The following is a 48,959-nucleotide window of genomic DNA, read 5'->3' on the forward strand; positions in this document are numbered from 1 at the left end:
TGGCCACCGGTCACTCGCCGGCTCCGGTCCGGGAGCATACAAGCTACCGACGCTGGGTCGGGGCGCTCATCGCGCGCGCCCACCGGCTGGACACCGTGCAATTCTGGGCGGCCCAGTCCGACGGCGACGATCCCGAACTCGGCGCCCGACGGGTCGATCCGCGTCGCGACCGGGCCCGCGATCTGGACGTCCGCATGATCGCGGCCGACGCGGATACCACGCGCCGACTGCTGGACTCGGGCGTGCCGTTGCCGCACCTGCTGGTCGCCGCCACCGCGGCGACGGTGACGCGGTGGCGGCGGTCGCGCAATCAGGCCACGCCGCCGCCGCTGCTGGCGCTCGAAACACATGGCCGCGCAGACGGTCTCGTCGACGGGCCGGGCGCGCACACCATCGACACCGGCGACACCGTCGGACTGCTGAGCTCGATCTACCCGGTGCGGGTGGCATCGGCCGATCCGCGAGACGTGGGGGAGCTGCTGGCGGCGATCCCCGGCGACGGGCTGGATTACGGCTTGCTGCGTTATCTGCGTGCCGACACCGCCGAACGCCTCGCCCCGTTGCCCGGCCCACAGTTGTTGCTGAACTACCTCGGTGCCGCCCATGCCGCCGGCGGGACCCGGCTGCTGACGCTCGAGCGTGAGCTCCTCGCCGGGGTTTCGCCGCAGCCGGAGCCGGAGCTGGCGGTGCGCCACGAGCTCACCATTGTGGCCGCCATGCTCACGTTCGACGGACAGCGCGTGCTGGCCGCGCAGTGGCGCACGCTGCCGGACATTCTGGCTGACACCGACGTGGCCGAGCTGCAACGTCTTTGGATCGAATCGCTGCTGGAGGTGGTGGCATGAGCACGCTTGCGATCGTGGGCGCGGGAGCCAAGGCGGTTGCGGTCGGGGCCAAGGCGTCCGTGCTGCGCGAGATGGGCGTCGATGCCCCCGAGGTGATCGCGGTCGAACGCATCGGCGTCGCGGCCAACTGGCAAGCCAGCGGCGGTTGGACCGACGGGGCGCACCGGCTGGGCACCAGCCCGGAGAAGGACGTGGGGTTCCCGTACCGCTCCGCGCTGGTGCCCCGCCGCAACGCCGAACTCGACGAACGGATGACCCGCTACAGCTGGCAGTCCTATCTGATCGCCACGGCGTCCTTCGCCGAATGGGTCGACCGCGGGCGACCGGCGCCGACTCATCGCAAGTGGAGCCAATACCTGGGTTGGGTGGCCGAGCAGACCGGCCTCAACGTGGTGCACGGTGAGGTGGAACGGCTGGCCGTTAGTGGCGACCAGTGGACGCTGCACACCCACGAGGCCACCGTGCACGCCGACGCTTTGATGATCACGGGGCCGGGGCAGGCCGAGAAATCATTGCTGCCCGGCAATCCGCGCATGCTGTCGATCGCCCAGTTCTGGGATCGCGCCGCGGGCCACGATCGGATCAGCGCCGAGCGGGTGGCGGTGATCGGCGGTGGCGAGACGGCCGCGTCGATGCTCAACGAACTGTTCCGGCACCGGGTTTCGACCATCACCGTCATCTCTCCGCAAGTGACGCTGTTCACCCGCGGGGAGAGCTTCTTCGAGAACTCGCTGTTCTCCGACCCGACCGACTGGAGCGCTCTGACGCTGGCCGAACGCCGCGACGCGCTGGCCCGCACCGACCGCGGGGTGTTCTCGGCGAACGTGCAGGAGGCGCTGCTGGCCGACGACCGAATCCGCCACTTGCGTGGGCGGGTGGCCCATGCGGTGGGCCGGGATGGTCAGATCCGGCTGACCCTGTCCACCAACCGGGGCAGCGAGAACCTCGAGACGGTGCACGGATTCGACCTGGTCATCGACGGCTCCGGCGCCGACCCGCTGTGGTTCACGTCGTTGTTCGGCCAGGACGTGCTGGACTTGCTGGAGCTTGGCCTGGGCGGACCGCTGACCGCCGACAGCCTGCAGGAAGCGATCGGCTATGACCTGGCGGTCGCGGACGTCACGCCGAAGCTGTTCCTGCCCAATCTGTCCGGGTTGACGCAGGGCCCCGGATTTCCGAACCTGAGCTGCCTGGGATTGTTGTCTGACCGGGTATTGGGAACTAGTGGGGGCTTAGTGGGCCCGCCCAAGCACACGACTAGGAGACGCGATGAGCATCAACCCCTTCGATGACGACAGCGGGACATTCTTCGTGCTCGTCAATGGCGAGGACCAGCACAGCCTGTGGCCGAGCTTCGCCGACACCCCGGCGGGCTGGCGTGTGGTGTTCGGCGAAGCAAGCCGCGCGGAGTGCCTGGAGTATGTCGAACAAAACTGGTCCGACATCCGGCCCAAGAGTCTGCAGGAATCGATCGAGCGTCGTTCATAACACGCGGAGGCGCGCCGCCGTAGCGTCGCCGTAACGTGACCGGCCCGAGACACAATCGCCGGTCACACAAGGCACACTTACACCAACCAAACCGTGGTGACGCGGAACCTGCTGGGGGACAAGATCGCTGAGATCCCGCCACGGTTCGTGCGTATCGAAGGGGGAACCGTGAAGATCGTGAAAACCATGACCACTCTTGCCACCGGCGTGGCGGCGTTCGCCGTCGTAGGGGGAGCCGCCGGTGGCGCTTTCGTCGCGGCACCGATGGATCAGGTGCAGCTGGCAGCCGTCGGCGCGCCGCTTCCGCAGGATCCGCCCCCGCCGCCGCCGGCGCCGGGAGCCCTGCCGACCGCCGACCAGTTGTCGAACCTGTGCACCCAGGCGACCGATCCGGGCGTTTCGTACACGACCAAGAACAACCTGGTCGAAAACGGTATCGCCCCCAACGAGGGGCACGTCGCCGATCACGATCTGCGCAAGGCCTACCGCAACGGGAACTTCCCTGAGACGTTCGCGGTGACCAACATTGCGCCCGCCGGTCCGAACATGGCCCAGGCCGACGTGGCCATCACGGGTCCGAAGTTCGCAGGGCCGGTGGAAAAGCACCTGGTCTTCATCAATCAGGGCGGGAACTGGATCCTGCAACACGACGCCGCCATCGCGCTGATCCAGGCGGCGACGGCGACGAACTAGGCGGTTAGAATTCTGGGCGGCCACACAGCCTGCGCACAGGTTGTGCATGTTTTCTTCATATGGCCTGGTCGTAACGTAGCCGTGCCGAGTCGCGAAACAACAGGAGTAGCAGGCGCGCTGACACCACGCCAGATGTGTGGATCCGTCAAAGTTCGTGCCCGTCGAAGGGGGAACCATGAAAACCGTTAAGTTGCTCGCCACCAGCGTGGCAGCCTTCGCCGCCATCGGGGGTGCGGCCGCAGGCCTGGCCTCGGTCGCGGCGCCAGTGGATCAGGTGCGGCTGGCCGCGGTGGGCGCGCCGCTTCCGCAGGATCCGGCGCCGGCCCCGGCCGCCGCCGACGTCCCGACGGCCGACCAGCTGACCGGCGTGCTGAACAGCCTGGCCGACCCGAGCGTCTCCTTCTCCAGCAAGAGCAACCTGGTGCAAGGCGGCATCAGCGGCATCGAGGCGCACGTCGCCGACAAGAAGCTGCAGAAGGCGGCCAAGAACGGCGACCTGCCCCTGTCGTTCAACGTCACGAACATCCAGCCGGCCGCGGCCGGTTCGGCCACCGCTGACGTCGCGGTCTCCGGTCCGAAACTGGCGTCGCCGGTTACCCAGAACATCACGTTCGTCAACCAGGGCGGCTGGGTGCTGTCGCGCTCATCGGCGATGGAGTTGCTGCAGGCCGCCGGTCAGTGATCTGCGCCCCGCGCGCAGTTGGCGACGCGTGCGGGGTCGGCCAGCACATCTATCGAGACGACCAGGCCACCGCGCACCACGAATCCCATGATGGCCGTTGCCCGCCCGGCGACGAAGATGACCGCGCCGGCGGCGCCGTTGACGGTCGCCGGGCGTACCTCGCGGTCCGGGCCCGCGTAGCCGCGGGCCAGCCTTGCCACGGCGGCGGCACCCTCGGCGCGGAAACCGGGGGTGCCGTGGCCGAAGTCGCCGCGCAGCACCACATTCGGATGCAGCACGGCTAACAGCCGGTCGAAGTCGCCGCTGCGGCCCGCCGCGAAGAAGGCGTCGACGGCCTCCCGCTGGGCGGCCGCGTCGCCGTCGGGGTCCGGATCGGCCTCTGCGATGCGTCGGCGCGCCCGGCTGGCCAGCTTGCGGGTGGCCTCCGGCGTCCGGCCGACGATGGGTGCGATCTGGTCGAACGGCACGGCGAAGGCGTCGTGCAGCACGAACGCCAGGCGCTGCTCCGGCGGCAGGGTGTCCAACACCACGAACAACGCCAGCCCGACCGCGTCGGCCAGCATCGCGCGGTGTTCGGGGTCGAATTCGCCTTCGGCCTCCACGATCGGGTCCGGCAGCGCCACGCTCAGGTCGCGCGTCCGGCGGTCGCGGAGCATGTTCAAACAGATGCGGGCCACCACCGTGGTGAGCCAGGCGTCCAGGTTGGCGATGCCGTCACGGGCGGTGCCGGTCAGCCGGAGCCACGCCTCCTGCACGGCGTCCTGGGCGTCGTCGATCGAGCCCAGCATGCGGTAGGCGATGGCGCCCAGCTGGGGCCTCGCCGCTTCGAAACGCGCCGTCACCGACGCATCCACGGTCACGCACGGCCCTCGGGCAGGGCGCAGACCCGGTTTCCGGAGAAGCCGGACGAGCCGATTCCGAGCGCCAGGTTGAAGCGGGCGCGCAGGTTGCCCAGCGTGATGACGTGGGTGAGCCCGACCAGTTGGGCGGTGTCGAAATGCCGGCGCAGCGCGTCGAAAAGCTCATCGCTCACCTCTACGGGCGTACGGCTGATCGCGGTCGCATACTCGAGGATCAGCTTGTCGACGTCGGAAAAGCACGAGGCGTTGCGATAGTCCGCCAGGGCGAGCAGTTCCTCGTCGGTGATGCCCCACTGGCGGGCGATCTGTGAACCGAGGTCGATGCAGTACTCGCAGCGCACCGTCGTCGCCGACTTGAGCTCCGCGAGCGCGCGGTGGCGGGGGCTGAGGATGTCCAGCTTCGACTCGGCCTGCTCGAGCTTGCCGTAGGCGTTGAGCAACCGGGGGATGTGCGCGTACATCCGCAGCGGTTCCAGCATCCCGGCCGTCTCCAGGCCGGTCATCTGCGCCAGCTTGCGCTTGGTGAAGAAGAAGGCGATCTTGGCGCCCAGGCCGGCATCGCGGTCTGAGACCCCTGGCAACCGGGACATGGCGATCCTCCTAGCAAGTTGTGGTGTGAACCAAACGTCCTCACTGAGTCGACACCCGGCGCGGCGCAAATGTGACCGGCCTAGCCGGGCGGCCCCGGCGCCCGGTCCATGTCGAACACCCGCGCGTGCAGCACGGTGCGGTTGCGCAGCGCCGCGCGGACCGCGCGGTGCAGGCCGTCCTCGAGATAGGTGACGCCCTTCCACCGCACCGCGTGCGGGAAGAGGTCGCCGTAGAAGGTCGAGTCCTCCGACAGCAGGCGGTCCAGCGCGAGCACCGTGGTCGTGGTGACCAGTTCGTCGAGGCGGATCTGCTGCGGCGGAATCTGGGCCCAGTCGCGGTAGGACAGCCCGTGCTCGGGATACGGCTTGCCTTCGCGTACGCCCTTGAAGATCATCGCCGGATCTCTCCCGACGCCCTATGCCGCGACCGGTTCATGCTGGACAGGCTAACCGGAGGACGTGTCGCCAGCCTCGACGCCACCGCAATTCCGACGGCCGCCGCACGGGGCCCGCCGCCCGGGCCCCGGCAACTGGCCGCCGTAACGGTTAGCACGGCTTGCGACCCGTAAAATGGACCCGGGTCAGCGCGGCTCAGGGAGGTGACAACGAGTGGGAAGTGCCGACGATCGTCGCTTCGAGGTGCTGCGTGCCATCGTCGCCGATTTCGTTGCCACCAAGGAGCCGATCGGTTCCAAGAGTCTGGTGGAGCGTCATAACTTGGGCGTCTCGTCCGCGACCGTCCGCAACGACATGGCGGTGCTCGAGGCCGAGGGCTACATCACGCAGCCGCACACCAGCTCCGGACGCGTGCCCACGGAGAAGGGCTACCGAGAATTCGTCGACCGGCTCCACGACGTCAAGCCGCTGTCCTCGGCCGAGCGCAGCGCGATCCTGAGCTTTCTGGACTCCGGTGTCGACCTCGACGACGTGCTGCGCCGGGCGGTACGCCTACTGGCCCAGCTCACCCGTCAGGTGGCGGTGGTCCAATACCCGACGCTGACGTCGTCCACCGTGCGTCATCTGGAAGTGATCGCACTGACCCCGGCCCGCCTGCTGATGGTGGTCATCACCGACACCGGTCGCGTGGATCAGCGCATCGTCGAACTCGGCGACGTCATCGACGATCACCAGCTGTCCCAGCTCCGCGAGATGCTCGGACAGGCGTTGGTCGGCAAGAAGCTCTCGGCGGCCTCGATCGCCGTCGCGGACCTGGCCGGACAGCTCCGCGCCCCGGACGGCCTGGGCGACGCCGTCGGCCGCTCGGCGACGGTGTTGCTCGAGTCGTTGGTGGAACACACCGAAGAACGCTTGCTGATGGGCGGGACCGCCAACCTGACGCGCAACGCCGCGGATTTCGGGGGCTCGCTGCGCTCCATCCTGGAAGCGCTGGAGGAGCAGGTGGTGGTGCTGCGGTTGCTGGCGGCCCAGCAGGAAGCCGGTAAGGTGACGGTGCGCATCGGCCATGAGACTGCCGCCGAGCAAATGGCGGGCACCTCGATGGTGACCACCGCCTACGGCACCTCCGACACCGTCTTCGGCGGAATGGGTGTGCTGGGGCCCACCCGGATGGACTATCCGGGAACTATCGCCAGCGTCGCCGCGGTTGCCCTATATATCGGCGAAGTCCTGGGTGCTCGATGAACGCGCACCCGCGGCATGCGCAGGCGCGCGATAAGGACCAGGTTTAGGAGAGTCAGGCGTGGCACGCGACTATTACGGGTTGCTCGGGGTGGGCAGAAACGCCAGCGATGCGGAGATCAAGCGCGCGTACCGCAAGTTGGCGCGCGAGCTGCATCCCGACGTCAACCCGGACGAGGGCGCGCAGGCGAAGTTCAAGGAGATCAGCGTCGCCTACGAGGTGCTGAGCGACCCCGAGAAACGCCGCATCGTCGACCTGGGTGGCGACCCGATGGAAGGCGCCGCCGCGGCGGGCGGCGGCTTCGGCGGCGGTTTCGGGGGCCTCGGCGACGTGTTCGAGGCCTTCTTCGGCGGCGGCTTCAGCGGTGGCGCGACCTCCCGCGGCCCCATCGGCCGGGTGCGGCCGGGCTCCGACTCGCTGCTGCGGATGCGGCTCGACCTGGAAGAGTGCGCGACGGGCGTGACCAAGCAGGTCACCGTGGACACCGCGGTGTTGTGCGACCGCTGCCAGGGCAAGGGCACCAACGGCGACTCGGTGCCGGTCCCGTGCGACACGTGCGGCGGACGCGGCGAGGTGCAGACGGTGCAGCGGTCGCTGCTGGGCCAGGTGATGACCTCTCGGCCGTGTCCCACGTGCCGCGGCGTCGGAACGGTCATCCCCGACCCGTGCCACCAGTGCATGGGCGACGGCCGGGTCCGTGCCCGCCGCGAGATCAGTGTCAAAATCCCCGCCGGGGTCGGCGACGGCATGCGGGTGCGATTGGCCGCGCAAGGCGAGGTTGGACCCGGGGGAGGGCCGGCCGGCGACCTGTACGTCGAGGTTCACGAGCAGGCCCACGACGTGTTCGTGCGCGAGGGTGACGACCTGCACTGCACGGTGTCGGTGCCCATGGTCGACGCGGCGCTGGGCGCCACGGTCACCATCGACGCGATTCTGGACGGCATCAGCGAGGTCACCATTCCGCCTGGCACGCAACCGAATTCGGTCATCACACTGCGTGGCCACGGGATGCCTCACCTACGGTCGGGCACCCGGGGCGACCTGCACGTCCACGTTGAGGTGGTAGTGCCCAGCCGGCTCGACCACCATGACACCGAACTGCTGCGCGAGCTCAAGACCCGGCGCAGCCGCGACGTGCCCGAGGTCCGCTCGACGCACGCCGGCGGCGGCCTGTTCAGCCGGCTGCGCGAAACGTTCACCGGGCGCTAGCCGCCACGTTTCAGCTCGCCGGGCGTGGAGTCTATGGACGAACTCCGGGTAACTGACGTAGGAGAAACCCATGGTCGCCACCCTCTTCTACGTCGACGCGCTGCCCGATATCGGCTCGCTTGCCGTCGTCGATGGCGACGAGGGGTTTCACGCCGCCACCGTGCGGCGGATCCGACCCGGCGAGCAACTGGTCCTCGGCGACGGCGCCGGCGGCCTGGCGCACTGCGAGGTCGAGCACGCCGGCCGCGACGGATTGCGCGCCCGGGTGCTGAAGCGCTGGGGCGTTGCCGCCGCGCGGCCGCCGGTCACGGTGGTGCAGGCGCTGCCGAAATCGGACCGTTCGGAGTTGGCCGTCGAATTGGCCACCGAAGCCGGCGCCGATGCGTTCCTGGCCTGGCAGGCGGCCCGGTGTGTGGCCAGTTGGCAGGGTGCCCGCGTGGACAAGGGCCTACGCCGGTGGCGCGCCGTGGCGCGTTCGGCGGCCCGGCAATCCCGACGCGCGTACATCCCGCCCGTCGAGGGCGTGCTGTCCACCGCGGGATTGGCCCAGCGGATCCGCGACGACGTGGCCGCCGGAGCCGCGGCGCTGGCGTTGCACGAGTCGGCAACCGACCCGCTGAGCAAACTCGATATCGCCCGCGCGACTTCGTTGCTGCTCGTGGTGGGGCCCGAAGGTGGCATCGCGCCCGACGAGATCGCCGCGTTGACCGAGGCGGGGGCGGTGCCGGTGCGGCTGGGACCCCAGGTGCTGCGCACGTCGACCGCCGCGGCGGTGGCGCTGGGGGCGCTCGGCGTGCTCACCCCGCGGTGGGACCACGCCTCCACCCTGTAGGGCGCCGGCGACCGCCCCGCGTCGTCGCTGGTCCCGGGCGGGCAGGAGCGGATCGGCGCGTCGCGCGGCGACTACCTGACGCCCGCCAATACGCGGCTGAAGGCTGACCAATCTAGGGCCCCGGCGTAGACTTAGGCAGCCGAGCAAACCACCGACAAGCCGAGAAAGCAGGCATCGAGAGCCACGTGACGCCCCGCGAGACCAGCGCTGTTGACGCAGCCGGAGGCCTCCAGGCCAACGCCCAAGTACGCAGCAGCATCGATGTTCCGCCCGACGTCGTCGTCGGCTTGTTGGGCTCCGCGGACGAAAACCTTCGCGCGCTGGAGCGCAGCCTCAGCGCCGACCTGCACGTGCGTGGCAATGCGGTGACCGTCTCGGGCGAGCCGGCCGACGTCGCACTGGCCGAGCGCGCGATTTCCGAACTGGTCGCGATCGTCGCCAACGGACAGCCGCTGACGCCGGAGGTGGTCCGCCACAGCGTGGCCATGCTGGCCGGCACCGACAACGAGTCGCCGGCCGAAGTGCTCACCCTGGACATCCTGTCGCGGCGCGGCAAAACGATCCGGCCCAAGACGCTCAACCAGAAGCGCTACGTCGACGCGATCGACGCCAACACCATCGTCTTCGGGGTCGGCCCGGCCGGCACCGGCAAGACGTACCTGGCGATGGCCAAGGCGGTCAGCGCGTTGCAGACCAAACAGGTGAACCGCATCATCCTGACCCGGCCCGCGGTGGAAGCCGGTGAGCGCCTTGGCTTTTTGCCGGGCACACTGAGCGAGAAGATCGATCCGTATCTGCGGCCGCTGTATGACGCCCTGTACGACATGATGGATCCCGAGCTGATCCCGAAGCTGATGTCCGCCGGGGTCATCGAGGTCGCGCCGCTGGCGTATATGCGTGGCCGCACATTGAATTCGGCCTTCATCGTCCTCGACGAGGCGCAGAACACCACTGCCGAGCAGATGAAGATGTTCCTCACCCGGCTCGGCTTCGGATCGAAGATGGTCATCACCGGCGACATCACCCAGGTGGATCTGCCCGGTGGCGCCAGGTCGGGCCTGCGGTCGGCGATCGAGATCCTGGACAGCGTCGAGGACATCCACATCGCTGAGCTGACCAGTGTGGACGTGGTGCGCCACCGGTTGGTCTCCGAAATCGTCGACGCCTACGCCAAGTTCGAAGAGCCGGGCTTGGGGATGAACCGGGCTGCTCGGCGCGCGTCGGTCTCTCGCGGGCGCCGGTGATGAGGGCTGTGATTGTTTTATGGGCGTCTCATGAGCATTGAAGTGTCCAACGAGTCGGGCATCGACGTCTCCGAAACCGAGTTGATCAGCGTCGCACGGTTCGTCATCGCCAAGATGGACGTCAACCCGGCGGCCGAGCTGTCCATGGTGCTGTTGGACACCGCGGCCATGGCCGACCTGCACATGCGGTGGATGGACCTGCCCGGGCCGACGGACGTGATGAGTTTCCCGATGGACGAGCTCGAGCCGGGTGGCCGGCCCGACGCCCCGGAGCCGGGGCCGTCGATGCTGGGTGACATCGTGCTGTGCCCGGAGTTCGCGGCCGGGCAGGCGGATGCGGCGGGGCACAGCCTCGGCCACGAGTTGGCGCTGTTGACAATTCACGGCGTGCTTCATCTGCTGGGCTACGACCACGGCGAGCCGGACGAGGAAAAAGAGATGTTCACCCTTCAGGACCGGTTGCTAGAAGAGTGGGTCGCCGAGCAAGTCGAGGCCTACCATCAGAACCGCCAGCAGGAGCGCGACCGCCAATTGCTGGACAAGTCAAGGTATTTCGACAATTGAGCCCACGCAAAGCACTCGGAATCGCGGCTGCGGCTGCGGCCGCCATCGCCTTCGCGCCGATCTCGTTGGTGGCCAACACGATCGGGGTGGCAGACGCGGCCCCATGCGCCGGCGGCGGGTCGAACCCGACCAGCTGCAATTGGTGTCAGTATCTGGTGGCGCAGTATCACACCTCCAACGTGTGCTCCCAGGACGCGCCGCCCCGGCGGGCTCAGCCGTCGCCGAGCCCGGTGCAGGTTCCGGAGATTCCCCCTTACGTTCCGCCCGCCCCGGTGCCGGTGCAGGCCACACCGCTCACCCCGCCGAACCTGCCGCCCGCAAACACGGCCCCGACGATCAACGCGGCGGGCCCCGATGCACCGAGAAACGTTCCGGTGGTGGCACCGCCGAGGGGCCTGGACGTTCCGCCGCAGGCGGTGGCGGCGGCCAAGGCCGCGCCGGTAACACGGGTCAACCCCGCCGACCCGCCGAAGCCGCCCACGCAGCTGGACTTCAACCAGCGGGTCCAGAACGTGGTCAGCACGCACCGGGAAAACGTTGATGTCCTCAAGATCGACAATCAACGGCTGATCCGCCCCCGCCACTGGGATTACGTCGACTATGACGACGCTTATCGCCGCCCGGCTCTGTTCAACCCGCTCAATCAGGCGATGACGTTCCGCTACTTCTACAGCGGCGCTTACCGGGAGGCGTACGTGCCGGCCGGTGCCCGGATCGTGCTCGATGCGGCGACCGTCGGCGTGTACCCGTTCGCCGCGGTCGGCGACGGCTGGGTGGCGTCGGGCAGCTTCTACGGCGGGGGCTCGGTACCGCCGGAGGGCTTCAACGGCCCGCCGCCGCCGGACTACAAGCCGCCGGAGCCGGCGAAGGTGTACAAGAACGTCTTGGTCAATGTCCCGGCCGCCAGCCAGACCGTGGAGGTCGCCCAGGTGGCGGTGGTGGGCCTCGACGATAGCCAGCCGGCGGGCAGCCGGGACACCATCTTCCTGCTCGACGACTCCACCCTGGGCTGGGGTCAGGTCAACGACTCCAGCAGCGCCAGCGCCCAGATCAGGCTGACCAAGACCCAGTCGCTGCCGGGCGCCGGGCCGACCGACGACGGCAACTTCCTGGTGGTGCTGGCGGTTCGCCCGCACGAGGAGCCCGCCCAGCCCGCCCAGCCGTGGTGGCCTTCGGCGCTGGGCTACGGGGTGTTGGGGGTAGTGGTGTGCCTCACCGCCTGGGCCCTCAGTCGGAAACGGGACGACGACGACGTAGGGGAGCCCGTCACCACGTCGAGGTCTTCCGGCAGTTGACCGGTCTTTCTTGGCTGCTCGGCGCGATGGCGCTCATCGCTATCGGCGGGCTTTTCGCGGCGATCGACGCCGCCATCAGCACCGTGTCGCTGGCCCGGGTCCAGGAGCTGGTGCGCGACGAGCGTCCCGGCGCGGTGTCACTGGCCGAGGTGATGAACGAGCGGCCGCGCTATATCAACCTGGTTGTGCTGCTGCGCATCACCTGCGAAATCACGGCGACGGTGCTGTTGGTGCTGTTCCTGTACGACAACTTCGGCCTGAGCTGGGGCTTGTTCGGCGCCGCCGCGACCATGGTGGTCATCAGTTTCGTCGTCATCGGGGTAGGTCCGCGCACCCTCGGTCGCCAGCACGCGTATTCCATCTCGTTGACGACGGCCGTTCCGCTGCGGCTCATTTCGTGGTTGTTGATGCCGCTCAGCCGGTTGCTGGTGGTCCTGGGTAACGCGCTGACACCCGGCCGCGGCCTGCGTAACGGGCCGTTCGCATCCGAGATCGAGCTTCGCGAAGTCGTGGACCTGGCCCAGCAGCGCGGCGTGGTCGCCGCCGACGAACGCCGGATGATCGAGTCGGTCTTCGAGCTCGGCGACACCCCGGCCCGCGAGGTGATGGTGCCGCGCACCGAGATGATCTGGATCGAAAGCGACAAGCTTGCCAGTCAAGCGTTGAACCTCGCGGTGCGCAGTGGGCACTCCCGCATCCCGGTGATCGGCGAGAATGTGGACGACATCGTCGGCGTCGTATACCTCAAAGACCTTGTGCAGCAGAGCTTTCTGTCGGGGGATGGTGGTCGTGGCATTACCGTGGCGCAGGTGATGCGTCCGGCGGTGTTCGTGCCTGACTCCAAGCCGCTGGATACGCTGCTGCGCGAAATGCAGCGCGATCGCAACCACATGGCGCTCCTCGTCGACGAGTACGGCGCGATAGCCGGACTGGTGAGCATCGAAGACGTGCTGGAGGAGATCGTCGGCGAGATCGCCGACGAGTACGACCAGGCGGAGACGGCACCGGTAGAAGACTTGGGCGACAGACGTTTCCGCGTTTCGGCGCGGTTGCCGATCGAGGACCTCGGCGAGCTCTACGACGTGGACTTCGACGATGACCTCGACGTCGATACCGTCGGCGGCCTGCTCGCCCTGGAACTGGGCCGGGTTCCGCTGCCCGGGGCCGAGGTGGTCTCACATGGCCTGCGGCTGCAAGCCGAGGGCGGGGCCGATCACCGGGGGCGGGTGCGGATCGGCACCGTCCTGTTGAGCCCGGCCGAACCAGATTCCAACGGCTCCGCCGGTCGTCGGGCCGAAGAGCGTGGCTGAGCGGCGGGACGTCGGCGAATGAGCGAATTCCATTCCGGCTTCGTGTGTTTGGTCGGCCGCCCGAACACCGGCAAGTCGACGCTGACCAATGCTCTCGTCGGCACCAAGGTGGCGATCACCTCGACGCGGCCGCAGACCACCCGGCACACCATTCGCGGCATCGTGCACCGGGACGACTTCCAGATCATCCTCGTCGACACCCCGGGCCTGCACCGGCCGCGCACCCTGCTGGGCAAGCGGCTCAACGACCTGGTCCGTGATACCTATGCCGAGGTCGACGTGATCGGGTTGTGCATCCCGGCCGACGAGGCGATCGGCCCGGGCGACCGATGGATCGTCGACCAAATCCGTTCGAACGCACCGAAGGCGGCACTGGTGGCCATCGTCACCAAGATCGACAAGGTGCCCAGGGACCGGGTGGCCGCGCAGCTGGTCGCGGTCAGCGAGCTGGTCGGCGACTCGGCGGAAATCGTTCCGGTCTCAGCGGCCACGGGGGCGCAGGTGGACGTGCTGATCGACGTGCTCGCCGCGGCGCTGCCCCCCGGCCCGGCGTACTACCCCGATGGCGAGCTGACCGACGAGCCCGAGGAAGTGTTGATGGCGGAGCTCATCCGCGAGGCCGCCCTGGAGGGCATCCGCGACGAGCTGCCGCATTCGTTGGCGGTGGTCATCGACGAGGTCAACCCCCGGGAGGACCGCGACGACCTCATCGACGTGCACGCGCTGCTCTTCGTCGAGCGCGACAGCCAGAAGGGGATCATCATCGGCAAAGGCGGCGCCCGACTGCGGCAGGTGGGCACCGCGGCGCGCGGCCAGATCGAAAAACTGCTCGGCACCAAGGTCTACCTCGACCTGCGTGTCAAGGTCGCCAAGAACTGGCAGAGCGACCCCAAACAGCTTGGTCGGCTGGGCTTCTGAAGTTTGGCGGCATCGGCGACGGGTAGCCGTCGCGTATGACCCAAGCACAGTTGGCTTTAGTGACCGGCGCGTCCAGCGGTATTGGGCTCGAACTGGCCAAGCAGTTCGCCCGGCACGGCTACGATCTGGTCGTGGCGGCCGAAGACGACGCCATCAGAGACGTACCGGACAAACTCTCCCGGTGGGACTCCGCCGTTCAGCCGATTCAGGTCGACCTTCGCACCCCTGACGGGGTGGAGCACTTGTACCAGAGCACGATCGAAGGCGACCGTGTGCTGGGCGCCGCTGCCCTCAACGCGGGCATCGGCCGCGGCGAGATGTTCCTCAAGAGCGAACTCGCCGACGACCTCAGCATCGTTGACCTCAACGTGCGCTCGACGGTTCACCTGACCAAGCTGGTGTTGCGCGACATGGCCAATCGTGACGCCGGCAAGGTGTTGTTCACCTCGTCCATCGCGTCCCAGATGCCGGGTTCGTATCAGCCGGTGTACAACGCGTCGAAGTCGTTCGTCCAATCGTTCGCCCAAGCGCTCCAGGATGAATTGCGCGACACCTCAATCACTGTCACGGCGCTGATGCCCGGACCGACGGACACCAATTTCTTCGGCCGAGCCAAAATGGTCGAGTCCCTGATGGGTAAGGGCCCCAAGGACGATCCCGCCAAGGTCGCCCGGCAAGGGTTCGAGGCGTTGATGCGCGGTGATCACAAGGTCGTCGCCGGATCGATGCTCGTCAAGGCCATGGGTGCCGCCAACCGCGTGCTGCCCGACAGCGTCAAAGCCGTTGGCAATAGGGTGATGTCGCGTCCGCGCTAGGCGAGCACGCGGATTGTCTGCAGTGACGGATCCGCCGCGTCGGGAACGTTCATCCCCGCGCGCACACCGGAACACAGGTAGTCCAGCACGGCCTCGTTGAGGCGCTCGCCGGGTACGACGGCGGGAATTCCCGGTGGATACGGCGTGCACTGCTCGGCTGCGACGCGGCCCGCGGCTTGGTCGGTGCTTACCGCTTCGACGCGCCCGAAGAACGCGTCGCGCGGCAGGCAGACCGTTTCCAACTGCAGCTGCTCGGGCGACGGCAGGTCGATGCGTGGTGGCGGGTCGAAGTCGTCGGCGGCTTTGCGCCACGCCCACAGTGCCTCGGTGAGACGGCCGGCGGTGTCTTTGTCGTCGGCCATGGACAGGGTCGCCAGGATGCGGCGGTGATCGCTCATTCCCGTGTCGACGTGGGCGTGCTCGCGCAGCCAGTCATGAGCCTGATAACCGGAGGTGCCCGTCGCGGACACGTCCATCAGAACTTGCATTCGGTCCAGGTCGTGGGATGCCTGCACGCCGAGCAATTCGTCGTCGAGCACCTCCACATCCGGGATGGCTTCGATGTCCTGGCGCAGCTGGCCCGCGAGATCCAATGCACCACCGAGCAATTCGTGGCCATGCTGCACCATCTGGCGCCGCCACCCGTCCATGGCGGCATACACCAGGACGTTGGGACTGGTCGTCATCAGCAGGTCGGCGCAGGCCGACAAGCGGTCCTGATCGATCAGGTCGCCCTGCACGTGGAACACGGAGCCCTGTTCGAAACCCGCGCCCATCTTGTGGACGCTGACCACGCAGACGTCCGCACCGGCGTCCATCGCCCAGGTCGGCAGGTTCTCGTGGAAAGGCAGGTGCGCCCCCCACGCCTCGTCGATGATCAACGGCTTGCCGCGCGCGTGGCAAACCTCCGCGATCCCCGCGATGTCGGCGCAGGTGCCATACGGGCTCGGGCTGACGATGAGCGCACCGGCGGCGTCGGGGTGCCTGTCCCAGGTCTCCTCCACCTGCCGCGGCGACGGGGGGTGCGAGAAGTGATGCTCGGCGTCCCAGCGGGGGGTGATCCACCGGGGTTGCACGCCCGAGAAGATCAAGCCCGCGACGATCGACTTGTGGCTGTCCCGGCCGACCAGCAGGCTGCCGTCACCGCCGGCCACGGCCATCATCGCCGCTTTCACCGACAAGGAACTGCCGCAGGTGGAGAACCAGGCGATGTCGGCACCCACCGCCTCGGCCATCAGGTCTTCGGCGTGCTTGAGGTACTGGTGGCTGGTCCTGCGGTCATCCAACCCGCCGCTGGCCAGCACGTCGTCGTGAAACGGCTCGCGGCCCAGGACCGCCAGGACCCGGTCATCGGTGCCGCGGCCCTGCCGGTGGCCCGGCGGCGTGAACCCATACCTGTTCTTCTCCCGGTAATCGACCAGCGCATCTAACAGTGGGGCATCAGATTGGTCCATTGTTCCGGTGTACCCACGTGGCTGCCGGCTATGCGACCGCCTCCGCGACCTCGCGCAACCCGTGTGCGTGCACCGCAGTGATTGTCCGGTAGCCGAATTCGCCGAAGAGGACGTGACTCGCTCGCGGTCGCCGCCGATCACCGTGCCGGGGGCCCATTCCCGGTATGGGCATCGACAAACCCGAAGCCGCTCAATCGAAGTCAACTTCGGTGATACGCCGCACGGGTTTCACTTCCGCGACGAGGCCCCGGACACCGGCGGCGTGCCCGTTTCGGCGTTCCACCACATCGTCGGCTGCTTGGTCGACCACCCGCACACGGCCTCCAGTTCGGCGGCCAGCGAGATCAGCATGCCCTCGCTGTTGTGCGGCCCCATCAACTGCACTCCGATCGGCAGCCCCTCGGAGGTGAACCCCGCCGGCACGTTGATCGACGGCCAGCCCAGCACATTCCACGGGAAGGTCAGTGGGCAGGCGGCGATCATCGCTCGATCGGTGCCGAAGCCGCTCAACCGGTCGAAGGCGCGCGCCAGCGGCGGCGGCTGGGCGGTGGTCGGAGCCACGACGACATCGACGATGTCGAAGATCGAACCCACCCGACGCTGGGCCTCGGTTTCGTGCCGGCGCGCAGTGCGCAGGATCGCCTGACCCAGCACATGGCCCACACGCAAGTTGGACACCGTGCGGGGGTCGAGGATCACCCCGTCGCCCAGCCGCTCCTCCCAGTCCCGCAGACCGGCGGTGGACCGGGCAAGGAAATCCCACGACAGCCGCAGCCCGTAGTCGGGGTTGCCCGGCACCACGGTGTGGCCGAGCAGCTCGAGCTGCCTGGCCACGGATCGCGTCGCCGCCAGGATCTCGGGATGCAGCTTGGACCGAAAACCGGTGTACGGGAACCGCGTTGACAGCGCGATGTTCAGCGGGCCGGGCGCGATGCCGACGTAGTCTGAGGCGGTGATCGGGGGCGGCTTGTGCCGGTCGCCCTCGACGTTGCCCGACGCCGCGTCGAGCACCAACGCCGCATCGGCCACCGTGCGGGCCAGCACACCGTTGACCGTGATGCCGTTGAACGCCTCGGGCAGTGGCCAGGTGGAGATGCGGCCGCGCTGCGGCTTGATGCCCACCAGATGCGTCCACGCGGCGGGGATGCGGACGCTGCCCGCGCCGTCCGAGCCGATCGCCGCGGTGACGAGTCCCGCGGCCACCGCGGCCGCGCTGCCCCCCGAGGAGCCGCCCGGGGTGTGCCGGCGCGACCAGGGGTTGCGGGTATGCCCGAACCCGGGTCCGCTGGTGAACGGCCACTGGCCCAGTTCGCAGGTGTTGGTCTTGCCGACGATCACCGCTCCCGCGGCCTTCAGGCGGCGAACCACTTCGGCGTCGTGGGTGGCGGGTGGGACGTATCCCTCGGTGCCGAAGGCGGTCGGCACTCCAGCAACGTCGACGTCGTCCTTGACCGCGATCGGGATGCCCAGCAACGGCGCCGTGTCTCCGGCCGCCCGCCGCCGGTCGGCCGCCGCCGCGTCGGCCAGGGCCGACTCGGTGAGCACCACGCGGAAGGCGTTCAGCGTGGGCTGGCTCGCGTGGATGGCGTGCAGGGACCGGCGCACCAGTGTGACCGACGTCACGGACCGGTTGGCGAGCTGATAGAGCAGGTCAGTCAGTGTGGGCAGGCGCTGGCCACCGGATCCGAAAATGGATCCAGGACCTGACTCGGAAGCGCCAATCACGGGGTACGAGACTAACCGGCGCGGATACCAGCATTGTCGCGGCGGGGTGCAAAACTATGGTGATGCGGCTGTATCGAGACCGGGCGGTGGTGTTGCGCCAACACAAGCTCGGCGAAGCCGACCGGATCGTCACGCTGCTCACTCGCGACCACGGATTGGTCCGGGCGGTGGCGAAGGGCGTTCGTCGCACCCGCAGCAAATTCGGCGCGAGGCTGGAACCGTTCGCGCACATCGACGCGCAACTGCATCCCGGCCGCAACCTCGACATCGTCACCCAGGTCGTCTCGATCGACGCGTTCGCCACCGACATCGTCAGCGATTACGGCCGCTACACCTGCGGGTGCGCGATGCTGGAAACCGCCGAACGCCTGGCCGGGGAGGAGCGGGCCCCCGCCCCGGCCCTGCACCGGCTCACGGTCAGCGCCTTGCGGGCGGTGGCCGACGGCCGCCGCTCCCGGGACCTGCTGCTGGACGCCTACCTGCTGCGCGCCATGGGCATCGCCGGGTGGGCGCCGGCGCTGACCGAGTGCGCCCGGTGCGCCACACCAGGGCCGCATCGCGCGTTCCATGTCGGCGCCGGGGGCAGCGTCTGCACGCACTGCCGTCCAGCCGGTTCGACTACACCGCCGCCGGGCGTGCTGGATCTGATGTCCGCGCTGCACGACGGCGATTGGGAGTTCGCCGAAGAGGCCCCGCAATCGCACCGCAGCTACGTCAGCGGACTGGTGGCCGCGCACCTGCAATGGCATCTGGAACGCCAGCTCAAGACGTTGCCACTGGTGGAACGGCCGTATCACGTCGACCGCACCATCGCCGAACGGCGCGCAGCGCTGATGGAGCAGTTGGACTGTGGCTAAAGCTGAGCGCAAGCTCAAGTCGACCGGCTTTCCGCAGCTGCCCCCGGCGCCCGACGATTACCCGGTTTTCCCCGACAAATCGACATGGCCGGTGGTCTTCCCCGAGCTGCCGCCGTCGCGTGACGGCGGCCCGAGCCGGCCGCCGCAGCACACCTCGAAAGCGACCCCGCCGCGTATTCCTGCGGACCGATTGCCCAATCATGTGGCCATCGTCATGGACGGCAATGGCCGCTGGGCCACCGAGCAGGGACTGACCCGCACCGATGGTCACCGGGCGGGCGAGGCGGTAGTCATTGACGTCGTCTGTGGGGCAATAGAAATCGGCGTCAAGTGGCTGAGTCTTTACGCGTTTTCCACCGAGAACTGGAAGCGGTCGCCCGAAGAGGTCCGCTTCCTGATGGGCTTCAACCGGGACGTGGTCCGCATGCGCCGGGTGAACTTGAAGACCATCGGTGTCAAAATCCGGTGGGTGGGTTCGCGGCCACGGCTGTGGCGCAGCGTGATCAATGAGTTGGCGATTGCGGAGGACATGACGAAGGACAACGACGTCATCACGGTCAACTACTGCGTCAACTACGGAGGTCGCGCCGAAATCGCGGATGCTGCAAAGGAAATCGCGCGCTTAGCCGCCGTCGGCAGGCTGAACCCGGAACGCGTCACGGAGTCGACGGTGGCGCATCACCTGCAACGGCCCGACATCCCCGACGTGGACCTCTTCCTGAGGACCTCGGGGGAGCAGCGGTCCAGCAACTTCATGCTGTGGCAGGCCGCTTACGCCGAGTACATCTTCCAGGACAAGCTGTGGCCCGACTACGACCGCCGCGACCTGTGGGCGGCGTGCGAGGAATACGCTTCGCGCAACAGAAGATTCGGGAGCGCATAGTGGGGACCGGAAGCGCGGCGGAGCCGGGCGCAACGGGTCCTCACGGGGAGGATCCAATGCCGTCACTGCAGGAACGTCTGGCGTCGGCACTCGGTGTCGTTCTTGCGGTCGAGGAGGAGTCCGACGGGGCGCTGACGGTGCGCCATGCCGGGACCATCGCGTCGTTGCGGGTGGTGAACATCGCCGACGACCTCGACCTGGTGTCGCTCACCCAAGTCTTGGCGTGGGACCTGCCGCTGACCAAGAAGATCAGTGATCAGGTCGCCAAGCAGGCCCGCACCAGCAATTTCGGCAGCGTCACGATGGTCGAAAAGGTCAACGAGAAGGCCGTGCAACGCAACTCGGGCAAAGGCGCGGCCAAGACCGCCGACGTGATGCTGCGCTACAACTTTCCCGGCGGCGGCTTGACCGACGACGCGCTGCGCACCCTGGTTCTGTTGGTGCTGGATAGCGGCATAGAGATACGTCGCGCATTGACGGGTTAGGGCGCTAGGACACCGCCGATTCGGTCACCGCGATGGCTACCGATCCCCGGGCGTTTTCGCGCACGCGGGTCTGCAGCAACGAGCGTAGGAGGTCTTGGTCGTGCTGAGCCGGCCGGGTCGACTCGACGAAGCGCTCGATGACTTCGACGAAGCGATCCGGGTCGTCCTTGAACGGCATGTGCCCGGAGTTCTCGAAGATCTCTAAGCGTGACCCGGGCACCGCATCGTGGGCCATCCGGGCGTGGTCTACCGGGATCACCAAGTCGTGCTCACCCCAGATCACTTGCACCGGAATGGGTTGCGCGAGATAGCTTCGGTCCAGCATTGTGACGAATTGGCCACGCCTGTCCACCACCGACCGCAAGGTGCGTGCGAACGCCGACAATGCGCGCGGGTCCCGGAAGCCTTCGAGCAGATTCACCACATCGGCGACGTCGTGCCCGAGGTTAGTGGGGCCCAGTACGGTAGCCATGGCCCGCCCGAACAGTCGGACCGCCGGCATCACGCCCGGCATGCGCAGCATGGCCAGGGCCTCGCTGCCCAACGGCATCGCCGCCAATCGCAAGGCCACGCTTACTTCCTGGGCGACGCCACCGCTGCTGACCAGCACGATGCGCTCCACCAGCTGCGGGTACTGATAGGCGAATTGCATTGCGACACCGCCACCGAACGAATGCCCGACCAGGGTGACGCGGTCAATGTCAAGCGCGGCAAGCAGGTCACGCATGCCGTTCGCGAAGGCCGCCAATGAGTAGTCGGCGCGTGGTTTGTCCGATTCCCCGTGGCCCAGCAGGTCCGGTGCGATGACCGTGAACCGTCGCGCAAGTTTGGCGTGCACAGGCTCCCATGCCGTGGACTTGTCGCCGACGCCGTGGATCAGCAACAGAGCCGGTCCCGACCCGGCGACCCGGAAGGCGCGTCGGTGGCCGTGGATGGTGCGAAATTGCAGTGACGGAGCCTCGACGTCGCGTACGGGCCGCAGATGGGGTGATGCGTGGTGCCGCATGGTGCTCTCAATTCCCTAGAGTTCTTGCTTGTCTCGGCCTGTGGGCCACTCATGGGTAGGAGCACGCGGGGCGCGCGTGTTGGACACTTTTTTCAGAACTTTTTTCCACCGTGCCGCGTTCGGCCGGCTCGGGTCAGCCTAGGACCCGCACTGTGAACACGTGCCGAAGATCTCGATGGTGTGGCTGACGTCGGAGTAGCCGTGTTTGGAGGCGACTTGCGCCGCCCACTGTTCGACCTCGTGGTCGCCAACTTCGATGGTGGAACCGCAGCTGCGACAGACCAGATGGTGATGGTGGTGTTCGGAACACCTGCGGTAGACCGACTCGCCGGTGTCGGTGCGCAGCGTGTCCACCATTCCCGCCGCCGCCATTGACTGCAGCGTCCGGTAGACGGTGGTCAGCCCGATGTTCTCGCCGCGGCGGCGCAGCTCGTCGTGCAACTCCTGCGCCGAGCGGAAGTCGTCGAGGGTGTCCATCAGCGTGGAGATCGCCGCCCGCTGACGGGTCGATCGGATACTCGCGCCTGTCATTGGCGCCCCACCTCAGCATCGCTTCGTTCTGCATCGTCGCCGGCGCGTGTCATTGTGTGTCCTCGCTCGCGTGGGCGACCGCGTCCACCACGATGTGCGCCAGGTGATGGTCGGCAAGCCGGTACAGCACCTCGCGGCCGGATCGCTCCCCGGCGACGACGCCGGCGGCCTTCAGGATCTTCAGGTGCTGGCTGACCAGTGGCTGCGGCACGCCGAGCGCGTCGACCAGCTCGTGCACGCAGCGCTGGGATTCACGCAACTGCAGCACGATGGCGATCCGCACCGGGGCGGCCAGCGCGCGCAGCAGCTCACCGGCCGCGTCGAGAATCTCGCGCGGCGGCGGGACGGGGTAATCGGCCGGCGGGTGTCCGGCGGACCCGGTTTCGCCGTGCTCGTGGGCAACCACGCTCATCGCCGGTCCCACGTCACCATCGGCGGCGGCCGGCAGCGAGGAAGGCGGGGATGGGGACATCGCCATGGAGAGAGTCATCACCTCGAGAAGGGCCAGGTAGCGGGGAGGGCGCGCCGTGAGGCGGTCGACTTCCACTGTCACATGCATGATGACGCATGTCAAAGACCGCGGGGCCGATCGTTACGATGACGAATGCTCTGCGCACGGCGGTCGAGCGCCGTTCGTGCCCGTTCAAACCCGGAAAGGGAGTGCACCACCCCGTGGCGTCCGTCATCGACACCGTAGTGAACCTGGCCAAACGGCGCGGCTTTGTCTTTCCTTCGGGAGAGATCTACGGCGGCACCCGGTCGGCGTGGGACTACGGCCCGCTGGGAGTGGAACTCAAGGAGAACATCAAGCGGCAGTGGTGGCGATCGGTGGTCACCGGGCGCGACGACGTCGTGGGCATCGATTCGTCGATCATCCTGCCGAGGCAGGTCTGGGTGGCCTCCGGCCACGTCGAGGTCTTCCACGACCCACTGGTCGAGTGCCTGAACTGTCATCACCGGCATCGCCAGGACCACATGCAGGAGGCTTACGCGGCGAAGAAGGGGATCGACGACCCCGACTCGGTGCCGATGACCGAGATCGTCTGCCCGGATTGCGGAACCAAGGGCCAGTGGACGGAGCCGCGCGAGTTCAACATGATGCTCAAGACCCACCTCGGGCCGATCGAGACCGAGGAGGGCTTGCACTATCTGCGTCCGGAGACCGCGCAGGGCATCTTCGTCAACTTCGCCAACATCGTCACCACCGCGCGCAAGAAGCCGCCGTTCGGTATCGGCCAGATCGGCAAGAGTTTTCGCAATGAGATCACGCCCGGCAACTTCATATTCCGAACCCGCGAGTTCGAGCAGATGGAAATGGAATTCTTCGTGGAGCCGTCGACCGCGAAGGAATGGCACCAGTATTGGATCGACACCCGCCTGCAGTGGTATCTCGACCTGGGTATCGACCCGGAGAATCTGCGGCTGTACGAGCACCCCGCCGAGAAGCTTTCGCACTACTCCGACCGGACCGTCGACATCGAGTACAAGTTCGGCTTCGCGGGCAACCCGTGGGGCGAACTGGAGGGCGTCGCCAACCGGACCGATTTCGACTTGTCAACGCACGCAAAACATTCCGGCGCCGACCTGTCGTACTACGACCAGGGCACCGATACCCGCTACATCCCGTATGTCATCGAACCGGCGGCCGGGCTGACGCGGTCGTTCATGGCGTTTCTGATCGACGCCTACACCGAGGACCAGGCACCCAACGCCAAGGGCGTGATGGAGAAGCGCACGTTGCTCCGGCTGGATCCGCGGTTGGCCCCGGTCAAGGCCGCGGTGCTGCCGCTGTCCCGGCACGCCGACCTGAGTCCCAAGGCTCGCGACCTGGCCGCCGAACTGCGCACCTGCTGGAACATCGATTTCGACGACGCTGGCGCGATCGGGCGCCGCTACCGGCGCCAGGACGAGGTGGGGACGCCGTTCTGTGTGACGGTGGATTTCGACTCCCTCGAAGACAACGCCGTCACGGTGCGCCGTCGCGATGACATGACGCAGGAGCGCGTCGCGATGAACGCCGTCGCCGACTACTTGGCGGCGCGGCTCAAGGGTTGCTGACCGGCGCTGGCACCGCCGGTCCCGGTAGTCCCACCTTGCCTGTTGACCGGCATGGACACGCCGCCGCCACGTAATTAAACGTTTCGTAAAAAACCGCATTTGGATAGCCGATTGGCTTAGGCTCGATCCGAATGTTGCTCACGTGTCTAGTCGCCGGGGGTGGGTGTCGGTTCGTGTGGGTGTAAGTGTCGTTGACTCGGTAGTCGGTGGGTTGGGGATGCGATGATTCCAGCTTTTATGCTGTTCCCCCCCGAGATCAACTCTGCCCTGATGTATGGCGGCGCAGGCCCCGGACCACTGTTGACGGCGGCCTCGGCCTGGGAAGCGCTGGCGGCGGACTTGGCGGCCGCGGCGGCGTCGTTCGAGTCGGTTGTGACGGGAGTGGCCGCCGGCCCGTGGATGGGCCCGTCGTCGGTGGCGATGGTGGCGGCGGCGACGCCGTACCTGCAGTGGCTGATCTCGGCCGCCGGGCAAGCCGAGTTGGCGGCGGCCCAGGCGACGGCGGCGGCGGGGGCCTATGAGGCGGCGTTCATGGCGACGGTGCCCACCCCGGAGGTGATCGAGAATCGCCTCCGGTTGCTGATGCTGATCGCCACGAACTTCTTGGGTCAGAACACCCCGGCGATCGCGATGACCGAAATCGAGTACATGGAGATGTGGGCCCAGGACGTGGCCGCGATGGTGGGTTATCACATCGGGGCGCAGACGGTGGCGGCGACGCTGCCGGCGTTCAGCGCCCCGCCGGTACCCCTGGGTGGACTGGCGGGGCTGGTAACGGCGCCGCTGGACTTCGTGTCCCAGGCTTTCGGAGCGTTCTCGTCGCTGGGGGCCGGCTTTGTTTCGCAGCTGCAGGCGGTGCTCGGGGCCTTCTTCCCCGGCCTGTCGTCGGTGACGTCGTTACTCTCGTCCATGCCGGTCACGACGATGACCGCCCTGGCACCGATCGGGATGTACCCCGCGACCGCGCTGATGTCCCCGATGATGGTGCTGGCCCACAACGTCGGGCCGGCGGCACCCGCAATGGCCGGTGTCACCACCGTGGCCGGGCAGACCCCGCTCGCCACCGGCGGCCTGCACGCGCCGCAATCGCTGGGTGGGCTGGGCGTCGCCACGGCCGGGTTGGGCACCGCGCGGTTCGTTGGAGCGATTACGGTGCCACCGACCTGGCAGGGGTCGATGCCGGTGCCGGCGGTCCTGACCAGTCTCGCGGTGCCGGCGTTGGGCACCCAACTACCGACTCCGATCGCGACGGGGGGATCGTCCGCCGCGTCGTCCGCACCCGCCGGTTCCACGTCAGCCATGGCCATGGCGATGGACGAGCGGGACACCGACAAAGACAAGACCGACCGGAGGGGCCGCCGCGGCGGGGAGAACCCGCACGTGGTGCAGTCGCGGCCCAAGGTGGTGCCGCGGACCAAGGGTTGAGAGCGGGGGGCCACCGCCGTTCGCAAGCGCTGAGCCCCCTCGCCCCGCACCGGCCCGGGCGTCGGGATGCCTGCGGAAGCAAATCCACGTTTTTCGGGTATTTGTCTGAAGTTTGGCTTACGATGTGCCTGCTTGCTGTTATTGGTTCGGCCACAGCATCCGAAAGTCGGCTGTGGAAGGGGGCAACATGCTTTTGCCTCTTGGTCCGCCGTTACCAGATGACTCGGTGTCGGCGGTTCGGGGTGAGTCGGGGATGCTCGGTGGCCTGTCGGTTCCACTCGTTTGGGGTGTGGTCGTTCCGCCGGATGACTACGACCATTGGGCCCCGAAGCCGGACGTGAGAGTCGATTCCGGCGACCCGGCGACTGACGTCCCCGCCCCGGCCGCGGTCGCGGACGCCAAAGAATGGAACGAGTGGCAGCGGTGGGAAGGCGAAGCCGAACCCCGCTTCGACGTACCGCGCAGCGGAGGCGTGATTCCGCATTCACCGGCCGCCGGTTGACCGCCGCGTGCTAGGGCGAGCGACTCAGAATCGGCCGCCGCCGCCCATGAAGCCGCCCCCTGACGATCCCCCCGAAGACCCGCCGAACGATGTGGGACTCCAGCCGCCGAAGCCGCCCCGCATACCCCCACTGAGCAGGTCGCCGATGATGATGCCGCCCAGCATTGCCCCCATGTCGCTGCCGCCGCGACGCGTGTAGGCGCGCTGGATCGATTGCATATCGGCATTGGCCAACGACTGCGCCTGGGCGGCCAGCGTCGACGCCGCGTTGGCGTGGGAGATTGCCTCGTTCGGATTCGTCGCCCTCTTGTCCCGCGCGGCTTGCAGGTGCCGGGTGGCTTCGGCCAGCCGGGTGCGGGCCTCCGGGCCGATGCTGCCGCGACGCGTGTCGATGTAGTCGGAGACCGCGCGTACCCGCGACTCGGCCGTGAACAACGCCTGCTCCAACGACCGGTTAAGCTGCTCGGCGCTGGCCTGCTCCTGCGCCAGGGTGACCAGCAGCCCGTTGAGATCGGCATCCGCTTTGGCCAACTGCGCGAACGCGCCGAGCGGGTCCGTGGAGCCGCCGGCACGCGCGCCGTCGACGGCCCGCGTGGCCGCATCGCGCGCCGCGCGCAGATCGCCGGTGTGAGCGGTCGTCTCCGCTCGCTTCAGGAGATCGCCCGCCCGTTTGATGTCGACCTGAATGTCGGCCATGGCCGACGGCAGCCGGTCGATGGCGTGCTGGATGTCGGTGGCCGCGTTGTCCACCGAGTCGAGTAGCGCCCGCGCCTGCCCGAGCGCGGACTCCGCGGCGTGGAACGCGTCCACCAAGCCGGCCTGCCGGCCGCTGACGGCTTCGGCGGCCAAATCCCGGGCGGTGCCGATGTTGCGGTCTGCGAACGCCAGCCGCTCCTTGGCGGCCGAGACATTTCCGGACACGGAAGTCAGTGCGGTGGCGTCGAATTGGTCGTGCAGTTCGGCCAGCCGCTGCTCTGAGGGCGCTATCCGGGTGGTGAGCTCAACGTATTGCTGGGTCAGCGCGTCCAGCCGCGACGGGGCGTTGATCACCAGATCGCGCAGGTTCTCGAACGCCTCGGTCTGCGACTCCAGTTCCCGATCGGCGCGCGCCGCCGAAACGACGACCCGGGTGAGCAACTCGCGGCGCTGGTCGGGCGTCTCCGGTGTGCTGTCGTCCAGTTCCTGTCGTACCGTGAACGCTTGGGCCAGAGCGGCTTTGGCGTTGGTCAGGGCTTGGGTGAAGGGTTGGGTCCGCTCTTCGCCGAACTCGGCGATCGCGACGTCGAGCTCGTTGGAGCTGGTTCGCACGGCGTTGTCCACGTCCACCACGAGTGCACGCGACAGGTCGTCGAGGGCCTGCAGCGGCACGGCGGCCAGCGCTTGCGAGTCGGTGGGGTCGACCCGTCGGGCCGCGGCCAATTCGGCCGCGCGCCGGCGCCGACCGCGATAGCGCATGACCAGCAGCAAGGCCGCCAGCGCGCCGAGAATGATCGCGAGCGTGACCAGCAGGGCCACCCGGCCCGACGAACCCGGTGCCGTGTTGAGCCCGTTGGCCGCCGCGACCGCGGCGCCGCTCCAGTCGCCGTTGTGCAAGGCGGGCTCGATCTTGTTGTGCCGCAAGTCATCGACCTGGCGGGCGTTGACGCTCTTGACGGTGGACGGCACCAGGAAGGCGTAGGCACGGCCGGCGGTGGCGACGGCGAGCAGGGCGTCATAGTTACCCAGATCGCTGGTACGCACCGTGCGCTGCGCCCAGTTCACCGGGCTCTGGTCGGAAAAGTCGTCGACGTAGACCACCCACAGCCGGATGTGGCGATCCGTGTACAGCTTGCGTACCGCCGAGGTGACCGCCGCACGACCGGATTCCGACAGGGCGCCCGCGTTGTCGGTGACGTAATCCGCCAGCCGGAACGGGGGTTGCGCGCCGGCGCCGGGTGCCACGAGCAGCCCGCCGCTGAAAGCAATTGCGAGGATTGTCGCGATGACACCTAGCAGCCGGGCAGTGCGCATGACGTCAATCTAGCCCCGCGGCGACGCGGGCAAAGAGCCGTGCGGCGGAGCGGTCCCCCGTACCGCGTTCCCTGGCAGACTGTGCTGCGGTGACTAAGAAGGCGGACATGAATCGGCAAGACCCCTACGACGACTTCGACCGTCAACGGCGGGTACACGAAGCGCCGAAGACTGCCGGTCTGCCGGGTACGGAAGGTCAGCACCGCACCGACTTCGCCCGCGACCGGGCCCGGGTGCTGCACAGCGCCGCGCTGCGCCGGCTCGCCGATAAGACCCAGGTCGTCGGGCCCCGCGAAGGCGACACACCACGCACCCGGCTGACGCACTCGCTGGAGGTCGCCCAGATCGGGCGGGGGATGGCGGTCGGCTTGGGTTGCGACCTCGACCTGGTCGAGCTGGCCGGCCTGGCCCACGACATCGGGCACCCGCCCTACGGCCACAACGGCGAGCGCGCCCTGGATGAGTTCGCCGCCGACAACGGCGGTTTCGAGGGTAATGCGCAAAACTTCCGCATCCTGACCAGCCTCGAGCCCAAAGTGCTTGACGAGCAAGGCAATAGCGCTGGGCTCAACCTGACCCGCGCCTCCCTGGACGCGGTCACCAAGTATCCGTGGTACCGCGGCGGAGGGCTGGGTCAACAGGGGAGGAAGTTCGGGTTCTACGACGAGGACCGCGAGCAGGCGGCCTGGGTTCGCGCCCGCGCGCCGGAGGGCCGGATGTGCCTGGAAGCGCAGGTGATGGACTGGGCCGACGATATCGCCTATTCGGTACACGACGTCGAGGACGGCGTGGTCTCCCAGCGCATCGACCTGCGCGTGCTCGCCGACGACGACGAGGCGGCCGCCCTGGCGAAACTGGGTGAAAGCGAATTCTCCCGGGTGAGCGCCGACGACTTCATGGCGGCCGCGCGGCGGCTCTCCGGGCTGCCGGTGGTTGCCGCCGTCGGCAAGTACGACGCCACGCTGGCCGCGGCAGTCGCGCTCAAGCGACTCACCAGTGAATTGGTCGGCCGGTTCGCCTCGGCCGCCATTGCCACGACCCGCGCCGCGGCCGGACCCGGGCCGCTGGTCCGCTACCGGGCCGACCTGCTGGTGCCCGACCTGGTGCGCGCCGAGGTCGCCCTGCTGAAAATCCTGGCGCTGCAATTCATCATGTCCGATCCGAGGCATCTGAACACCCAGGGCCTGCAGCGTGAACGGATCCACCGGGTGGCGCGGTGGCTCTACGCCGGGGCACCCCAGACACTCGACCCGGTCTTCGCCGCGGCGTTCACCACCGCGGCCGACGACCGCGCCCGGCTACGGGTCATCGTCGATCAGATCGCGTCATACACCGAGGGCCGGCTGGAACGCATCGACGCGCGCCAGGCCACCGGTTAGCCGCTGCTCGGCCGCAGGTCATCCCACGGCAGTCCCGTCGTCACCGCGGGCTAGGCTGCCCGACATGACCAAATTCAGCGGTATCGCCACCCTCGCGGTGGGGCTTCCCGTCGTCGCCATGACCGCATGCAGCTCACCCCAACAGGCGAGCAACCAGCCCGGCACCACCCCGCCGGTGAAGAGCGCCCCACCGGCGTCGTCGGGTGAGACGACGACGCCCGCGCCCAACGGCGAATCGCTCACCGCGCAACTGAAGACGCCGGACGGGCGGTCGGCTGCCACTGCTACGTTCGATTTCACCGGCGGATACGTGACCGTCACCGTCAAAACGGTGGCCGGCGGCATCCTGTCACCCGGCCTGCACGGCCTGCACGTCCACGAGATCGGCAAATGCGAGCCCAACTCGGTTGCCCCGAACGGCGGTCCGCCCGGAAACTTCCTGTCCGCCGGCGGCCACTACCAGGCGCCCGGACACACCGGCAAGCCGGAGAGCGGTGACCTGACGTCGCTGGAGGTGCGTTCGGACGGCTCGGCCTACCTGGTCACCACCACGGATTCGTTCAACCGGGACGAGCTGCTGGGCGGCAACAAGACTGCCTTGATGCTGCACGGCGCCCAAGACACCGACAACGCGATGGAACGGGTGGCATGCGGCGTCATCGGAACCGGATAGCCGGCCGGCTCGGCGCTCTAGACTGAGCCGATGTCCAGCCCGGCAGGTTCGTGGGGGCACCACCCGCGCGCGGGGGAGGATGACGCCCGGCCCCGGGGCCGGGGGCGGATTCCCGATCGCGATATCGCCGCCATCCGCGAGCGGGTCCGCATCGAAGAAGTCGTCGGCGATTACGTCCAATTGCGGCGCGCCGGTGCCGATTCCCTCAAGGGCCTGTGCCCGTTTCACGACGAGAAGTCGCCGTCGTTCCACGTTCGACCCAACCACGGCCACTTCCACTGCTTCGGCTGCGGGGAGGGCGGCGACGTCTACGCCTTCATCCAGAAGATCGAACACGTCACCTTCGTCGAGGCCGTCGAACTGCTCGCGGACCGGATCGGCCACACCATCAGCTACACCGGCCCGGCGACCAGCGTGCAGCGCGACCGCGGCAGCCGCAGCCGGCTCGTCGCGGCCAACGCGGCCGCGGCGGAGTTCTACGCGGCGGCGCTGGAATCCGAGGAGGCCGCGCCGGCCCGCCAGTACCTGACAGATCGGAATTTCGACGCCGAGGCGGCCCGGCGATTCGGCTGCGGATTCGCGCCGTCCGGGTGGGACTCACTGACAAAACATCTGGTGCGCAAGGGTTTCGAGTTCAAGGAGCTGGAAGCGGCGGGCCTGTCGCGGCAGGGGCGGCGCGGCCCGATCGACCGCTTCCACCGCCGACTGTTGTGGCCCATCCGCAGCGCGGCCGGCGAGGTGATCGGGTTCGGCGCCCGCCGGCTCTTCGACGACGATCCGATGGAAGCCAAGTACATCAATACCCCCGAGACCCTGCTGTACAAGAAGTCGTCCGTGATGTTCGGCATCGACCTGGCCAAACGCGACATCGCCAAGGGGCACCAGGCGGTCGTCGTCGAGGGCTATACCGACGTGATGGCGATGCATCTGGCCGGCGTCACCACCGCCGTGGCGTCGTGCGGCACCGCATTCGGCGACGAGCATCTGTCGATGCTGCGCCGACTGATGATGGACGACAGCTTCTTCCGCGGGGAGCTGATCTACGTCTTCGACGGTGACGCGGCCGGGCGCGCTGCCGCGCTCAAGGCCTTCGGCGGCGAGCAGAATCTGGCGGGGCAATCCTTCGTCGCGGTGGCCCCGGACGGCATGGATCCCTGCGACTTGCGGTTGAAGTCCGGCGACGGCGCGCTGCGCGACCTGGTGGCGCGGCGCACCCCCTTGTTCGAATTCGCGATTCGCACGGCGATCGCCGAGATGGACCTGGACAGCGCGGAGGGCAGGGTCGCGGCGCTGCGCCGCTGCGTGCCGATGGTGAGCCAGATCAAAGACCCCACGCTGCGCGACGAGTACGCCCGCCAGCTCGCCGGCTGGGTCGGCTGGGACGACGTGGCGCAGGTCATCGACCGGGTGCGCACGCAGGCCAAGAAGTCGCCGGCCCCGGCGCGTTCCGGCCCCAACGCCCCCCGCGGCGCCGCTCAGCAGCCCAGTGCGGCGGCCCCGGGCCGCCCCACCGCCAAACTTCCCGACCCTCGTGACCCGACACTCAGGCCGCAGCGTGCGGCGCTCAAGTCGGCGTTGCAATATCCGGCGCTGGCCGGGCCGGTATTCGACACGCTCCCCGTCGAAAGCTTCACCCATCCCGGTTACGCCGCCGTGCGCGCCGCCATCGAGGCCGCGGGTGGCACGTCGAGCGGCGTCACCGGGGGACAGTGGATCGACGCGGTGCGCCAACGGGCCGGCTCAGACCTCACCGCCGGGCTGGTCAGCGAGCTCGGGGTGGAGGCCATCCAGGTCGACGACGACGAGAAGCTGGTGCGTTACATCGCCGGCGTGCTGGCCCGGCTGCAGGAAGTGTGGATGGGCCGGCAGATCGCCGAGGTGAAGTCCAAGCTGCAGCGCATGTCGCCGATCGAACAGGGCGACGAGTACCACGCGTTATTCGGTGACCTGGTAGCCATGGAGGCCTACCGGCGCAGCCTGCTGGAGCAGGCTAGCGGCGACGATCTGACGATGTGAGGGCCTCGTCGGCCGGTCGCTCGGCACCGCGCTCCAAGATGGCCGTTTGGTCGTCGATCTCGGCAACGGTCACGAATCCGGCGTCCGGGGAGATCCGATTCGCGATCTTGCGGCGTCCCCCTTGGATTACTGACTTGGCGACCGGGCTGCTGGTCAGCGCGCGATAGGTGCCGACGATCTGCTCGTATCGGCGACGCCCGGCCTTCGAGCCCAGCACGTAACCCAGTCCCAGCACCACGACATACCGGATCAAAGCGTTCCTCCCGAGTAGCGACCGTTCCCATCCTGCCTCACCCGCCCCTATGCGTGCGCGCCCGATCCGCTCCCCGGGGCGAGACCGAGTCGGTCCTGTCCGGTTGGGTGCGGTTATGCCAGTACGCTAGAGTCGTCCCGCGATCGTGTTGATCCCCTGTAGCTCAATTGGCAGAGCGTTCGGCTGTTAACCGATAGGTTCCTGGTTCGAGTCCAGGCGGGGGAGCAAGGTTGAGGCTCAGTGTCCGGCGCTCTGGCCGCCGTCGATGTGGAGGGTCTCCCCGGTCACAAAGGTGGCGCCCTCCAGGTACCGAATCCCCTCGATGACGTCGGCGATGGCGCCCATCCGGCCCAGCGGATGCATGGCGGCCAGCGCGGCCGTGTTGTCGTCGGCATGCATCGGGTGGCGATGTTGCCCGGGGAGATGGCGTTGACGCGGATCCCGCAATGCGCGTACTCGATGGCCAGCGACTTGGTCACCGCCGCCAGGCCGCCCTTGGTGAGGGCGGTCAATCCCGCGGGCACTGCGGAGTTGGGCTGGTCGAGCAGCGACGTGGTCATGTTGACGACGTGGCCGCCCCCGCCTTGCGTCAGCATCCGGGCGATGGCGCGCTGCGTGACGTGGAAGAAGCCGGCGAGGTTCACCCCGGTCACGAACGCGTAGTCCGCCGCCGTGTACTCGGTGAATGGTTTGGGAACGAAGACGCCCGCGTTATTGATCAGGGTGTCCACTCGACCGAACCGCTCCACCGCGGTCGCCACGATGCGGTCGGCGGTCGCGGGATCGGCGACGTCACCGGCGACGGCCGCCGTGCCGGGGTCATCGCCGGCGGTGATCGAGCGCGAGTTGGCCACCACGGCATAGCCGAGGTCGCGGTAGGCCTCGGCCAGGGCGGCCCCCATGCCCTGCGAGGCGCCGGTGACGATCGCGACTTTCTGGTAGGCCTGATCGGCGGTCAATAGCGGTCTCCTTGCGTGGTCTGGTTGCCGCGTCGCGCCATCGCGCTGGCGTGCTCGTCCTTCGTGAATCTACTGTGAGCGCAACCAATTAGGAGGGCCGGTGGAGTTCTTGGTCACGATGACGACGCATGTCCCCGACGGCACCCCGCCGGAGGCAATCGACGAGGTTCGGGCCCGGGAGGCCGCGCATTCCCGCGAGCTCGCCGCGCAGGGGCATCTGCTGCGCTTGTGGCGGCCGCCGCTGCGGCCGGGTGAATGGCGCACGCTCGGTCTGTTCGCCGCTGCGGACCAGGACCGGCTCGAGGAGGTGCTGGCCTCGATGCCGCTGCGCGTGTGGCGTACCGATGCGGTGACGCCCCTGGCGCCGCACCCGAATGACCCCGGGGCCGAACTATCCGAAAGGCGCTAGTCGTAGGCCGGCGTCCAGACGGTGTCGAGGACGGCTTGCCGTGGGTCGGCGTGCGTTTCTGTGGCCACCCCGCCGGCGACGGCGGCGTGATACACGGCTTCGGCAACCGACGTCGAGATGGCGCGCAATTCCCTGACATCGGGGAGCAGTGAATCGCCGGCCTTTGACGGGCTAGCCTGTTGCACAACGGCTTTCGCTGCGGCCTGCAGCATTTCCTTGGTCAGTAGCCGGGCCCCGGCGACGATGATGCCCAGTCCGATTCCGGGGAACACCAGCACGTTGTTGGCCTGGCCGATGGTGTAGGTGGTGCCGTCGTATTCGATCGGCGCGACGGGGGTGCCGGTGGTGATCAGCGCCTTGCCGTCGGACCACTGCAGCACGTCGGCCGGCATGGCTTCCATGCGCGACGTCGGGTTGGACAGCGGGAAGATCATCGGGCGCTCACACGATGCGGTCATGGCCTGCACGACCTTCTCGGTGAAGGCGCCGAACACGGCCGAGGAGCCGAGCAGGATGGTGGGGGAGGCGAGCTTGATGGTGTCCACCAATCCCACCCGATCCGCGGCTTCCAAGCCGAGCTGGGCGCGGTTCTTGGCGTAGGGAACCTGGAAATCTCGCAGGTCCTCCATGTCGTCGAATAGCAGGCCCTGCTTGTCGATCGGCCAGATCTGCGCGGTGGCCTGCTCGATGGTGGCGCCGTCGGACACCATTGCGTCGCGAATCTGATCGGCCACCCCGACCCCGGCGGTGCCGGCCCCGAAGACGACGGCCCGCTGGTCGCGCATCGGGACGCCGGTGACGTGGCATCCGCCGTACACGGCCGCGACGACCACCGCGCCCGTTCCCTGGACGTCGTCGTTGAACACGCAGTACTTGTCGCCGTACGTGTGCAGGATCCGCCGTGCGTTCAGGGGCCCGAAGTCTTCGAAATGCAGGATCGCCTTCGGGAACAGGCGGTGAGCGGTTTCGATGTAGCGATTGACGAAGTCGTCGTATTCGTCGCCGCGGCGGCGGGCGTGACGATTGCCCAAGTAGAACGGATCCTGAAGCAGTTGTTCGTTATTGGTGCCCACGTCGAGGGAAACCGCGATGCAGCGGCGGGGATCGATGCCGGCCCCGGCGGTATACAGCGCCAGCTTGCCAACCGCGATCTGGATGCCGCCCACGCCCCAGTCGCCGATGCCCAGGATCGCTTCGGCGTCGGTACACACGATCAGGTCGACGTCGCCCGCTTCCAGCCCGAAAGTTGCGAAGGCGGGCTCGATCTCGTCGGGGGCGTCGATGCTCAGGAAAAGCCCGCGCTGTCCGCGATACTCGTCGGAGAACCGTTGGATGGCCTCCCCGACGGTGGGCGTGTAGACCACCGGCATCAGTTCCGGCAGATGATCCTCCAGCACCTTGTAGTAGAGCAGTTCGTGGCGGTAATGCAGCTGCTCCAACAGCAAATTGCGGCCCAGATCCGTTGCCAGGCTTTGCAATTGATGCCACACCCGGTCGGCCTGCTCGTCGAGCGTGAGCACCGCCGGTGGGAGCCGCCCGGTCAGGCCCAGCCGCCGCCGCTGCTCGTGCGTGAAGCCCACTCCACGGTTCAGACTCGGCGAGGACAGCGCCGCCGGGATCTTCGGCGCGTGCGGGTCGCTCATCGCAAATCTCCGTCCGTGACTCGGTCCCTTACGGCAACCGTAGCGTCGATCGCGGTGATCGCATCTTGAACGGCATTCGCGGCGCCGGGCGCGCGGGTCAAGCCAGCAGAGGTTGCAGTGCCTGTCGCAGGTCGGTGGCCTTGGGGACGCCCGCGGTGCGGTACCGCTGCCGGCCGTCGGCGTCGAAGATGAACGTGGTAGGCAGTGACAACACCGAAAGTCGCTTGGCGGCGGCAGGATTGGCGTCAATGTCGATTTCGAGATGCGTCACGTCGGGGAGATCGCCGCACACTTGCTGAACCACGCGACGCACCGAAGCGCACGGACCGCACCATGCTGCGGTGAAATGGACGACGGTCGGACCCGCCTCGGACAAGCCGAGATCTGCCGCGTCCTGTGTAGGTCCGAGACTCGTCTCGCGAAGTACCCCGGACCGTCGATTGATCATCGCTCCTGCCGCAGTGGCGGCCCCCAGCGCAGCGATCAGCGCCGTCGCTGCGATCACAAGAGTGCTCACTGGGTCCTCAGATAGAAAAGTCTTCGCCGTGCCACACCCCGGCTTCGGGTGGCCGGATGACGCTTGCGGATTCTTGCCCGTCGTTGGAAGCCTCGAGCTTGGCGACCCGGGTGAGGAGGGACTGGAGGCTGACGCCCACGAGGTCGGGCATCATCGAGTCGTCCGGGCTGTTTCGGCCGTGGCGACTGATGACCTGGCCGGGAACCCCGATGACCACGGCGCTCGACGGAACCTCTTTGACTACGACAGCGTTGGCGCCGATCCGGCTGTCATCGCCGATTTTGATCGCTCCGAGCACCTTGGCGCCGGCGCCGATGGTCACCCGGTCACCGATGGTCGGGTGGCGCTTCCCGGTGTCCCGTCCGCTGCCGCCGAGCGTGACGCCGTGGTAGATCGTCACGTCCTCGCCGACTTCGGCCGTCTCGCCGATCACCACTCCGGTGGCGTGGTCGATGAAGAGGCCCGCTCCGAGCACGGCGCCGGGGTGGATGTCGACCCCGGTCAGGATGCGGGTGACCTCGTTGAGTATCCGCGCGGCCAGCCGGGCGCCGCGGTTCCACAGCCAGTGGCTGATCCGGTGGCCCCAGATGGCATGCACACCCGGGTAGGCGAAGATCACCTGCAGCGTGGTCGGGGCAGCGGGGTCGCGCTCCCTGGCGGCCCGGATGTCGCGGCGTACGGCGTCGAGCATGGTTAACCCGCCAGGTCGGCGAACAACGGCGTGCTGAGATACCGCTCGCCGAAATCAGGTAGCACGACGACGACAAGCTTTCCGGCGTTTTCCGGTCGGCGGGCCACCTGCAGGGCGCCGACCACCGCGGCACCCGACGAGATGCCGACCAGCAAGCCTTCCTCTCGTGCCAGCCGACGTGCCACGTCCATGGCCTCCTCGTTGCCGACGGTGATGACCTCGTCGACGAGCTCCATGTCGAGCACGGGGGGCACGAATCCGGCGCCCAGACCCTGGATGGGGTGAGGACCTTTCTGTCCACCCGAGAGCACCGGCGACGCTGCCGGCTCCACGGCGACGAACTGCACCGACGGCTTGCGTTCCTTGATGACCTCGGCGACCCCCGTGATGGTGCCGCCGGTGCCCACGCCGGCCACGAAGATGTCCACCTTGCCATCGGTGTCGCGCCACACCTCTTCGGCGGTGGTCTTGCGGTGGATCTCCCTATTCACGGGGTTTTCGAACTGTTGGGGCACCCAATACCGTTGGTCGCTCTTGGCCAGCTCCTCGGCTTTGGCGATGGCGCCCGGCATGCCCTCGGCGCCCGGCGTCAGGACGATCTCGGCGCCCAAGGCACGCAGCAGCATCCGCCGCTCCATGCTCATGGTCTCCGGCATGACCAACACACAGCGGTAGCCACGGGCGGCGGCCACCAGCGCCAGGGCGATGCCGGTGTTACCGCTCGTCGGTTCGAGGATGATCGTGTCGGGCTTGATCAGGCCCGCTTGCTCGGCCGCGTCGATCATCGCGACCCCGATGCGGTCCTTGACGCTGTTTCCCGGGTTGAAGAACTCCAGCTTGGCTACGACGTCGGCGGCCGCCCCGTCGGTGACCCGGTTCAGCCGGACCAGCGGAGTGTTCCCAATAAGTTGTGTGACGTTATCTGCGATGCTCATCTGTCTTCCTCAGGCATGTTGGTTCAAGCTTCGTCGGCCTACCAGGCGATGTCGAATTCGATCGCGACGCGGGTGCATATGGGCAATATGGTCATCGGCGGGGTGATCCTTCTGAGATTGACTAACGCTTAGACGCGGCCACTGGGTGCTACCTGTGCGAGCGGCCCGCAAACCTGGAGGAAACGCGAGGGTTTCTGCGGCGTCAGAGAATCAACAACAACGACAACAGCAGTGCACGGCGGTGCGGCACGTAAGGACAAGGCACGGCTGGGTGGCCTGTTGCATAACGCCCACTATAGGACATTCGACAATTTCGCCGGTTGAGCTCATCGTTTGCTGAGTACCCGCGGCCGTTTCACCCCGCCGGCGGGGCCGCAATCGAGCCGAAGGCTTCTTCGGGCACAAGCAAGTCCCAGGGTCAGGTTGGGAGGCCGAGCTTCGCGGCGTCGGCCCTGTATCGATCCACCCACTCATCGGAGCGCTGGTCGGCCTGACGTTCCAAGACCGGCTCGGGCGCCAGCCGCGGGTCGAGCCCCAACCCCTCAAGGATGGCGGCCACCACCTGAGTCAGGTTGCGCCACAACACCGGATACGGAATCTCCATCGGCCTGACGTCTTCCTCGGCGAACCAATTCCGCCAGCCCTCGTTCTGGGCACGCAGCATGGTGACGACGTGCGCGATCGCGCCGGCGTGATAGGTAGCGCGCGCATCGCGAGTCGGGTCGGGTCGTCCTCGCCACACCCGCGTCTGCACCGCCCGCCAGAACGACACGGCCTGCGAAATCACGTCGGGGCGGTACACATAGATGAACAGCGGCTCTTCACCCACCACGTCGGTGATCGCGGCCAGCAGCCCGTCACCGCTGCGATTCGGCAGATTCTTCGCGCGGTTCAACAAGAGCGGCGTCTGGTTCCACATCAACTTGCCGCCCCATATCCCGTTCGGCGTCCTGCCGACCGTGCGGATGTAGTCGCGCCAGATCTCGGGCGGCGCGAGGTCCGGCGTCCCGGCATCGAGCGGGTCGAGCAGTTGCAGGATCGACTCGTCCTCCACGCCGGCGAACCACTCGCGTGGCTGCGGCGCCTGGCTGGTGGCCGGCAGGTACTGAAAGAACTCCTGTGGTTCGCCGGCGACCCCCGTCGCGCGCAGCGACTCGACCAGCAGTGTGCTGCCGCTCCGCTGGGATGCCAGCACCAGGTAGGAGGACGGATTATCAGCCACGCAGCAAGCCTATCCGGCAGCAATTGCTTTCGCAGGTAATAGTTTTACGCTCGTGTTGAACTTAATTGTTGAAGTGAAATGTATTGCGAATCCGCGATGACTACCGGAGTTAGACGCTTCCGTCGTCGACGAAATCTTCGCAGGCGCACCACTGGCCCCTGTCCTGCAACCTTCGCCGAAGTTGCGTGCCGCGCTTGAGCATCAGGTGCTGGGTGTAGACCTTGTCGCGCTGCTGTGGCGAGAAGGCCAAGTCCAAGTTGATCGGCAGCCCGGCCCAGTCGACCCGGTCGTCGAGCTGCTCATCGTCCACGGTGCCGCGCCTCAGCCGGCACTGCAACGGGCAGACAGCCCGCACGTTGTCCTTGAGGGGCCCGTCAAAGTCCAGAGCCACGCCTACGTCCCTCCTCGACGCAACCAATGACTGAATGTTGCAGCGAGGTTGTTTCAGCGACAGGCGCGCGACGTTTCCGTCGTATTACGAGTCGCGCAACCCGGGAGGCTTAGTAGACGTCGCGGTGATAGCGCTTGTCGGCGCTCAGCGACCGGACATACTGCTTCGCCCCGTCGGGATCGAGGTTCCCGTGTTCGGCCGCGATTTCGCAGAGCGCACGGTCGACGTCCTTGGCCATGGGGTCCGCGGTACCGCAGACGTAGAGCTGGGCGCCGTCCTGCAGCCAGCGCCACAGCTCGGCCCCACGCTTGCGCATCAGATGCTGCACGTAGACCTTCTGCTGCTGGTCCCGCGAGAACGCGAGGTCCAACTCGGTGAGGAACCCGTCGGCAAGCATCTTTTCGAGTTCGTCGCGGTAGTAGTAGTCGGTGGCGGCGTGCTGCTCGCCGAAGAACAGCCAGTTGGGTCCGGTGTGCCCGAGCGCGCGACGCTCCTGCAGGAACCCGCGGAAGGGCGCGATTCCGGTGCCGGGACCGATCATGATCATCGGCGTGTGCGACTCGCTGGGTGGCCGGAAGTTGCTCGACGGCTGCAGGTAGACGGCGACGCGATCACCGGGTGAGCGGTCGGCCAGGTAGGTCGAGCACACCCCACGGCGCGGGATGCCCTGAAAGTTGTAACGCACCGGCGAGACGGTCAGGTGAACTTCCCCGGGGCATTCTTTGGGGCTCGACGAGATCGAGTACAGCCGCGGCTGAAGGCGTTTGAGCACCCGCAGCCACTCGTGGGCCGACGCCCAGACCGGGTGCTGTGCCAGCAGGTCGATGGACTGGCGCCCCCACGACCAATCCGACAGTGCGCGCTTGTTTTCGGGCTTCAGCAGCTCGGCGAGCGTCGAGTCGCCGGTGCGCTCCTGCACGAACCGCACCAGGTCCCGGCTGATGTGGGCGATCTCGATGCGCTCGGTGAGTGCGGAGCGCAGCGACATCAGACCCTGCTCGCCGACCTCGACGGGCGTCTGCCCGTCCAGTCCGGTAACCGCGAGCCACTCGTCGACCAACCGGTCGCTATTGCGGGGCCACACCCCGAGCGCGTCACCGGCCTCGTAGCTCACGGTTTCTTCCGGCAGGCTGAAAACCAAATGCCGCACGTCTTTTGTCGACTTCGGCTGACTCAACACGGTGTTGCGGACGATGCCGGTGATCAGGGGGCGTTTCTTGGTGTACCCGACCGTTCCGGACCCGTTGGCCGGTCGAACCGGCGCGCCAATCGGGGCGGTGGCCGCCGCACCGCCATCCCGGCCCACCGGCGCGGGGGCGCGCGACAGCTCCTGCAGGACACCGCTCAGCCACTTGCCCGCGGCGTCGTCGTAGTCCGGTTCGCAGTCGACCCGGTCGACGATGCGGGTCGCCCCCAACTCAGCCAGACGCTCGTCGAGTTTGCGGCCATGGCCGCAGAAGTCGTCGTAGTTGGAGTCGCCGAGCGCGAGGACGGCGTAGCGGGTGCCGGTGAATTTCGTTGCACCGTCGGTTGTCAGCGCGCGCCAGAAGCCAGCCCCATTGTCCGGTGGGTCACCGTCACCGGTGGTGCTGGTGATCAGCAGCAACTCCCGAGTCGTCGCCAGTTCACCCACCGGGAAGTCGTCCATGGCGCGCAACGAGACCGGCACGTCGGCGTTGCCCAGTCGGGCGGCGACATCGGCGGCGAGCTCTTCGGCGTTCCCGGTTTGCGATGCCCACAGCACCACGACGGGTGCCCGTTTGGCGGGCTTGGCCTCGGGTGGCTGGATCGTCGGTTCCTTGACCGCCGGCGCCGGCGTCGGCGTGGCTCCTTCGCGCGAGAACAGGCCCGCGAGCAGGCCATCCACCCACAGCCGGGTGCCGGGGTCGAACGGAGCGCTTTGCGGCAGGGTCGGCACCCCGGCGGTGCGCCGGCCCGCATCCGACCGAAGTGCGGTCAACATCCCGGCAAGGTACGAGCGGCCGAGCTCGTCGAACGCCGGCGCGGGTTTGGTTGCGACGCCGAGCAAGTCGGCGAGGGCGTCGACCTGTGACGCGCTGATTTCCCGCACCTCGGTGGAAGCGAGTTCTGGTGTATCGGTGCTCGGATCTGCCGGGGCGACGGAAACTTTCGCCAACGTGACCGCGCACGCCTTGAATTCCGGTTGGTTCGAGATCGGGTCCACCGCGTCGTTGGTGACCGCGTTGATCGCCAGGTATTCGCCGAACACGTCGTTCCAATGGAAGGGGGCGAAGCAGTTACCGATGCGCACCCGGTCGCTGATCACGGCGGGCAGCACGGCGCGGCCGCGGCGGGACGCGATTTCTATCGCGTCGCCGTCGGTGATCTGCAGCAGGGCGGCGTCGTCCGGGTGGATTTCCACGAACGGCCCGGGATTGAGCTTGTTGAGCTTGGCGACCTTGCCGGTCTTGGTCATCGTGTGCCACTGGTGTGGTAGGCGACCGGTGTTCAGCAGGAACGGGTAGTCGTTGTCCGGCATTTCCTCGGGCGGGAGGTGTGGGCGGGCGAAGAACACCGCACGACCGTTCGCGGTGGGGAACGCCAACCGGGGAGCGCTGCCATCCTCGCGGACCAGCCGGGCCTGGCTGACACCGTCGTTGAGGTAGCGAATGGGGCTGCGGTCGCCCGTGCTCTCGGGCGCGCACGGCCACTGCAGCGGGCCCTGACGCAGCCGGTCGTAGCTGACGCCGCGCAAATCGTAGCCGGTCTTCGGGTTCGAGAACCGCTTGATCTCCTCGAAGATCTCTTCGGCGGAGCCGTAGCTGAAAGCGTCCGAAAAGCCCATCTCGCAGGCGATCCGGGCGATGATCTGCCAGTCGGGCATCGCGTCACCCGGTGCGGTGACGGCCGGCTGGAACAGCGTCAGGTTGCGCTCGGAATTGACCATCACGCCCTCGGCCTCCGACCACAGGGCCGCCGGCAGCAGCACATCGGCGTATTCGTTGGTCTCCGTTTCGAGAAAGGCGTCCTGGGTGATGACCAACTCGGCACGCTCCAGACCGGCCAGCACGGTCCTCCGATTAGCAACGGAAGCAACGGGATTGGTGCACACGATCCAGCACGACTTGATTTCACCGCTGGCCATCCGGGCGAACATGTCGATCGTGCCGGTGCCGACCTCGTTGCGGAGTGTTCCGTGGGGGATACCCCACTGGTCTTCGGTGAAGGCGCGGTCCTCCGCGGATAAGACCGAGCGCTGCCCCGGCAGTCCCGGCCCCATGTAACCCATTTCGCGGCCGCCCATCGCGTTGGGTTGTCCGGTGAGCGAGAAGGGTCCGCTGCCGGGTTTGCAGATCGCACCGGTGGCCAGGTGCAGGTTGCACAGTGCGTTGGTGTTCCAGGTGCCGTGCGTGCTCTGGTTGAGGCCCATGGTCCAGCAGCTCACGAAATTCTCGGCCTCGCCGATCATCCGGGCCGCCGCGCGGATGTGTTCTTCGGGAATCCCGGTGATCTCGCTGACCTTGTCGGGGGTGTACTGCTCCAGGAAGCCGGGCATCGCCTCCCACCCCTCGGTGAACTCGGCGATGAAGTCGGGATCGGTGTGCCCGTTTTCAATGATCTGCTGCAGTAACCCGTTGAGCAGTGCGAGATCGGAACCGGGGGAGATCTGCAGGAACAGGTCGGCCTTGTCGGCGGTCGCGGTGCGGCGCGGATCAACGACGATGAGTTTTGCGCCGGCCTTGACGCGGTCCATCATCCGCAAGAACAGGATGGGGTGGCAGTCGGCCATGTTGGCGCCGATGACGAAGAAGACGTCGGCGTGTTCGAAGTCTTGGTAAGAGCCGGGTGGTCCGTCGGCACCCAGTGAGAGCTTGTAGCCGGAACCGGCGCTGGCCATGCACAGCCGCGAGTTCGACTCGATCTGGTTGGTGCCGATGAAGCCCTTGGTGAGCTTGTTCGCCAGGTACTGCGCCTCGATGGACATCTGGCCCGACACGTACATCGCGAACGAATCCGGGCCGTACGTGTCGATGATCGCCCGTAACCGGTTCGCGCACTGGGCGATAGCCCGGTCGATATCGACGGGCTCGACGGGCTCACCGCGGTCGGTGCGTACGTGTGCGGATTCCATCCGCCCAGGCGCGCCGAGCAAGTCGGAAGTGGTGGCACCCTTGGTGCACAGCCGACCGAAGTTGGCTGGATGTTCTTTGTTTCCAATCGACTTCGCGATGTGACGGCGACCGCTCGCGGGATCGGTTGTGACCTGCAACACCATCCCGCAGCCGACGCCGCAGTATGCGCACATGGTGTTCACGGCATCGTGCTGTGACGCCATGGACTCCCTGGTCACGCACTTCCTCCTTTGAGCGCAACGGGCTTACGTTGAATGGTGCGACGAGGATGTTTCGGCACCGGATATCCGGAGTTTCCCCCGCTTTACGGCTTCCTCTCACCGGCGAAAGCGCCCGCGTGATGTCTTGGAAAAGCCGCATCCCCCGAGGTCAGGGTGGGTCATCGTCGACCCGCCGACTCCGCTCAAGGCTACCGGTGGGGCCGGGCGGTTTACCTGTCAGAACGGGGTCTCCGACCAAACAAATGGGACATTCACAGCCTTCGCTAAGCTCACCGAGTGCGTCGGCTGATTGTGATCCTGCTGATCCTGCTGGCCTCCGGTTGCGGCGGGAAGCAAGCCGGTTCGCCGCCGGTGTCAGCCGATAAGTGCAAGGATTCCGATGGACCGACACCCGCCACGGTGCAGCGGGCCATCGCCTCGGTTCCGATCACCGTCCCCGGTACGACTTGGGTGGAAATCGCTCGCGGACATGCCAAGAAGTGCCGCTTGTACTGGGTGCAGATCATCCCGACGATTGCCAGTGAATCCACCGGGCAGCAGCTGCTGTTCTTCGATCACAACACCCCGCTGGGTACACCGACCCCAAATCCCAAGCCGTACATCACCGTTCTGCCGCCATCCGATGACGCCGTCGCGGTCCAGTACCAATGGTTGAAGGGCAACGATCAGCCGTGCTGTCCCACCGGCGTTGGCACGGTGAAGTTCGAGATCGGCCCGGACGGCAAGCTGAAGGCGCTCGGCAAAATCCCGAATCAATAGCGTTGCGTTACAACGCGATCAAGTGGCCCGTCAGTTCGTGATCGCGTCCGCCAAGTTTTCCGGGTGCAGCATCTCGGCGTAGCGCAGTTGCTCCGGAATCCCGAAGCCGTCGACGAGCGTTTCGGCGTGCGGGCGCAGCGCGCGGCACCGATCGTTGATACCCCGGGTGACGGCCTTGGCCCGCTCGGTGGACAGGTAGCGATGCTCGATGTACCAGGCCTTGTCGTCCTCGATCACCGACAGCGCGTACAGATCACACAGGATGCCCAGGAGTTCGCGGGCCTCCTCGTGCGGGCAGGCATCGATGCCGGCGACGAACGCTTCGAGCACCACCCGGTCGATGTGCGCGGAAGCGGCGTGCAACACGTGATCCTGCACCGCGTTGAAGGCGTCGAACTCCGACATCTCCTTGGATTTGGCCTGCAGCCGACGAGCGACGGACGCGATCAGATATTCCTCCCGGTCCTCGAACATCTTGATCTGCGTGCCGCGGTTGAAAAGGCTGCCCTCTTCCTCGCTGTCCTGTCGGGAGTCCACGATGGTTTGGATAATCGTCTCGGCGGCAGTGCGTTTGACGACGCGCTCGCCGACGGTGTTGGCGGCGAACCGCACCCATTCGACCGGGCTCATGCTGCGGATGTCGTCGGCGTAAGCGGTCAGCAGCTCCTTGGCCACCAATTGCGTCAGCACGTGGTTGTCGCCCTCGAATGTGGTGAAGACGTCGGTGTCGCCGCGCAGCGCGATCAACCGGTTCTCGGCCATGTAGCCCGCGCCACCGCAAGCCTCCCGCGCCTCCTGAATCGCCCGGGACGCATGCCAGGTGTTGGCCGCCTTCAGCCCGGCGGCGCGCGCCTCCAATTCGCGCTGCTCGTCGGCGTCGACGGCGTCCGCGGTCTGGATGTCGTGGCATTTACCGACCAGCTCGTTCTGGGCGAACTGCAACGCGTATGACTTTGCGATCAAAGGGAACAACCGGCGCTGATGCACCAGATAGTCCATGATCAGCACCTCGGACTCGTCATCCGGTGCGCTGAATTGCTTGCGCTGCAACGCGTATCGCGTGGCGATGTCCAGCGCGACGCGACCCGCGGCGCCCGCGCTGCCGCCCACCGTGATCCGTCCGCGGACCAACGTGCCCAGCATGGTGAAGAATCGGCGGTTCGGATTCTCGATCGGCGAGCTGTAGGTGCCGTCCGGCGCCACGTCGCCGTATTTGTTCAACAGGTTCACCCGCGGGACGCGTACGTGGTCGAACATGATGCGGCCGTTGTCGACTCCGGGCAGGCCGCCCTTGTATTCACAGTCCGAGGTGGTCACCCCGGGCAGGTCGTTGCCGTCCGCGTCGCGGATCGGCACCATCAGGCAGTGCACGCCGTGGTGCAGCGGTTTGCCGTCCTCGTGCGTGATCAGTTGGGCGAATACCGCTGCCATGGTGGCTGTTTCGGCCGCGCCGCCGATGTAGTCCTTGCGCGCCGTCGGCGTGGGGGAGTCGATGACGAACTCTTCGGTCTCGGGGTCGTAGGTCGCAGTGGTCTCCAGCGACTGGACGTCGCTGCCGTGCCCGGTCTCGGTCATCGCGAAACAGCCCCGCAACTCGAGGCTGATGATCTTCTTCACGTACGCCTCGTGATGACGCTCGGTGCCCAGGTTCTCCACGGCGCCGCCGAATAGGCCCCACTGGACACCGGCCTTCACCATCAACGACAGGTCCGACATCGCGAGCATCTCGATCATCGTGATCGCCGCGCCGATGTCGCCGGTGCCGCCATGCTCCTTGCGGAAGTTGTCGGCCGCGGCACCGAACGCGGCCATGATCCGCATCTGCTCGGCCACCTTGGTGCGCGCGATCACCGTGTTCGGGGTGTAGTGCGGCCGGAACAGGTCCTCGCTCATGGTGGATCGCAGCTGGTTTCTCGTGTCCCGCCAACGCCCGTCGAGGGCGTTGCGCAGCTGCTCGGCAATGGTTGCGGTGTCTGACGCCATAACCCGACCGTATCCTGCGGTTCCCGCCGCGGGAATAACGACATGATGCCGATTGGTGATTTCGCCGAGCGTGCGTCCAGGGCGAGGTCGAGGCCTGATTCTCGCGCCGAGTGCACGCTCGGCGATACGTTCTCGGTATGTGCCGTCTACGGGTGGCGTTCGTGTGCCTCGTCGTCTTGCTGGGGGGATGCGCGCCCGCGCGCCCGCCCGCTCCGGCGCCCGCGCCGCGTCCGATGCTCACTTACCTCGGTCAGTCTCGGGTCCCGTTCAACGCCACCTTCGACGGCACCGTCATCGGCGGCCTGTCGGCGCTCAGCTATGACCCGGGCCGTCAGCTGTATTACGTCATCAGCGACGATCGCTCCGAGAAGAACCCGGCCCGCTTTTACAGCGTGCAATTGTCCTTGTCGGACAGCGGAATCGACAACGTCGCCTTCACCGGCACCCGCCCGCTGCTGGACCGGTCCGGCCAGCCGTTCCCGCCGCTCAGGCCGGACGCCACGCCGCCCGTTATTCCCCCCGACCCCGAGGGCATCGCCTTCGATCCCGGCCGGCAACGGCTGTATTGGTCCTCCGAAGGCGAGCGGCGCACCGCGGGACCGTTGCTGCTCGACCCGTGGGTTCGATCGGCCGGGCTCGACGGTGCCTACCTCGGCCAGTTCACGCTGCCGGCCAACTTGGCGATGTCCGCGCAGCCCACGGGCCCGCGCCGGAACAAGGCGCTGGAGGGATTGGCGCTGACGCCCGACGGCCAAACGCTGTTCGCCGCGATGGAGGACCCCGGATACAACGACGGGCCGGTCAGCGACGACGGCCACCGCGTACTCACCCGGGTCACCAAGTTCGACGTCGCCTCCGGGGCGCCTACCGCGCAGTACGCCTACCCGATGGAGCCGCCCGCACCGCCCGCGGACGTCAACGGCCTCTCCGACCTGGTCGCGCTGTCGGACACGACGTTTCTGATGATCGAACGATCCTCCGCCATGCCGCCGACCGTGCGGATCTACCGGGCCGAGATCGGCGCGGCGACCGACGTTTTGGCCACCCCATCGATGAAGGACGCGGCCGTGACCCCGATGAGCAAGACTTTGGCGGTCGACTTGTCCGCCACGCCCGCACTGTCCCCCCTCGATAATGTCGAGGGCATCACGCTGGGGCCGAAGCTGCCCGATGGTCGTCAGTCGGTGGTGCTGGTCAGCGACAACAACTTCTCACCGAGTCAGGTCACTCAGTTCCTGTTGTTCGCGATGTGACGGCTTAGGAGCCGCGTGGAGGACCGGCCTCAGCCGGTAGAGGGTGAAGCCCGCGGCCGCGACGCCGAAGAGCATCAGCATCGTCATGTCGAACACCCACCAGCCGCTGTAGTGGGTCCACATCTGCGAGTTGGCGGCCAGCGCGTCGACCCTGCGCAGGTCAACGGTGGACGCCGACGCGGCGAAGCCCCACTGGGCCGGGACGAACCAGGAGACCTGCTGGAAGCCCCATTTGCTCACCAGCTGAACGAGGCTTCCGTTGAACAGCGCGGACGCCAGGACCACCGGCAGCAGCAGGGGCAACACCTCACGCAGCGACGTCCCCAGCGCCGACAACGCGAGCCCGACCACCGCGGACACGATGGCCGTCACCGCCACGCTCGCATACAGCTCGACCGTGGCGTTGTGCAGCAAAGCGGCGCCACGCGCGGGTCCGCCCCTGTCGGCGACGACGATGGCGAACACGATGGCCGTCAGGACGGCCGCGGCCAGGCCGAACACCAGGATCTTGGCGGCCAGGTAGGCCGCGGTCGACAGCCCGAGAGCCTGCTCGCGCCGGAAGATGCGCTGCTCGCGCGCCACAACCCGGATGGTCAGCGCGGTGCCGATGATCACCGCGGCGACGTTGAGCGCGGCCAGGATCTCGATGGCCTCGTGCGGGTGAGTGCTGCCCGGCCCGGGCCGGGCGAGCCCCGAACCGCCCGGTATCAGCAGGGTCAAACCCGCCAGCACGAACGGCAAGATCGCCAAGAGCACGAGATAGAGACGGTCGGCGAAAATCAGCCGGGCATCGCGGCGGGCCAGCAGCCGGATCTGCCGCGCCATGCGGGGCTCGGCGGGGGGCGGCGACGGGGCGGTGACCTCCGGCGGCGCCGTCAACGCCGATGCCGGGGGCCGGTCGCGGAAGGCGCGGTGGGTCCCCTCGGGGTCGGCGCTCACCCGCTCGAGCACCTCCGACCAGTCAGCGGTGCCCAACGCGGACTCGATCTGCAGGGGCGGCCCCAGGAAGGCCGGCGTCCCGGCTGAGGTGAGAACCAGCACCTGGTCGCACAGGTTGAGGTTCGTCACCGACGTCTGCGACGACACGGCCGCCACGACGACGCAGCCGATGTCGGCCTGGCGCCGCAGCATTGCCATCACGTGGCGTTGCTGCTCCGCGTCCAGACCGGCGCTCGGCTCGTCGACGACGAGCAGTGTCGGCCGGGCGATGAGCTCGACCGCCAGCGCGGCGCACCGGCGCACCTGGGGCGACAGCTTGCCGATCCGGCTGGATTCGTATGGTGTCAGCTCGAGCTCCTCGAGAACCTGGCTGACCACGCGGTGGCGTTGCTCGGGTGAAATGTCGTGCGGCAGGCGAATTTCGGCGGCGTATCTAAGGGCCTGGGCGACGGTGAGCTGGCGGTGCAGGCGGTCCTCGGACGAGACGATGCCAATGCGGGTGCGCATGGACGCCGGCTCGGCGTGCACGTCGTGGCCGTCGACGGTCACCCGCCCGGAGCTGAGTTGCCTGGTGCCTGCGAGCAGCCCGAGCAGCGCGGAGTTGCGTGCCGCCGACGGCCCGACGACCGCGGTGAATGTGCCCGGACGCGCCGCGAAGGAGATGTCCGAGAGGATCTCGCGTCCGTCGATGGCGAGACCCAG

General features: G+C 67.5%; 44 protein-coding genes, 1 tRNA gene and 2 pseudogenes. 27 read left to right on the forward strand and 20 right to left on the reverse strand.

The genetic code is table 11. The features are described 5' to 3' along the window. The 5 genes and pseudogenes from A5750_RS05625 to A5750_RS05645 form a co-directional block, all read left to right on the forward strand. A pseudogene (locus tag A5750_RS05625) lies at positions 1-845 on the forward strand (non-ribosomal peptide synthetase); the annotation flags it as partial. Beyond that, positions 842-2,137 (forward strand): NADPH-dependent L-lysine N(6)-monooxygenase MbtG, encoded by a 1,296-nt coding sequence (gene mbtG, locus A5750_RS05630; RefSeq protein WP_067261537.1) that lies wholly within the window; start codon positions 842-844, stop codon positions 2,135-2,137. The pseudogene A5750_RS05625 and the gene mbtG, both read left to right, overlap by 4 nt. Then, on the forward strand, positions 2,115-2,333 hold the full coding sequence (locus A5750_RS05635) for an MbtH family protein (protein WP_067261539.1): 219 nt from the start codon (positions 2,115-2,117) through the stop codon (positions 2,331-2,333). Before mbtG ends, A5750_RS05635 begins: the two co-directional genes overlap by 23 nt. Before the next feature lie 186 nt (positions 2,334-2,519). Beyond that, positions 2,520-3,026 (forward strand): hypothetical protein, encoded by a 507-nt coding sequence (locus A5750_RS05640; RefSeq protein WP_369817384.1) that lies wholly within the window; start codon positions 2,520-2,522, stop codon positions 3,024-3,026. Between the two features lie 175 nt (positions 3,027-3,201). After that, a complete protein-coding gene (locus A5750_RS05645) occupies positions 3,202-3,708 on the forward strand; it encodes a hypothetical protein (RefSeq protein ID WP_066954056.1) in 507 nt (168 codons plus the stop codon). Here A5750_RS05645 and A5750_RS05650 read toward each other — a convergent pair. From A5750_RS05650 to A5750_RS05660, 3 genes are all read right to left on the reverse strand, one after another. After that, positions 3,702-4,568: a sigma-70 family RNA polymerase sigma factor gene (locus A5750_RS05650; RefSeq protein ID WP_067261542.1), complete on the reverse strand. Its 867-nt coding sequence runs from the start codon at positions 4,566-4,568 to the stop codon at positions 3,702-3,704. The genes A5750_RS05645 and A5750_RS05650 overlap by 7 nt on opposite strands. After that, on the reverse strand, positions 4,565-5,158 hold the full coding sequence (locus A5750_RS05655; protein WP_066954041.1) for a carboxymuconolactone decarboxylase family protein: 594 nt from the start codon (positions 5,156-5,158) through the stop codon (positions 4,565-4,567). Before A5750_RS05655 ends, A5750_RS05650 begins: the two co-directional genes overlap by 4 nt. Positions 5,159-5,238: 80 nt before the next feature. Further along, entirely contained in the window at positions 5,239-5,553 is a 315-nt protein-coding gene (locus tag A5750_RS05660) for a type II toxin-antitoxin system VapB family antitoxin (RefSeq protein WP_066954038.1), read from the reverse strand. Positions 5,554-5,767: 214 nt separating this feature from the next. On the opposite strand from A5750_RS05660, the gene hrcA reads away from it, so the two are divergent. The 9 genes from hrcA (at position 5,768) to A5750_RS05705 (ending at position 14,984) form a co-directional block, all read left to right on the forward strand. Beyond that, entirely contained in the window at positions 5,768-6,799 is a 1,032-nt protein-coding gene (gene hrcA, locus A5750_RS05665; protein ID WP_066954034.1) for a heat-inducible transcriptional repressor HrcA, read from the forward strand. Between the two features lie 58 nt (positions 6,800-6,857). After that, positions 6,858-8,006, forward strand: a complete 1,149-nt coding sequence (dnaJ, locus tag A5750_RS05670) for a molecular chaperone DnaJ (RefSeq protein ID WP_066954031.1) — start codon at positions 6,858-6,860, stop codon at positions 8,004-8,006. A gap of 70 nt (positions 8,007-8,076) precedes the next feature. Continuing rightward, positions 8,077-8,838: a 16S rRNA (uracil(1498)-N(3))-methyltransferase gene (locus A5750_RS05675; RefSeq protein ID WP_066954030.1), complete on the forward strand. Its 762-nt coding sequence runs from the start codon at positions 8,077-8,079 to the stop codon at positions 8,836-8,838. A 185-nt stretch (positions 8,839-9,023) separates the two neighbouring features. Further along, positions 9,024-10,082, forward strand: coding sequence for a PhoH family protein (locus A5750_RS05680; protein WP_066954027.1), 1,059 nt, complete (start codon positions 9,024-9,026; stop codon positions 10,080-10,082). Positions 10,083-10,112: 30 nt separating this feature from the next. Further along, positions 10,113-10,646, forward strand: coding sequence for an rRNA maturation RNase YbeY (gene ybeY / locus A5750_RS05685; protein ID WP_067261545.1), 534 nt, complete (start codon positions 10,113-10,115; stop codon positions 10,644-10,646). Then, complete coding sequence (locus tag A5750_RS05690) at positions 10,643-11,941, forward strand: hypothetical protein (protein ID WP_082948326.1); 1,299 nt, start codon at positions 10,643-10,645, stop codon at positions 11,939-11,941. The genes ybeY and A5750_RS05690 overlap by 4 nt, the downstream gene beginning before the upstream one ends. Further along, positions 11,938-13,251 carry a hemolysin family protein gene (locus A5750_RS05695; protein WP_066945272.1) on the forward strand — a complete coding sequence of 438 codons (1,314 nt, stop codon included), beginning with the start codon at positions 11,938-11,940 and terminating at the stop codon, positions 13,249-13,251. The genes A5750_RS05690 and A5750_RS05695 overlap by 4 nt, the downstream gene beginning before the upstream one ends. 18 nt (positions 13,252-13,269) lie before the next feature. Next, the gene (gene era, locus A5750_RS05700) at positions 13,270-14,169 is read left to right on the forward strand and encodes a GTPase Era (RefSeq protein WP_066945275.1); all 900 of its coding nucleotides are present in this window, start codon (positions 13,270-13,272) and stop codon (positions 14,167-14,169) included. 35 nt (positions 14,170-14,204) lie between these two features. Further along, a complete protein-coding gene (locus A5750_RS05705) occupies positions 14,205-14,984 on the forward strand; it encodes an SDR family oxidoreductase (RefSeq protein ID WP_066945278.1) in 780 nt (259 codons plus the stop codon). Here A5750_RS05705 and A5750_RS05710 read toward each other — a convergent pair. Further along, on the reverse strand, positions 14,981-16,438 hold the full coding sequence (locus A5750_RS05710) for an aminotransferase class I/II-fold pyridoxal phosphate-dependent enzyme (protein WP_066945281.1): 1,458 nt from the start codon (positions 16,436-16,438) through the stop codon (positions 14,981-14,983). The genes A5750_RS05705 and A5750_RS05710 overlap by 4 nt on opposite strands. Before the next feature lie 228 nt (positions 16,439-16,666). After that, a complete protein-coding gene (locus A5750_RS05715; RefSeq protein WP_066945284.1) occupies positions 16,667-18,163 on the reverse strand; it encodes an amidase in 1,497 nt (498 codons plus the stop codon). A gap of 62 nt (positions 18,164-18,225) precedes the next feature. On the opposite strand from A5750_RS05715, the gene recO reads away from it, so the two are divergent. The 3 genes from recO to A5750_RS05730 are packed head-to-tail and all read left to right on the forward strand — an operon-like array spanning position 18,226 to position 20,388. Continuing rightward, positions 18,226-19,020, forward strand: coding sequence for a DNA repair protein RecO (gene recO / locus A5750_RS05720; RefSeq protein WP_066945346.1), 795 nt, complete (start codon positions 18,226-18,228; stop codon positions 19,018-19,020). Then, entirely contained in the window at positions 19,013-19,903 is an 891-nt protein-coding gene (locus A5750_RS05725; RefSeq protein WP_066945286.1) for a decaprenyl diphosphate synthase, read from the forward strand. The genes recO and A5750_RS05725 overlap by 8 nt, the downstream gene beginning before the upstream one ends. Positions 19,904-19,959: 56 nt before the next feature. Further along, positions 19,960-20,388: a hypothetical protein gene (locus A5750_RS05730; protein WP_066945289.1), complete on the forward strand. Its 429-nt coding sequence runs from the start codon at positions 19,960-19,962 to the stop codon at positions 20,386-20,388. Between the two features lie 4 nt (positions 20,389-20,392). On the opposite strand, the gene A5750_RS05735 is transcribed toward A5750_RS05730, so the two are convergent. The 3 genes from A5750_RS05735 to A5750_RS05745 all read right to left on the reverse strand — a co-directional run bounded on the left by A5750_RS05735 (position 20,393) and on the right by A5750_RS05745 (position 22,403). After that, positions 20,393-21,394 carry an alpha/beta fold hydrolase gene (locus A5750_RS05735; RefSeq protein ID WP_066945292.1) on the reverse strand — a complete coding sequence of 334 codons (1,002 nt, stop codon included), beginning with the start codon at positions 21,392-21,394 and terminating at the stop codon, positions 20,393-20,395. Positions 21,395-21,532: 138 nt separating this feature from the next. Further along, positions 21,533-21,925, reverse strand: a complete 393-nt coding sequence (locus A5750_RS05740; protein ID WP_066945296.1) for a Fur family transcriptional regulator — start codon at positions 21,923-21,925, stop codon at positions 21,533-21,535. A gap of 49 nt (positions 21,926-21,974) precedes the next feature. Continuing rightward, entirely contained in the window at positions 21,975-22,403 is a 429-nt protein-coding gene (locus A5750_RS05745; protein ID WP_067261569.1) for a metalloregulator ArsR/SmtB family transcription factor, read from the reverse strand. 182 nt (positions 22,404-22,585) lie between these two features. Here A5750_RS05745 and A5750_RS05750 point away from each other — a divergent pair, with 182 nt between their 5' ends. From A5750_RS05750 to A5750_RS05760, 3 genes are all read left to right on the forward strand, one after another. Continuing rightward, a complete protein-coding gene (locus tag A5750_RS05750) occupies positions 22,586-23,983 on the forward strand; it encodes a glycine--tRNA ligase (RefSeq protein WP_066945352.1) in 1,398 nt (465 codons plus the stop codon). A gap of 222 nt (positions 23,984-24,205) precedes the next feature. After that, the gene (locus A5750_RS05755; RefSeq protein ID WP_066945299.1) at positions 24,206-25,408 is read left to right on the forward strand and encodes a PPE family protein; all 1,203 of its coding nucleotides are present in this window, start codon (positions 24,206-24,208) and stop codon (positions 25,406-25,408) included. A 253-nt stretch (positions 25,409-25,661) separates the two neighbouring features. Then, on the forward strand, positions 25,662-25,910 hold the full coding sequence (locus A5750_RS05760; protein WP_067261548.1) for a hypothetical protein: 249 nt from the start codon (positions 25,662-25,664) through the stop codon (positions 25,908-25,910). 24 nt (positions 25,911-25,934) lie between these two features. Here the strand turns inward: A5750_RS05760 and A5750_RS05765 are convergent, their stop codons facing one another. Continuing rightward, positions 25,935-27,920 carry a YgcG family protein gene (locus A5750_RS05765; RefSeq protein ID WP_067261551.1) on the reverse strand — a complete coding sequence of 662 codons (1,986 nt, stop codon included), beginning with the start codon at positions 27,918-27,920 and terminating at the stop codon, positions 25,935-25,937. A 107-nt stretch (positions 27,921-28,027) separates the two neighbouring features. Here A5750_RS05765 and A5750_RS05770 point away from each other — a divergent pair, with 107 nt between their 5' ends. The 3 genes from A5750_RS05770 (at position 28,028) to dnaG (ending at position 31,988) form a co-directional block, all read left to right on the forward strand. Then, on the forward strand, positions 28,028-29,299 hold the full coding sequence (locus A5750_RS05770) for a deoxyguanosinetriphosphate triphosphohydrolase (protein ID WP_067261553.1): 1,272 nt from the start codon (positions 28,028-28,030) through the stop codon (positions 29,297-29,299). A gap of 64 nt (positions 29,300-29,363) precedes the next feature. Beyond that, complete coding sequence (locus A5750_RS05775) at positions 29,364-29,972, forward strand: superoxide dismutase family protein (protein ID WP_082959049.1); 609 nt, start codon at positions 29,364-29,366, stop codon at positions 29,970-29,972. Positions 29,973-30,002: 30 nt separating this feature from the next. After that, positions 30,003-31,988 (forward strand): DNA primase, encoded by a 1,986-nt coding sequence (dnaG, locus tag A5750_RS05780; RefSeq protein WP_067261555.1) that lies wholly within the window; start codon positions 30,003-30,005, stop codon positions 31,986-31,988. On the opposite strand, the gene A5750_RS05785 is transcribed toward dnaG, so the two are convergent. Next, positions 31,963-32,241: a hypothetical protein gene (locus A5750_RS05785; RefSeq protein WP_066945315.1), complete on the reverse strand. Its 279-nt coding sequence runs from the start codon at positions 32,239-32,241 to the stop codon at positions 31,963-31,965. The genes dnaG and A5750_RS05785 overlap by 26 nt on opposite strands. 152 nt (positions 32,242-32,393) lie before the next feature. Here A5750_RS05785 and A5750_RS05790 point away from each other — a divergent pair. Further along, positions 32,394-32,466: transfer RNA gene (locus A5750_RS05790), tRNA-Asn, on the forward strand. A 59-nt stretch (positions 32,467-32,525) separates the two neighbouring features. Here A5750_RS05790 and A5750_RS05795 read toward each other — a convergent pair. Next, a complete protein-coding gene (locus tag A5750_RS05795; RefSeq protein ID WP_369817382.1) occupies positions 32,526-33,200 on the reverse strand; it encodes an SDR family NAD(P)-dependent oxidoreductase in 675 nt (224 codons plus the stop codon). Between the two features lie 100 nt (positions 33,201-33,300). On the opposite strand from A5750_RS05795, the pseudogene A5750_RS05800 reads away from it, so the two are divergent. Further along, positions 33,301-33,582, forward strand: a pseudogene (locus tag A5750_RS05800) (muconolactone Delta-isomerase family protein); the annotation flags it as partial. A 23-nt stretch (positions 33,583-33,605) separates the two neighbouring features. Here the strand turns inward: A5750_RS05800 and A5750_RS05805 are convergent. From A5750_RS05805 to A5750_RS05835, 7 genes are all read right to left on the reverse strand, one after another. Continuing rightward, on the reverse strand, positions 33,606-35,252 hold the full coding sequence (locus A5750_RS05805) for an NAD-dependent malic enzyme (RefSeq protein WP_067261557.1): 1,647 nt from the start codon (positions 35,250-35,252) through the stop codon (positions 33,606-33,608). A 97-nt stretch (positions 35,253-35,349) separates the two neighbouring features. Then, positions 35,350-35,769: a thioredoxin family protein gene (locus A5750_RS05810; RefSeq protein ID WP_066945324.1), complete on the reverse strand. Its 420-nt coding sequence runs from the start codon at positions 35,767-35,769 to the stop codon at positions 35,350-35,352. A 7-nt stretch (positions 35,770-35,776) separates the two neighbouring features. Then, entirely contained in the window at positions 35,777-36,460 is a 684-nt protein-coding gene (gene cysE / locus A5750_RS05815; RefSeq protein ID WP_067261560.1) for a serine O-acetyltransferase, read from the reverse strand. Positions 36,461-36,462: 2 nt separating this feature from the next. Then, the gene (gene cysK / locus A5750_RS05820) at positions 36,463-37,395 is read right to left on the reverse strand and encodes a cysteine synthase A (RefSeq protein WP_066945330.1); all 933 of its coding nucleotides are present in this window, start codon (positions 37,393-37,395) and stop codon (positions 36,463-36,465) included. Positions 37,396-37,813: 418 nt separating this feature from the next. Continuing rightward, entirely contained in the window at positions 37,814-38,617 is an 804-nt protein-coding gene (locus A5750_RS05825; RefSeq protein ID WP_066945334.1) for a Stf0 family sulfotransferase, read from the reverse strand. 109 nt (positions 38,618-38,726) lie between these two features. Further along, positions 38,727-39,008 (reverse strand): hypothetical protein, encoded by a 282-nt coding sequence (locus A5750_RS05830; protein WP_156659104.1) that lies wholly within the window; start codon positions 39,006-39,008, stop codon positions 38,727-38,729. Between the two features lie 109 nt (positions 39,009-39,117). Continuing rightward, positions 39,118-43,305: a bifunctional nitrate reductase/sulfite reductase flavoprotein subunit alpha gene (locus A5750_RS05835; RefSeq protein ID WP_067261574.1), complete on the reverse strand. Its 4,188-nt coding sequence runs from the start codon at positions 43,303-43,305 to the stop codon at positions 39,118-39,120. 309 nt (positions 43,306-43,614) lie between these two features. On the opposite strand from A5750_RS05835, the gene A5750_RS05840 reads away from it, so the two are divergent. Next, the gene (locus A5750_RS05840; RefSeq protein WP_067261576.1) at positions 43,615-44,082 is read left to right on the forward strand and encodes an LppP/LprE family lipoprotein; all 468 of its coding nucleotides are present in this window, start codon (positions 43,615-43,617) and stop codon (positions 44,080-44,082) included. A gap of 30 nt (positions 44,083-44,112) precedes the next feature. Here A5750_RS05840 and A5750_RS05845 read toward each other — a convergent pair whose 3' ends face one another. Then, complete coding sequence (locus A5750_RS05845) at positions 44,113-46,065, reverse strand: acyl-CoA dehydrogenase (protein WP_066945340.1); 1,953 nt, start codon at positions 46,063-46,065, stop codon at positions 44,113-44,115. A gap of 137 nt (positions 46,066-46,202) precedes the next feature. On the opposite strand from A5750_RS05845, the gene A5750_RS05850 reads away from it, so the two are divergent. Beyond that, positions 46,203-47,318, forward strand: coding sequence for an esterase-like activity of phytase family protein (locus A5750_RS05850; protein WP_082948324.1), 1,116 nt, complete (start codon positions 46,203-46,205; stop codon positions 47,316-47,318). Here A5750_RS05850 and A5750_RS05855 read toward each other — a convergent pair. After that, on the reverse strand, positions 47,277-48,959 hold a 1,683-nt coding region (locus tag A5750_RS05855), incomplete at its 5' end, for an ATP-binding cassette domain-containing protein (protein ID WP_082959050.1). The two genes, A5750_RS05850 and A5750_RS05855, sit on opposite strands and share 42 nt — an antisense overlap.

The sequence above is a fragment of the Mycobacterium sp. 852002-51613_SCH5001154 genome, from assembly GCF_001667425.1.
Classification (GTDB): Bacteria; Actinomycetota; Actinomycetes; order Mycobacteriales; family Mycobacteriaceae; genus Mycobacterium.

Bases quoted from the DNA above. Each gene is read 5' to 3' on its own strand.
- mbtG (WP_067261537.1), top strand. From the start codon at position 842: ATGAGCACGCTTGCGATCGTGGGCGCGGGAGCCAAGGCGGTTGCGGTC.
- A5750_RS05635 (WP_067261539.1), top strand. From the start codon at position 2,115: ATGAGCATCAACCCCTTCGATGACGACAGCGGGACATTCTTCGTGCTC.
- A5750_RS05640 (WP_369817384.1), top strand. From the start codon at position 2,520: ATGACCACTCTTGCCACCGGCGTGGCGGCGTTCGCCGTCGTAGGGGGA.
- A5750_RS05645 (WP_066954056.1), top strand. From the start codon at position 3,202: ATGAAAACCGTTAAGTTGCTCGCCACCAGCGTGGCAGCCTTCGCCGCC.
- A5750_RS05655 (WP_066954041.1), bottom strand. From the start codon at position 5,158: ATGTCCCGGTTGCCAGGGGTCTCAGACCGCGATGCCGGCCTGGGCGCC.
- A5750_RS05660 (WP_066954038.1), bottom strand. From the start codon at position 5,553: ATGATCTTCAAGGGCGTACGCGAAGGCAAGCCGTATCCCGAGCACGGG.
- A5750_RS05675 (WP_066954030.1), top strand. From the start codon at position 8,077: ATGGTCGCCACCCTCTTCTACGTCGACGCGCTGCCCGATATCGGCTCG.
- ybeY (WP_067261545.1), top strand. From the start codon at position 10,113: ATGAGCATTGAAGTGTCCAACGAGTCGGGCATCGACGTCTCCGAAACC.
- era (WP_066945275.1), top strand. From the start codon at position 13,270: ATGAGCGAATTCCATTCCGGCTTCGTGTGTTTGGTCGGCCGCCCGAAC.
- A5750_RS05705 (WP_066945278.1), top strand. From the start codon at position 14,205: ATGACCCAAGCACAGTTGGCTTTAGTGACCGGCGCGTCCAGCGGTATT.
- A5750_RS05710 (WP_066945281.1), bottom strand. From the start codon at position 16,438: ATGGACCAATCTGATGCCCCACTGTTAGATGCGCTGGTCGATTACCGG.
- recO (WP_066945346.1), top strand. From the start codon at position 18,226: ATGCGGCTGTATCGAGACCGGGCGGTGGTGTTGCGCCAACACAAGCTC.
- A5750_RS05730 (WP_066945289.1), top strand. From the start codon at position 19,960: ATGCCGTCACTGCAGGAACGTCTGGCGTCGGCACTCGGTGTCGTTCTT.
- A5750_RS05735 (WP_066945292.1), bottom strand. From the start codon at position 21,394: ATGCGGCACCACGCATCACCCCATCTGCGGCCCGTACGCGACGTCGAG.
- A5750_RS05740 (WP_066945296.1), bottom strand. From the start codon at position 21,925: ATGACAGGCGCGAGTATCCGATCGACCCGTCAGCGGGCGGCGATCTCC.
- A5750_RS05745 (WP_067261569.1), bottom strand. From the start codon at position 22,403: ATGGCGATGTCCCCATCCCCGCCTTCCTCGCTGCCGGCCGCCGCCGAT.
- A5750_RS05755 (WP_066945299.1), top strand. From the start codon at position 24,206: ATGATTCCAGCTTTTATGCTGTTCCCCCCCGAGATCAACTCTGCCCTG.
- A5750_RS05760 (WP_067261548.1), top strand. From the start codon at position 25,662: ATGCTCGGTGGCCTGTCGGTTCCACTCGTTTGGGGTGTGGTCGTTCCG.
- A5750_RS05765 (WP_067261551.1), bottom strand. From the start codon at position 27,920: ATGCGCACTGCCCGGCTGCTAGGTGTCATCGCGACAATCCTCGCAATT.
- A5750_RS05770 (WP_067261553.1), top strand. From the start codon at position 28,028: ATGAATCGGCAAGACCCCTACGACGACTTCGACCGTCAACGGCGGGTA.
- A5750_RS05775 (WP_082959049.1), top strand. From the start codon at position 29,364: ATGACCAAATTCAGCGGTATCGCCACCCTCGCGGTGGGGCTTCCCGTC.
- dnaG (WP_067261555.1), top strand. From the start codon at position 30,003: ATGTCCAGCCCGGCAGGTTCGTGGGGGCACCACCCGCGCGCGGGGGAG.
- A5750_RS05805 (WP_067261557.1), bottom strand. From the start codon at position 35,252: ATGAGCGACCCGCACGCGCCGAAGATCCCGGCGGCGCTGTCCTCGCCG.
- cysE (WP_067261560.1), bottom strand. From the start codon at position 36,460: ATGCTCGACGCCGTACGCCGCGACATCCGGGCCGCCAGGGAGCGCGAC.
- cysK (WP_066945330.1), bottom strand. From the start codon at position 37,395: ATGAGCATCGCAGATAACGTCACACAACTTATTGGGAACACTCCGCTG.
- A5750_RS05835 (WP_067261574.1), bottom strand. From the start codon at position 43,305: ATGGCGTCACAGCACGATGCCGTGAACACCATGTGCGCATACTGCGGC.
- A5750_RS05845 (WP_066945340.1), bottom strand. From the start codon at position 46,065: ATGGCGTCAGACACCGCAACCATTGCCGAGCAGCTGCGCAACGCCCTC.
- A5750_RS05850 (WP_082948324.1), top strand. From the start codon at position 46,203: ATGTGCCGTCTACGGGTGGCGTTCGTGTGCCTCGTCGTCTTGCTGGGG.